59 protein-coding genes and 1 pseudogene (2 of these 60 cut by a window edge) are annotated in these 57671 nt (G+C 42.7%); 27 read left to right on the top strand and 33 right to left on the bottom strand.

Going from position 1 to position 57671, the window contains the following annotated elements; genetic code table 11:
- Together F0145_RS16045 and F0145_RS16040 are read left to right on the top strand one after the other, a co-directional pair.
- Window positions 1-502, top strand: the final stretch of a protein-coding gene (locus F0145_RS16045; RefSeq protein WP_150089719.1) for a sensor histidine kinase. The gene continues 692 nt to the left of window position 1, outside the view; the window shows 502 of its 1194 coding nt (coding positions 693-1194); its start codon lies off the left edge, out of view; its stop codon occupies window positions 500-502.
- A 6-nt stretch (window positions 503-508) separates the two neighbouring features.
- Window positions 509-1228: a LytR/AlgR family response regulator transcription factor gene (locus tag F0145_RS16040; protein ID WP_150089717.1), complete on the top strand. Its 720-nt coding sequence runs from the start codon at window positions 509-511 to the stop codon at window positions 1226-1228.
- A gap of 424 nt (window positions 1229-1652) precedes the next feature.
- Here F0145_RS16040 and F0145_RS16035 read toward each other — a convergent pair whose 3' ends face one another.
- On the bottom strand, window positions 1653-2951 hold the full coding sequence (locus F0145_RS16035; protein ID WP_150089715.1) for a sugar MFS transporter: 1299 nt from the start codon (window positions 2949-2951) through the stop codon (window positions 1653-1655).
- Between the two features lie 424 nt (window positions 2952-3375).
- Entirely contained in the window at window positions 3376-4599 is a 1224-nt protein-coding gene (locus F0145_RS16030) for a nucleoside permease (protein ID WP_150089713.1), read from the bottom strand.
- 130 nt (window positions 4600-4729) lie between these two features.
- Here F0145_RS16030 and F0145_RS16025 point away from each other — a divergent pair, with 130 nt between their 5' ends.
- Window positions 4730-6247, top strand: a complete 1518-nt coding sequence (locus F0145_RS16025; protein WP_150089712.1) for a gluconokinase — start codon at window positions 4730-4732, stop codon at window positions 6245-6247.
- A 147-nt stretch (window positions 6248-6394) separates the two neighbouring features.
- Window positions 6395-7711 carry a gluconate:H+ symporter gene (locus F0145_RS16020; protein WP_150089710.1) on the top strand — a complete coding sequence of 439 codons (1317 nt, stop codon included), beginning with the start codon at window positions 6395-6397 and terminating at the stop codon, window positions 7709-7711.
- A gap of 31 nt (window positions 7712-7742) precedes the next feature.
- Here the strand turns inward: F0145_RS16020 and F0145_RS16015 are convergent, their stop codons facing one another.
- The 7 genes from F0145_RS16015 to F0145_RS26640 form a co-directional block, all read right to left on the bottom strand.
- Entirely contained in the window at window positions 7743-8804 is a 1062-nt protein-coding gene (locus tag F0145_RS16015; RefSeq protein ID WP_150089708.1) for an NAD(P)H-dependent flavin oxidoreductase, read from the bottom strand.
- 274 nt (window positions 8805-9078) lie between these two features.
- Window positions 9079-9606, bottom strand: a complete 528-nt coding sequence (locus tag F0145_RS16010; protein ID WP_150089706.1) for a glycosyl-4,4'-diaponeurosporenoate acyltransferase CrtO family protein — start codon at window positions 9604-9606, stop codon at window positions 9079-9081.
- A 201-nt stretch (window positions 9607-9807) separates the two neighbouring features.
- Entirely contained in the window at window positions 9808-10116 is a 309-nt protein-coding gene (locus F0145_RS16005; RefSeq protein ID WP_150089704.1) for a putative quinol monooxygenase, read from the bottom strand.
- 178 nt (window positions 10117-10294) lie between these two features.
- The gene (locus F0145_RS16000; RefSeq protein WP_190277568.1) at window positions 10295-10738 is read right to left on the bottom strand and encodes a hypothetical protein; all 444 of its coding nucleotides are present in this window, start codon (window positions 10736-10738) and stop codon (window positions 10295-10297) included.
- A gap of 156 nt (window positions 10739-10894) precedes the next feature.
- Window positions 10895-11218, bottom strand: a complete 324-nt coding sequence (locus tag F0145_RS15995) for a DMT family transporter (protein WP_150089702.1) — start codon at window positions 11216-11218, stop codon at window positions 10895-10897.
- A 186-nt stretch (window positions 11219-11404) separates the two neighbouring features.
- A complete protein-coding gene (locus F0145_RS26645; RefSeq protein ID WP_223816115.1) occupies window positions 11405-12049 on the bottom strand; it encodes a hypothetical protein in 645 nt (214 codons plus the stop codon).
- 78 nt (window positions 12050-12127) lie between these two features.
- Window positions 12128-12550, bottom strand: a complete 423-nt coding sequence (locus tag F0145_RS26640) for a hypothetical protein (RefSeq protein WP_223816114.1) — start codon at window positions 12548-12550, stop codon at window positions 12128-12130.
- A gap of 302 nt (window positions 12551-12852) precedes the next feature.
- Here F0145_RS26640 and mscL point away from each other — a divergent pair, with 302 nt between their 5' ends.
- Window positions 12853-13281, top strand: a complete 429-nt coding sequence (gene mscL / locus F0145_RS15985) for a large-conductance mechanosensitive channel protein MscL (protein WP_150089700.1) — start codon at window positions 12853-12855, stop codon at window positions 13279-13281.
- A gap of 164 nt (window positions 13282-13445) precedes the next feature.
- On the opposite strand, the gene F0145_RS15980 is transcribed toward mscL, so the two are convergent.
- Both F0145_RS15980 and F0145_RS15975 read right to left on the bottom strand, forming a co-directional pair.
- Window positions 13446-14207 carry a LytR/AlgR family response regulator transcription factor gene (locus tag F0145_RS15980; RefSeq protein ID WP_150089698.1) on the bottom strand — a complete coding sequence of 254 codons (762 nt, stop codon included), beginning with the start codon at window positions 14205-14207 and terminating at the stop codon, window positions 13446-13448.
- 102 nt (window positions 14208-14309) lie between these two features.
- Window positions 14310-15386: a sensor histidine kinase gene (locus tag F0145_RS15975; RefSeq protein WP_150089696.1), complete on the bottom strand. Its 1077-nt coding sequence runs from the start codon at window positions 15384-15386 to the stop codon at window positions 14310-14312.
- Window positions 15387-16181: 795 nt separating this feature from the next.
- On the opposite strand from F0145_RS15975, the gene F0145_RS15970 reads away from it, so the two are divergent.
- From F0145_RS15970 to F0145_RS15955, 4 genes are all read left to right on the top strand, one after another.
- Window positions 16182-17063, top strand: coding sequence for an alpha/beta fold hydrolase (locus F0145_RS15970; RefSeq protein WP_150089694.1), 882 nt, complete (start codon window positions 16182-16184; stop codon window positions 17061-17063).
- A complete protein-coding gene (locus tag F0145_RS15965; protein ID WP_150089692.1) occupies window positions 17057-17449 on the top strand; it encodes a VOC family protein in 393 nt (130 codons plus the stop codon). The genes F0145_RS15970 and F0145_RS15965 overlap by 7 nt, the downstream gene beginning before the upstream one ends.
- An 853-nt stretch (window positions 17450-18302) precedes the next feature.
- A complete protein-coding gene (locus tag F0145_RS15960; RefSeq protein WP_150089690.1) occupies window positions 18303-20825 on the top strand; it encodes a DUF2339 domain-containing protein in 2523 nt (840 codons plus the stop codon).
- A 3-nt stretch (window positions 20826-20828) separates the two neighbouring features.
- Window positions 20829-22067 (top strand): hypothetical protein, encoded by a 1239-nt coding sequence (locus F0145_RS15955; RefSeq protein WP_150089688.1) that lies wholly within the window; start codon window positions 20829-20831, stop codon window positions 22065-22067.
- 176 nt (window positions 22068-22243) lie between these two features.
- On the opposite strand, the gene F0145_RS15950 is transcribed toward F0145_RS15955, so the two are convergent.
- The gene (locus tag F0145_RS15950) at window positions 22244-22717 is read right to left on the bottom strand and encodes a phospholipase D-like domain-containing protein (RefSeq protein WP_150089686.1); all 474 of its coding nucleotides are present in this window, start codon (window positions 22715-22717) and stop codon (window positions 22244-22246) included.
- A 101-nt stretch (window positions 22718-22818) separates the two neighbouring features.
- A complete protein-coding gene (locus tag F0145_RS15945; protein ID WP_150089685.1) occupies window positions 22819-23364 on the bottom strand; it encodes an REP-associated tyrosine transposase in 546 nt (181 codons plus the stop codon).
- 216 nt (window positions 23365-23580) lie between these two features.
- Here F0145_RS15945 and F0145_RS15940 point away from each other — a divergent pair, with 216 nt between their 5' ends.
- Both F0145_RS15940 and F0145_RS15935 read left to right on the top strand, forming a co-directional pair.
- Complete coding sequence (locus tag F0145_RS15940; RefSeq protein WP_223816113.1) at window positions 23581-23799, top strand: type II toxin-antitoxin system HicA family toxin; 219 nt, start codon at window positions 23581-23583, stop codon at window positions 23797-23799.
- A gap of 4 nt (window positions 23800-23803) precedes the next feature.
- A complete protein-coding gene (locus tag F0145_RS15935; protein WP_150089683.1) occupies window positions 23804-24076 on the top strand; it encodes a hypothetical protein in 273 nt (90 codons plus the stop codon).
- A 246-nt stretch (window positions 24077-24322) separates the two neighbouring features.
- Here the strand turns inward: F0145_RS15935 and F0145_RS15930 are convergent, their stop codons facing one another.
- Complete coding sequence (locus tag F0145_RS15930) at window positions 24323-25354, bottom strand: Gfo/Idh/MocA family protein (RefSeq protein WP_150089681.1); 1032 nt, start codon at window positions 25352-25354, stop codon at window positions 24323-24325.
- Between the two features lie 264 nt (window positions 25355-25618).
- Between F0145_RS15930 and F0145_RS15925 the strand changes: the two genes are divergently transcribed.
- Window positions 25619-26098, top strand: coding sequence for a DUF4126 family protein (locus F0145_RS15925; protein ID WP_150089679.1), 480 nt, complete (start codon window positions 25619-25621; stop codon window positions 26096-26098).
- Window positions 26099-26173: 75 nt separating this feature from the next.
- Here F0145_RS15925 and F0145_RS15920 read toward each other — a convergent pair whose 3' ends face one another.
- The 4 genes from F0145_RS15920 to F0145_RS15905 form a co-directional block, all read right to left on the bottom strand.
- Window positions 26174-26884: a DUF4197 domain-containing protein gene (locus F0145_RS15920; protein ID WP_150089677.1), complete on the bottom strand. Its 711-nt coding sequence runs from the start codon at window positions 26882-26884 to the stop codon at window positions 26174-26176.
- Between the two features lie 679 nt (window positions 26885-27563).
- Window positions 27564-28016 (bottom strand): carboxymuconolactone decarboxylase family protein, encoded by a 453-nt coding sequence (locus tag F0145_RS15915; RefSeq protein WP_150089675.1) that lies wholly within the window; start codon window positions 28014-28016, stop codon window positions 27564-27566.
- Window positions 28017-28083: 67 nt separating this feature from the next.
- Complete coding sequence (locus F0145_RS15910) at window positions 28084-28659, bottom strand: Crp/Fnr family transcriptional regulator (protein WP_150089673.1); 576 nt, start codon at window positions 28657-28659, stop codon at window positions 28084-28086.
- Window positions 28660-28774: 115 nt separating this feature from the next.
- Window positions 28775-29629, bottom strand: coding sequence for a hypothetical protein (locus F0145_RS15905; RefSeq protein WP_150089671.1), 855 nt, complete (start codon window positions 29627-29629; stop codon window positions 28775-28777).
- A gap of 396 nt (window positions 29630-30025) precedes the next feature.
- On the opposite strand from F0145_RS15905, the gene F0145_RS15900 reads away from it, so the two are divergent.
- Window positions 30026-30565: a hypothetical protein gene (locus F0145_RS15900; RefSeq protein WP_150089669.1), complete on the top strand. Its 540-nt coding sequence runs from the start codon at window positions 30026-30028 to the stop codon at window positions 30563-30565.
- Between the two features lie 74 nt (window positions 30566-30639).
- On the opposite strand, the gene F0145_RS15895 is transcribed toward F0145_RS15900, so the two are convergent.
- Window positions 30640-31734 (bottom strand): amidohydrolase family protein, encoded by a 1095-nt coding sequence (locus F0145_RS15895; protein WP_150089667.1) that lies wholly within the window; start codon window positions 31732-31734, stop codon window positions 30640-30642.
- A 151-nt stretch (window positions 31735-31885) separates the two neighbouring features.
- Complete coding sequence (locus tag F0145_RS15890; RefSeq protein ID WP_150089665.1) at window positions 31886-33229, bottom strand: neutral/alkaline non-lysosomal ceramidase N-terminal domain-containing protein; 1344 nt, start codon at window positions 33227-33229, stop codon at window positions 31886-31888.
- Between the two features lie 49 nt (window positions 33230-33278).
- On the opposite strand from F0145_RS15890, the gene F0145_RS15885 reads away from it, so the two are divergent.
- A complete protein-coding gene (locus F0145_RS15885) occupies window positions 33279-33674 on the top strand; it encodes a DUF6960 family protein (RefSeq protein WP_150089663.1) in 396 nt (131 codons plus the stop codon).
- 314 nt (window positions 33675-33988) lie between these two features.
- On the opposite strand, the gene F0145_RS15880 is transcribed toward F0145_RS15885, so the two are convergent.
- The 8 genes and pseudogenes from F0145_RS15880 to F0145_RS15845 form a co-directional block, all read right to left on the bottom strand.
- Window positions 33989-34660, bottom strand: coding sequence for an SGNH/GDSL hydrolase family protein (locus F0145_RS15880; protein ID WP_150089661.1), 672 nt, complete (start codon window positions 34658-34660; stop codon window positions 33989-33991).
- A gap of 251 nt (window positions 34661-34911) precedes the next feature.
- Window positions 34912-35172, bottom strand: a pseudogene (locus tag F0145_RS27020) (type II toxin-antitoxin system RelE/ParE family toxin); the annotation flags it as partial.
- Between the two features lie 26 nt (window positions 35173-35198).
- The gene (locus F0145_RS15870) at window positions 35199-35435 is read right to left on the bottom strand and encodes a hypothetical protein (protein ID WP_150089659.1); all 237 of its coding nucleotides are present in this window, start codon (window positions 35433-35435) and stop codon (window positions 35199-35201) included.
- A gap of 234 nt (window positions 35436-35669) precedes the next feature.
- Entirely contained in the window at window positions 35670-36347 is a 678-nt protein-coding gene (locus F0145_RS15865) for a homing endonuclease associated repeat-containing protein (protein ID WP_150089657.1), read from the bottom strand.
- 93 nt (window positions 36348-36440) lie between these two features.
- Window positions 36441-37136, bottom strand: a complete 696-nt coding sequence (locus F0145_RS15860) for a hypothetical protein (RefSeq protein ID WP_150089655.1) — start codon at window positions 37134-37136, stop codon at window positions 36441-36443.
- Window positions 37137-37393: 257 nt separating this feature from the next.
- On the bottom strand, window positions 37394-38560 hold the full coding sequence (gene galK, locus F0145_RS15855) for a galactokinase (RefSeq protein WP_150089653.1): 1167 nt from the start codon (window positions 38558-38560) through the stop codon (window positions 37394-37396).
- A gap of 121 nt (window positions 38561-38681) precedes the next feature.
- A complete protein-coding gene (locus F0145_RS15850) occupies window positions 38682-39704 on the bottom strand; it encodes a LacI family DNA-binding transcriptional regulator (RefSeq protein ID WP_150089651.1) in 1023 nt (340 codons plus the stop codon).
- Between the two features lie 378 nt (window positions 39705-40082).
- The gene (locus F0145_RS15845) at window positions 40083-40466 is read right to left on the bottom strand and encodes a T9SS type A sorting domain-containing protein (RefSeq protein WP_150089649.1); all 384 of its coding nucleotides are present in this window, start codon (window positions 40464-40466) and stop codon (window positions 40083-40085) included.
- A gap of 139 nt (window positions 40467-40605) precedes the next feature.
- On the opposite strand from F0145_RS15845, the gene F0145_RS15840 reads away from it, so the two are divergent.
- From F0145_RS15840 to F0145_RS15825, 4 genes are all read left to right on the top strand, one after another.
- Window positions 40606-41730, top strand: coding sequence for an NAD(P)/FAD-dependent oxidoreductase (locus tag F0145_RS15840; protein WP_317133184.1), 1125 nt, complete (start codon window positions 40606-40608; stop codon window positions 41728-41730).
- 95 nt (window positions 41731-41825) lie between these two features.
- Complete coding sequence (locus F0145_RS15835) at window positions 41826-42935, top strand: type III polyketide synthase (RefSeq protein ID WP_150089645.1); 1110 nt, start codon at window positions 41826-41828, stop codon at window positions 42933-42935.
- On the top strand, window positions 42928-43641 hold the full coding sequence (locus F0145_RS15830) for a methyltransferase domain-containing protein (protein WP_223816112.1): 714 nt from the start codon (window positions 42928-42930) through the stop codon (window positions 43639-43641). The genes F0145_RS15835 and F0145_RS15830 overlap by 8 nt, the downstream gene beginning before the upstream one ends.
- A 64-nt stretch (window positions 43642-43705) precedes the next feature.
- Window positions 43706-43918: a hypothetical protein gene (locus F0145_RS15825; protein WP_150089643.1), complete on the top strand. Its 213-nt coding sequence runs from the start codon at window positions 43706-43708 to the stop codon at window positions 43916-43918.
- A 4-nt stretch (window positions 43919-43922) separates the two neighbouring features.
- Here the strand turns inward: F0145_RS15825 and F0145_RS15820 are convergent, their stop codons facing one another.
- Window positions 43923-44825 (bottom strand): histone deacetylase family protein, encoded by a 903-nt coding sequence (locus F0145_RS15820; protein ID WP_150089641.1) that lies wholly within the window; start codon window positions 44823-44825, stop codon window positions 43923-43925.
- A gap of 285 nt (window positions 44826-45110) precedes the next feature.
- On the opposite strand from F0145_RS15820, the gene F0145_RS15815 reads away from it, so the two are divergent.
- The 6 genes from F0145_RS15815 to F0145_RS15790 all read left to right on the top strand — a co-directional run bounded on the left by F0145_RS15815 (window position 45111) and on the right by F0145_RS15790 (window position 50947).
- Window positions 45111-45740, top strand: a complete 630-nt coding sequence (locus F0145_RS15815) for a DUF6799 domain-containing protein (protein WP_150089639.1) — start codon at window positions 45111-45113, stop codon at window positions 45738-45740.
- Window positions 45741-46199: 459 nt separating this feature from the next.
- The gene (locus F0145_RS15810) at window positions 46200-46796 is read left to right on the top strand and encodes an RNA polymerase sigma factor (protein WP_150089637.1); all 597 of its coding nucleotides are present in this window, start codon (window positions 46200-46202) and stop codon (window positions 46794-46796) included.
- Window positions 46771-47001 (top strand): hypothetical protein, encoded by a 231-nt coding sequence (locus F0145_RS15805; protein WP_150089635.1) that lies wholly within the window; start codon window positions 46771-46773, stop codon window positions 46999-47001. Before F0145_RS15810 ends, F0145_RS15805 begins: the two co-directional genes overlap by 26 nt.
- A gap of 18 nt (window positions 47002-47019) precedes the next feature.
- Complete coding sequence (nth, locus tag F0145_RS15800) at window positions 47020-47694, top strand: endonuclease III (RefSeq protein ID WP_150089633.1); 675 nt, start codon at window positions 47020-47022, stop codon at window positions 47692-47694.
- Between the two features lie 212 nt (window positions 47695-47906).
- Entirely contained in the window at window positions 47907-49778 is a 1872-nt protein-coding gene (gene asnB, locus F0145_RS15795) for an asparagine synthase (glutamine-hydrolyzing) (protein WP_150089631.1), read from the top strand.
- Complete coding sequence (locus tag F0145_RS15790; RefSeq protein WP_150089629.1) at window positions 49778-50947, top strand: glycosyltransferase family 4 protein; 1170 nt, start codon at window positions 49778-49780, stop codon at window positions 50945-50947. The genes asnB and F0145_RS15790 overlap by 1 nt, the downstream gene beginning before the upstream one ends.
- 22 nt (window positions 50948-50969) lie before the next feature.
- On the opposite strand, the gene gldB is transcribed toward F0145_RS15790, so the two are convergent.
- Window positions 50970-51962 (bottom strand): gliding motility lipoprotein GldB, encoded by a 993-nt coding sequence (gene gldB, locus F0145_RS15785; RefSeq protein WP_150089628.1) that lies wholly within the window; start codon window positions 51960-51962, stop codon window positions 50970-50972.
- An 81-nt stretch (window positions 51963-52043) separates the two neighbouring features.
- On the opposite strand from gldB, the gene F0145_RS15780 reads away from it, so the two are divergent.
- A complete protein-coding gene (locus F0145_RS15780) occupies window positions 52044-52709 on the top strand; it encodes a porin family protein (RefSeq protein WP_150089626.1) in 666 nt (221 codons plus the stop codon).
- Between the two features lie 75 nt (window positions 52710-52784).
- Here the strand turns inward: F0145_RS15780 and F0145_RS15775 are convergent, their stop codons facing one another.
- The 3 genes from F0145_RS15775 to F0145_RS15765 all read right to left on the bottom strand — a co-directional run bounded on the left by F0145_RS15775 (window position 52785) and on the right by F0145_RS15765 (window position 55887).
- Window positions 52785-54395 carry an Rne/Rng family ribonuclease gene (locus F0145_RS15775; protein WP_150089624.1) on the bottom strand — a complete coding sequence of 537 codons (1611 nt, stop codon included), beginning with the start codon at window positions 54393-54395 and terminating at the stop codon, window positions 52785-52787.
- Window positions 54396-54639: 244 nt separating this feature from the next.
- Complete coding sequence (locus F0145_RS15770; RefSeq protein ID WP_223816111.1) at window positions 54640-55503, bottom strand: tetratricopeptide repeat protein; 864 nt, start codon at window positions 55501-55503, stop codon at window positions 54640-54642.
- Between the two features lie 78 nt (window positions 55504-55581).
- Complete coding sequence (locus tag F0145_RS15765; protein ID WP_150089622.1) at window positions 55582-55887, bottom strand: HU family DNA-binding protein; 306 nt, start codon at window positions 55885-55887, stop codon at window positions 55582-55584.
- 198 nt (window positions 55888-56085) lie between these two features.
- Between F0145_RS15765 and mutY the strand changes: the two genes are divergently transcribed.
- Together mutY and F0145_RS15755 are read left to right on the top strand one after the other, a co-directional pair.
- Window positions 56086-57165, top strand: coding sequence for an A/G-specific adenine glycosylase (gene mutY / locus F0145_RS15760; RefSeq protein WP_150089620.1), 1080 nt, complete (start codon window positions 56086-56088; stop codon window positions 57163-57165).
- 51 nt (window positions 57166-57216) lie between these two features.
- Window positions 57217-57671 carry the 5' portion of a single-stranded DNA-binding protein gene (locus F0145_RS15755; RefSeq protein ID WP_150089618.1) on the top strand. The gene runs 4 nt beyond the window's last position, so only the first 455 of its 459 coding nucleotides appear in the window; the start codon lies at window positions 57217-57219; its stop codon lies beyond the right edge, outside the window.

The following is a 57671-nucleotide window of genomic DNA, read 5'->3' as shown; positions in this document are numbered from 1 at the left end:
AGTACCATTGGTAAAGGAAATAAAATTACTCCAGGATTATATTCAACTAGAAGAACTCCGGTATGGCGAACGGCTGGATTTATCGGTTAATATTAAAGGCAGTGTAGAAGGTAAAATTATTGCCCCGCTTATTTTACTGCCTTTTATCGAAAACAGCTTTAAACACGGCGCCAGCGAAGAACTGGACCAGGCCTGGATTAGCCTGGACTTAACCATACAGGAAAACAAACTTAAATTTAAATTAATTAACGCCGTGCCGCCTTCGCCGCTGTTTATTAGTGAACCCGAAATAATGGCGCACGGCATAGGCCTCGAAAATGTCCGGAAACGGTTAGAATTATTGTACCCGGACCGTTACGAATTAAAAACCATTATGGAAGCCGAAACTTACCTGGTATCTTTAACCATGGACTTAGACGCTGTAGCTGCGCCGGCTGAGCCTGCGCCCGCTATTATCAATCATAAAATTTTAGTAAAACCCGCTACCGAATTAACCGCTTAAAATACCATGAAGATTCGCTGCCTGCTCGTTGACGATGAACCACCAGCCCTAACTGTATTACGATCGCATATTGCCCATGTGCCCATGCTGGAGGTAGCCGCTCAATGCCACAATGCCATGCAAGCTTTCGAAATATTGCAGCAACAACCTATAGACTTAATGTTTCTGGATATTAGAATGCCGCAAATGCTGGGTACCGATTTTGTAAAAACCCTTCAGAATCCGCCCAAAATAATATTTACCACGGCTTACCGCGAATACGCCATGGATGGCTTTGAGCTGGATGCCGTAGATTATTTGCTCAAACCTATTTCGCTGGAGCGGTTTATGCGGGCCGTGCAGAAAGTTTGCCGCCCCGAAGTGCCCATTATTAATAATTTACCGCCTCCCCCGAGTACCCAAACGGTTTCCGACCGGTTTTTATATTTCCGGGTAGATCGCAAAATGGTTAAAGTAATGGTAGATGATATTCATTTTATCGAAAGCCTGAAAGATTACGTGCGCATTGTTACCGCTACCAAACAAATAATTTCGAAGCAAACCATAACTTCTCTGGAAGAGATGCTGCCCGAAGACGGGTTTCTGCGGATTCACCGTTCTTTTATTGTAGCCCTGGATAAAATAGATTCGTTTTCGCCGACGCACGTAGATGTGGCCGGTAAAGAATTACCCATTGGCCGCCACTTTAAACAAGATGTAGAGCGGGTGCTGGTGCGCGTAGCCTAAAAAAGAATATTTTCGTTCTAAAGAATAGCTCTACCGTTTTGGTTGAGCTATTTTTTTGCCTTGCCTAGCGCAACATTAAAGTCAGTAATAGCACAGCCCCAAAGGGGCGCAATATTCCAGCGATGGGTGAAGCCCATCGAAAAAAGTATTAGAAGCCAAGCCCTGGAGGGGCGAAATATTAATCTTTAAAGCTAATTATTTTGCCTGGTTCCCAGGGCTACACCCTGGGCTAGGATATTTCGCCCCTTTGGGGCTGTTTCGGGAGGTAGGGTATACTGGAGATCTTGTTTCTTTTTAATTATAATTTCATTAAAACGCAGAAAGGAAAATGCTTATCTGTAAACAAACAATCCTAAACTACTTAAAACAAAAAGCCCGGTTCAGCTATTGAACCGGGCTTTTTGTTGTGCTTAAAAAATATTGCTTATGCTCTGCTGCGGAGTTTGTGGCCGGAAACGGCATAATACCAGATAAATAAATAACAAGGCACCATAATCCAGTAAGCTTGCTGCGGATTGATAATATCGGCCAAATAACCGTACAGGAGCGGAATAACTGCCCCACCCGCAATAGCCATAATCAAGAAAGAAGAACCTATTTTGGTAAACCTGCCCAAATCGGCAATAGCTAATGGCCATATAGCCGGGAAAACCAATGAATTAGCCAAGCCTAGTAAAGAAATAAATAAAACGGATGCAAAACCATCAGTAAAAATTGCTGCCAAGGTAAAAATAACGCCTAATATGGCTGATAACTTTAAAGCTTTTTCCTGGGTAATATATTTGGGTATGGTAACTATACCTACTAAATAACCCACAATCATGGCAATTAGCGTGCAGGTTGTAAAAAATTTAGCCGTTGATAGTTCAATGCCTTGCGCGGCGCCGTAACTAATTACCGTATCGCCGGCCATTACCTCTACGCCCACATAAAAAAACATGGCCAACGTGCCAATAATCAAGTGCGGAAACTGTAATATACTGGTTTTATTGGTGTTGGCGGCGGCTACGGTTTCGTCTTCCTTATCGGTATCAATTTCGGGTAAAGAAGATAAATAAACAACAACTGCCAATATTACCAACACCACAATCATAATGATGTAAGGGGTAATAACGCGGGCGGCTAGCATATCCAGTTCGGCCGCTTTTTGCGCCAGGCTCATGGTGCTCAATCTGTTTACCAGGGCATCGGCATCTTTTAGGGCAATAGCACCCAAAATAATGGGTGCAATGGCTCCGGCCACTTTATTACAAATACCCATTACACTAATGCGTTTGGCGGCACTTTCGCGCGGCCCCAGAATGGTAATATAAGGGTTAGCCGCCGTTTGCAGCACCGCTAAACCAGTTCCCTGAATAAATAAACCTAATAAAAATAAACCGTACGTACGCGTCATGGCGGCCGGAATAAACACCAACGCGCCCACACCCATTACCAGCAGCCCCACCGACATACCCTTTTTAAAACCCGTGACTTTTAAAACCCACGCCGACGGAATAGCCATAACTAAATAAGCAATGTAAAAAGCAAAAGCTACGAGGTAAGACTCGAAATTATTTAACTCACAAGCAATTTTAAGGTAAGGAATTAGTACGGAGTTAAGCCAGGTTACAAAACCAAAAACGAAAAACAACGCCCCAATAATAATAATGGGTCTACTGGAATTACTACTAGCCGCTACCACAGCCGAAGCCGCAGATTTTGAAGCAGAAACTTTTGTCATGAGATGCAGGTAATTTTAAAGATAGTGAACGCTTTTAGTTTTTTTGCCGGTGTGCCGGTTCTTATTAACCTAAGGAAATGCAATAATTTTTCTAAAGGTTCTTATAAGTCGGCAACATACCTTTTCAAACTTAATCAGAATTAAATAATATACAAATTAAAATTTTCAGAACTGTGTGCCCGTACACGCAAAAATATTAGAACCATTAGTAGCAGGGTTTCTAATATTTTTCCAAAACTTAAATTAATCAGGCAAAAGGCCGCTCTTTATTAAAATTTAGGGGCCATTTATTAAGCAGGTTTTAGCCGGAAAGCGCCTGCTTACAAATCATGCAATTTATTGATAAACCTTATTCTGTCCCGGAATATTTCAGGAATAAAGCAGGTATAAGTAAGGTGAATAATAATTCCGTCGACCCCAAATATTACACCGTAGCCGTAGTTGTGGGCTGGGTTTTATTCTTGTCTTGGAAAAGCAGCAGAAAAAGTACCATCACCACGGCTGCAATCGCGGCCGGAATTAACCAAATGGTTTGCCAGTTGTGGCCACCCGCCGGTAATTGCCACTTATCTACTATCACACCCGAAATAAGCGAACCAATTAACATGCCTACGCCGTAAGTTGCCAGCGTTATTAAGCCCTGTGCCGCACTTTTAAACCGCTCGCCGGCCAGCTTATCGGTATAAATTTGGCCGGTTACAAAGAAAAAATCGTAGCAAATGCCGTGCAGCACAATACCGGCAATCAGCATCCAGTAGTTGGCATTGGTATCGCCGAAGGCAAATAAAATATAGCGCAGCACCCAGGCCAGCATACCCAAAGCCAGCATTTTTTTAACCCCCAGCCGTACAAAAAACGCGGGAATCAGCAACATAAAAAGCAACTCCGATACTTGCCCGAACGATTGTTTGGCCGCCGCCGAACGCATTCCTATTTCGTTCAGAAACGGATTAGTGAAATTATAATAAAAAGACAGTGGAATACAGATAGCCACCGACGACAGAAAAAATAATAAATAAGACTTGTTCTTCAGCAGGCTCAAAGCATCCAGCCCCAACATATCGGACAAAGAGGCCGGACCGCTTTTTTTTATGGGCGGCGTGGCCGGCAACGTAAAGCTAAAAACCCCCAGCATGGCCGAGGCAATAGCCGCCATTTTAAAAGTAAGATCCAAAGAGCCGTTTTGCTCCCAGTTTAGCCAGCCAATGGTAAAGCCCGCCACAATCCAGCCAATGGTGCCCAACACCCGTATGGGCGGAAATTCTTTGCCGGGTTCTTTCATTTGCCGGAACGATACCGAATTAACCAACGCCAGCGTGGGCATATACAAAATCATGTAAACCAGAATAAGCGGGTAAAAATTATCGAAATCGGTAACGCTGCTGGCACTGTAAAGCAACGCGGCACCAATTAAATGCAGAATGCCCAAAATATACTGCGCCGAGAAAAAGCGATCGGCAATAAGGCCAATAATAAAAGGTGCCAGAATAGCCCCGATAGACTGGGTTAAAAAAGCCACGCTCACCTGCGTAGCACTAGTTTTAAGGTTATTCAGCAAAAAAGTACCCAGCGTTACAAACCAGGCACCCCAGATAAAAAACTCCAGGAACATCATAACCGAAAGCTGCAAACGAATACGGGTTTTCATAGGCGAAGAAATATTCAGGCTTCAATCTAAATTATTTTAGCGCGTCAACAAAAAGCCCAGGTTGTTTTTTATCGCAGATTATTCCTTAAATTTCCCCGTTTAAGTTCTCTTAATTTTTCAGCTAATTTATATGCCGGTAATTATTGGGTTAGATATTGGTACCTCCAGCACCAAGGCGATTGCTTTCGACGAGCAGGGCAAAGTAGTTTCTTCGGCGTACCAGCCCTATTCTATTCTAAACCCGCAGCCAAACTACAGCGAACAAGACCCCGATGAGGTTTTCCGGGCTGTATTGTTGGCCTTGCAAAAAAGTACCAGCCAGTTAAATGGGGCTACGTTGGCGGGCATTAGCTTTAGCAGCGCCATGCACAGCCTGATTGCCGTAGATGCGCAGGGCAACCCCTTAACCAATTGCATTATTTGGGCCGATAACCGCAGCCAGGTACAAGCCGATGATTTACGGGTCACGCCCACTGGCCTTGATATTTACCACTATACCGGTACGCCCATTCACCCCATGTCGCCGCTGTGTAAACTTATGTGGTTCCGGCAATACCAACCCAACTTACTCCAGCAGGCTTACAAATTTATTTCGATTAAAGAATATGTTTGGTACAAACTTTTCGGGCGGTTTCAGGTAGATTATTCGATAGCTTCCGCTACCGGTTTATTTAATATTTATACCCATACCTGGTACGAGCCGGCCCTGGAAGCAGCCGGTATTACTGCTGCCCAACTATCGGAACCGGTAAGCCCTTTGTACCAGATTTCGCCCCAGTATATAAATTTCCTGCAACTAGATAGCCTGGCCCAGGTACCTTTTATAATTGGCGCCAGCGATGGCTGTCTGGCTAATTTGGGTGCCGGAGCTACCGTGCCGGGTCGGGCTGCTTTAACCATTGGCACCAGCGGCGCCATCCGGGTTACCGCCCCCCAACCGGCCGCCGATCCGCAGCAACGCTTATTCAGCTATATTTTAACGGAAAACCAATACGTGGTAGGCGGCGCGGTAAACAACGGCGGCATTATTTTGCGGTGGTTCCGCGACAACTTTGCCGAAGCCGAAAAAGCAGAAGCGCAGCGTTTGGGCGTAGATCCTTACGAAATATTGAGCCAGGAGGCGGCCGCCGTACCGGCTGGTTCCGAGGGATTGCTTTTTGTGCCTTATTTGCTGGGCGAGCGGGCACCCATCTGGGATGCCCAGGCGCGTGGTCTATTTTTTGGGGTTAGCATTACCCACACCAAAGCGCATTTTTTAAGGGCTGTATTCGAGGGTATTGTTTTTGGTATTTACCAGGTGGGCCAGGCCCTCACCGAAACAACCGGCCCCATAGATGTAATTTACGCCAGCGGTGGCTTTGCCCGTTCGCCGTTTTGGGTACAGTTGGTAGCCGATATTTTTAATAAAAAAGTAATTCTGGCCGGAACAGTGGAAAGTTCGGCCTGGGGTGCGGCCATGCTGGCTTTGCAAGCCTTAAACCTGGCCCCGGATACCCTTTCGCTACCAGACCAAACTGCCCACGAGCAAGAATATTTACCAAACCCGAAGCGCCATGCGGTGTATATGCAGAACTTTTCTATATTTGAAAAGCTCTATCCCTTACTGAAAGACCAACTGGCCGCTATTGGTAATTTGCCGAAAGAATGATAGTTTACCGCCGTTTGTTCGTTTAGGGCCGGTAATCAGAAGTTGGCAGCGGAAAAAGATATTCAGGTTAATATTTAAAAAATTATAAAAGAATAATAAATAACCCGGCGGAATATTACCGCCCTTAACCGACTAAAAACAAAGCCTATGCCGCTGATACTCGTTGCTGCTGCTGTACTCACGTTATTGCTGTTAATGATTGTTTTCCGGCTTAATGCCTTTCTGGCCCTGATTCTGGTAGCGCTGGGTTTAGGTTTGGCCGAAGGCATGACGGCTAAAGCAGCTCTTGTTTCGGTGCAGAAAGGCGTCGGCGATACCCTGGGTTCACTGGCTTTAATATTAGGTTTTGGGGCGATGCTGGGTAATTTAATATCCGAAAGCGGGGCGGCCCAACGCATTACTTACAGCCTGATGAAAAAATTCGGGGTTAAATATATTCAATGGGCGGTGGTACTCACCGGTTTTTTGGTGGGTTTGCCCATGTTTTACAATGCCGGTTTCGTGCTGTTAATTCCGTTGGTTTTTAGTATTGCCGCCTCTACGGGTTTGCCTTTGTTGTACGTGGGTTTGCCTATGGCCGCCGCTTTATCGGTTACGCACGGGTACTTGCCGCCGCACCCCGGCCCTACTTCTATCGCCATTTTGTATAAAGCCGATATTGGCCTAACCTTGGTGTACGGAATTATTATTGCTATTCCGGCCATTATAGTGGCCGGCCCGTTTTTCAGCCGCTTTACTAAAAAATACAAAGCTTCGCCGCCGCCGGGCTTAGCTACGCCCCGTGTTTTTACCGAAGCCGAAATGCCCGGCTACGCCAATAGTGTTTTTACGGCCTTATTCCCCGTACTACTCATGGCAGTTGCTACTATAATTGGCTTAATATTACCCGATACCTCGCCTTTACGCAAAGGCTTTGATTTTATCGGTGACCCTGCCATTGCTTTATTGTTATCGGTGTTGCTGGCTATTTTTACGTTGGGCCTGAACCGGGGCATGAAAATGGATGCCATCATGAGCATTGTAACCAGCTCGATTGGTAGTATTGCCATGATTTTGCTAATTATTGGCGGGGGTGGCGCATTAAAACAAGTGTTGGTAGATAGCGGCGTAGGCGATTATATTACCGCACTGGTTAGCGATATGGAGCTTTCGCCGTTGCTGCTGGCCTGGGGCATTGCGGCTTTGCTGCGGGTTTGTTTGGGTTCGGCTACGGTAGCGGCCATTACTACGGCGGGTATTGCGCTGCCCGTAATTGCCAGCACTGGTGCCAGCCCCGAATTAATGGTATTAGCCACGGGCGCCGGCAGCCTCATGTTTTCGCACGTAAACGACCCTGGCTTTTGGGTATTTAAAGAATATTTTAATTTAAGTATCACCGATACCATGGCCACCTGGTCTATTATGGAAACCATTGTTTCGGTTATGGGTTTGCTGGGAGTATTACTTTTAAATGTGATTATCTGATTTGAAATAAATCGCTTACCAGGTCAGATTTTTAGTTTAATGCTTCGGTCTGTTTTATTAACTGGGCAAATATTTCGGCTGTAGGTTTAGCTTCGGCGGCGGCAGCAGATTGCCCGGCCCACATTGCCGTAAACGCATTGTTATCCTGTTTTTGGGCTTCTGCCCGAATGCCCGCCGTTAAGCCGGTTTGAAAAGGAAACGCCGGAATATTTAAGCCGGTTTTTTCGATTTCGGTAATTAGTTTATTCCGTAAGCCCCGCGCCCAACGCCCGGACAGCGTTTTGGTTAAAATACTTTTGGTATCGGTAGCATTCTGAAGTGCTTTTTTATAAGCCGGCATGGCTTTACTTTCGGGGCTGGCAATAAAAGCCGTACCAATTTGCACACCTTGGGCGCCTAAGGTAAAAGCCGCTTTTATGGTTTTGCCGTTGTAAATGCCGCCGGCGGCCAGAATAGGTTTACGCACCACACTAGCTATCCGCGGCACCAACGACATTACGCCAACCAGCGGTAGCTTCTCCGGTTCCAGGAAAGTACCCCGGTGCCCGCCGGCTTCCATGCCCTGCGCCGTAATCATATCAATTTCTTTTTCTTCCAGCAGCAAAGCCTCGGGCAAGGTAGTAGCCGTGCCAATTAATACCACCCCTTTACCTTTAAAAGCTTTTATTACATCATCGTCTACTATTCCGAACGTAAAACTAACCACCGGAATATTTTCATCCAGCAGCACTTGCACCTGCTCGTGGTAAGTATTGAACCGCAGCGCCTCAATATTCTGCTTTGGATAAGGAATCTGGTTATCGGCACAAAGCTTAGCCAAAAATTCCTGCATGGCCGTTAACTCCTGGAAGTTAGGAGCCGGAATAGCATGGGCAAACAAGTTCACGCCAAATGGTTTATTTGTTAGGGCTTTGGTCTGGCGGATGAGGTCAGCGGTTTGTGCCGGCGCTAAACCGCCTACTGGCAACGAACCCAAGCCGCCTTGGTTAGCAATAGCCGCTACCATTTCGGGAGTGGTTACACCCAGCATAGGCGCTTGTACTATTGGGTAATTTATTTTTAAAGCCCGGGTAACTTCGTTTTGCCACTGCATTTGCTGCTTGCTTTATTAAATATTTAATATTTTCTAATGCTGCATTTACCGTCTTCGGATTGCTCCTTTAAGAATACTGGCTTATCAGAAACAGGAATATTTATACCGATATGATGCCAATAGGACTTTCACAAAAAGTAAAACCCTGCCGTTATAACTGTTAAACCTAAATACTGGCCGGTGAAAACACACGGCCAGGGCGGCTACTGCGAAAGTCCAGACCGATATTTTCAACCTTAGCCAAAACATTAACCACTTGCATTGCGCGCATACGCTATTCTCTTTTAATGGCAGATGACAACCTTACGCGAATATATTGCTGCAACAAACAAGGATAAATATTGTACAGAATATTTGTAATAAACAAAACCAGTGCCCATCCCAAATAATTGTTTACCAAAGCGTAAACCATTACCAAACCAAAAAATACAAATAATAAAAAATGAAATTTCTCGAACATAAACGTTTGGCCGAGCACTTTGGCAACAGAACGTTTGCTCCCGGAAACTACTTTGTAAGCCGGGTAACGCTTCCGGATTAGCTTATTTATTATTTCGCCGTTCTGCGTGAATTTATTTATAAAACCTACTCCAATTTTTCTGTAAACAGCTGTTGTTTGGCCTAACTGAATATTATAAAAAAAGGCTTTGGGCAGCAACACGGTTAAAAAACTTATGCCTAAAAAAACAAGTAATAATTTAAGCGGCAGAAACCAATAACAAAATACCGAAACAGGCAAAAGATTCAGGACAGACCACAGCACGTTTGGTATGGCATTGTACCAGGCTACCGTATACTGCATTTTAACTATGTGCGGTGGCTTACCCAAACGCATGGCTGGTTTATTTTAATTTGGCTAAAGGTAGTACACGGTATAAATAATTAAACAGACCAATTTTTAATGAGAGTAAGGCCTCTAAAAGCAAATTTGCCTTTACAAAGTAAATTTGTGTAAAAGGCTGGCTAGTAATATTTTTAGTCGTGGCTACCGATATTTTACCCTTTAAACGCCTAAGCCACCCAGCACTCGTAGTTCCTGTCCTTTTTCGGGCCGCCCGTTTAATAAGGGCATGGCTTGAGAAATTAATTCTTTTACACCCGCCACGTTCAACGAATTATCGTGGTCTTCTTTACTATCCCAGACTTCTGTTACCCACACTGCATCGTTATTGTTTTGGTCCTGGCTGACCAGATAAAGATGGCACCCCTGGGCGGTAGCTACCAGTTTAGCGGCTTCGAGTAAAATTTGTGCTAGTTTGTCGCCGTTGCCGGGGGTGGCAGTTAGTTTTCCGTGCAGGCCGTATTTAATCATAAATTATCTTATCTGTTGTACACTGTTTATTTTTAAATTTTGCTTTAAGCGCAACCTAAATAGTTAAAGCAATATTTACCTTATCAGGTAAGGCAAACTACTTTTAAAAGCTTTTTCCTAAGCTAAATTATTTTTATCAGGGGCGCCAGCTAATGCATTTGCCTGGGTTTAATTAAGCTTACTTATTTTTCTTAGGAGGCAGCACAACGGGCACCGGCACAAGTTCTGGCCGCAGCTCTTCTTTGGCCGAAACGGCTACACCTTCCTGGTTTCCGGCACTTGCTTTTGGCCAGATATGGAAACCACCGCTTACGAAGTCCAGTTGCCACATGCCCCAAATACCGTTTTCATCTACGTGGCCATTGTAGTGTACGGTGTGCGAGTGGTAATATTTGGTCATGGTACATTGCATTTGGCCGGTATCGTACGAACCTTTCCAGGAAAAACCACCCACATCATCTGCACCGCTGCCCGTTATTACGTTATCATTAAAGTTTAACATAAATTGCATGGGGTGCTTATCAGCGGCGGGCCCGGTAACGTAAGTGTAAAACCCTTCCCAATCACCGCTCGGAAACAAGGGGTGCGTTTCCGAACGTTCGTTAAACAGTTTACCAGCCATATTTTACGCCGTTAAATTTAAAGAATTAAGCAAAACACGTAACCTCCTCAGCTAAGTGTTCGCCGGAAATATTACTTTATTGTTTCTGCTCTTCGCCTAACAATTATTAAAAAGTAACCCATTAGCCTGATAAATAAAACCTAACAACTGCAATTACTACGATACTGCTTTTAGCCCCACAATTGATCCAATAAGGGTTATTAAAAAGAAAACCCGCCAAAAGCTGGCCGGATCTTTAAATACCAGAATTCCTATTAAAGCTGTTCCAACTGCGCCAATCCCCGTCCAGACGGCATAAGCTGTGCCGATGGGCAGGGTTTGCGCGGCCTTAACCAACAACACCATGCTTATTGTTAAGAAAACCAAAAAGCCACCATACCACCAGTAAACATCGGTGCCGTTAGCTTCTTTTGCTTTTCCCAAACAAGAAGCAAATGCTACTTCACACAAGCCCGCAATAATTAAAATAACCCAATTCATACTTTTTGTTTTTGTCGCAAATATCGAAAATTAGCTTAAGTAAAAGGATAAAAAGGGGGTAAATTACTTAACCCCCGCTTTTCTTCGGCTTAAACTAACTTGGGTAATTCACAGATAAGCACTTCATCCGCCATTATAGCAAACCGATGTTAGTAGTAGCTTTTCTTCTTTCGGGTCAATGGTTGTTCATATGTCAGAGCGTGTAATTTTTACTTCGTCAATAAACCACTTGTAAGTATCAACGAATTTTTGATACTCTTTTTTGTCAGCAAGTAAACTTAATGGGATATTTGGACGAGCAGAAATTTTGTCGGGGGAAATGCTTACACCTTTTATTTGATTGAGCCTATTTAATAGTTCCATTCTTTTTTGTTCGCTGTTAAATGGTGGTTTGTACTTGTGCCATTGAAAGTAAACTTCAACAGTTCCAGTTGTCCATAAAGCAAACAGAAAATATTCAACTCCTAAATGTGTAAAAACAGGAACCATAGATCCCCGTCTGCCTGAGCCATACCAAATTCTTGTCATCTGTGGTTTTAGCCAATTCAAAAGTTGTCTAACCACTTCGGCTTCACCAACTCCGCGCTGTGCTGTGAGTTGTGTAAAAAATGTTTCTTCTGTCCAATTACTATCTTTTCCTTTGTTAACTCCTTTAGTTGCGTCAGCAGTTGTAGTTTGTCCGATAACTCTCGGAACAAGAGTTTTTATATTATCTTGACCTATAAACTGCTTGATCTCAAGGCCCAAAATTTCGGCGGGCGTCATTTGCTCATTTAAGAACTCAATAATTCGTTGCAGTTCTCTTGGAATAGTATCAGCAATAATGAGCATTCTGATTTTGCCAGCTTTTAAATTCGTTTTTGTTAATTCCCAAAAATTATCTACTTCATTTTCTCCTTGTAGGAAGTCTTACATGATGGTATTACTATCCTTGTTTTGTGATTTATATTGTTCATCAAAGCGATGAATAATTTCTTCAATTGTCCAGTAAGTAACTGCGTTAGCTGCATAGTCAAGGATTTGACCAATTACTTCTCTCCGTATTCTTGTGTCTGTGCTACGCTTTACTTCTACTAAAGTTGGTATGCCATCTTGGTCAATAAATAAATGATCTAAACTCCAACGTCCACTTGCATCTTTGTCGTCAGGTACTCTAAATTCTCTTGATATGAGCAACCAACGTCTTGGTCGTAAACTGTTAATCTGTGAACCTGAAATCAAGTTTGGATAGTCAGCCAAAAGTTTTTGAAGCAAGTCTTCCGAAATATAGTTTGCTTCGTTTAACTCTGTTAGTTTTCCGCTATTGTCTAAATGAAATATTGTTTCGTTCAAGGTGTCGTTTTTAAATTATTACTAACTATAGTGTAAACCGAGTTCTCCGGGTATTTGCTTTTGTTTAAGAATTAATATTAGCTTTCTTTATGTAAAACTCTTTACAGATGCAACAGCTAACAGCTCACCTATTTTGCTAATATATAAATTTTACAGATTATTGTGCGGCGACCAATTTGTGGTGGCGCTCACCTGGATAACTGAACGTCAGATAAAAATATAGGTATCATTAATATTTGTTATAAATTTTTATATATTTAGCCATAACAATACTAGTATAACGCATTTAAAATTAAGGAACTATGAGCTTAATTTCAGAATTTAAACAGTTTGCCGTTAAAGGCAATGTAATTGATTTAGCGGTAGCCGTAGTAATTGGTGCCGCTTTTGGTGCTATTGTAACCTCCTTGGTAAACGACATTGTAATGCCACCTATTGGAATGGCCACCGGTGGCGTAGATTTCACCGACCTGAAACTGCAGCTTTCGGACCCGGTAATGGAAGGCAACCGCGTGGTGAAAGAAGGAGCCTCTATAAACTATGGCAATTTTATTCAGACGGTGGTAAATTTTCTGATTATTGCTCTGGCTATTTTTTCGATGGTAAAAGCTATTAACGCCATGAAGCGGAAAGAAGAAGCCGCCCCGGCTACTCCAACTCCCAGCAAAGAAGAGCTTTTGTTAACCGAAATCCGGGATTTACTGCGCGACCGGAAAACTCCTTTATCTTAACCTGAACGCTGTAGTAAAAAGTACTAATAGCTTTTATAACTTCAAGGGTCTTTAACATTGCCCTGTGCAAACAAATAATATTTAAGAATACCATAACAATAAAAGGGCAGGCTTAAAAGCCTGCCCTTTTATTGTTATGGTATTCTTAAATCGCCTTTAATTTTCTAGGCATTTAGCCACTCTTTAAAGCGGGTAACCTTATCAAGGCTTACAAATACTTCGCTGCCCGGCGTTGGCTGCAATTCTACCTGTAGCTTGCTTTTGGGGTACACATGAATATTTTCTATAGAAGAAAGCTTTACAATAAACTGGCGGTTTATGCGGAAGAAAACTTTCGGGTCGAGTTGTTCCGATAACTGATCCAGGCTGAAGTCTACGGGATATTTGGCTTTTTTCTCGGTTACCAAACAAACAATGCCTTCATCGGCGTGGAAATAAGCTACTTCTTCAATAGGAATGGTTTTAATTTTTTGGCCGGCTACAATCGAGAAGCGACTGCGGTAATCGGGCTCTTTTTTCTTAATAATCTGGTACAAGGCTTGCATATCTACCGGCTTCGCCTCGGCGGGGTTTAACCAGGCTTTGTATTTTTCGAGGCTGCGTTCCAGTTCTTCCATGGTTACAGGCTTCAGCAAATAATCGATGCTCTTGAGCCGGAAAGCCTTAATGGCGTACTCATCAAAAGCGGTGGTAAACACAATAGGCGAATTTACCTGTACCTGGTCGAAAATATTAAAACTCAGGCCATCTTCCAGGTGAATATCCAGAAATATTAAATCCGGGTCATCATTATTACTAAGCCACTTCACCGATTCTTCCACCGACTCCAGCTTGGCCACAACTTCAATGGTGGGGTCAATTTTCTGAATCATACTCTCCAGCCGCAGGGCCGCTAATTCCTCATCCTCTATAATAACAACGTTCATTTTAAATCCTTTAGCTTTTTCTTGTAAGTTGGTTATCTGTTCTGTTTTTACCCAAAAACTTTTTTACAAATGATTATTGGGTAATTTTGCTCCAAAAGGTTGCTACACGGTTTGCAGCAGCGGTATTTTGGTTACGTAATTTTTACCTTCCACCCCAAAATGCGTTGGTTTATTGGTTAGGTAACCGTACCGGTTCGAAATATTGCGCAAGCCCACGCCAGTAGAAACCATTTTATCGTCGCGTACCTGCAGGTTGTTGGTTACGCACAGGTAATCGTCTTCATCCACAAAAATATCTATTTGCAACGGCGATTTTTTGGAGAGTACGTTGTGTTTAATGGCGTTCTCGATGAGCAACTGCAGCGTAAGCGGCGGCAACAGCCAATGCAAGCGGTGCGCCGGCAAATTAATATTTAACTTTAATTTATCTTTAAACCTTATGTCTATCAAAAACAGGTAAGCATAAATAAATTCCAGCTCGGTTTTAAGCGGCACCATGTCGTCGGCTTTGTGTTCCAGCACGTACCGGTAGGCTTTGGATAATTGCTCGGTAAATTTTTCGGCCATGTCGGGGTCCAGCGGAATAAGCGAGGTGAGCACATTTAAGCTGTTAAACAAAAAATGCGGGTTTACCTGGTTCTTTAGCGTATCGAACTGGGCCTGGGCAATTTCTTTCTGCATTTTTTCGGCTTGCAGGCTGGCCTGGTGAATATTTTTAAAAATATGAAAACTGGTAAGAATACCGTAATACAAAGCCGATACCAGCACCAGCATAATAAAACTCAGCCGCAGTTCGGCGGCATCGCTTAAGGGGCTAATGAGCGCATCGCCCAACAATAATTTAGAAGGAATAAAGCTTACAACCAAGAATATAATCAGGCTATAAACCTTAAAAAGCACCAACCCGAACAAATACTTTTCGGCATTCATCTGCCATTTCGGGAAGCGCCTTTCCAGGAAAGTAATAATGCGAATATAGCCTTCGTAAAACAGGAAAAACATGACGAAGGAGTTCGCCAGATCGAAAAGCAGGTGATCGGTTGGGTACAAAAAGTAGCCAAACAACAGGTAAGCCAGCAAAAAAGTCCAGGCAATAGAGAGCACCAGGGCTGCTCCTATTTTAAAAGCTAAATGCCGCATCATCACGTTGGTTCTTCTTCGCATTAATTTAACTTTCATTTTTTAATTCTCATGGATTTGGCGGCGTTAAATTTATTTAATTTTAAACACTATTTTATTTCTCCGGCCTTTAAAAGGCATTTTTGCTTTGGCCTTTTTTAGTTAGTTGGTTATGTTTTAAATTATTGTTCTAATCTTTTTAAATAAAAAAATTGCCTGCCGGTACGCGCAAGCGCAAAAGCAGCCAAAGCTTAATTTACAATTTGTTGGTTTGGATATGGAGAAAGAGTTGGTTTGAATACACCTGGCGCCGGTTACACCCGGAAATTGGGACCAGAACCGGGAAATATATTTAAAATAAATATTTCCCCGGTTACAAGTTTCACCAAACAAAACAAACACAAGAAGAAAAATCTAATTCAGCTTTCTGGTTTTACCAGAATCCAAACCCAGTACCATTTATCGGCGGATTTCTCTCTTTCTACCCTGCTCCAATTCCCGCTGGTTTGGCTCCTATTCTAAAAATCTGATATTCGATATTACCTATGCCGTTAAAATTGCAAAGGCTTATTATTTTAGGTAAAAAAATTATTTAATAATCTACCCAAAGATGCGGTAAAGTGGGTTTTATTAAAAAATTATCTTGCCGAATGACCAAAGTAAGGACCTGAATGCCTGAAATGGGGGGTTGAAATTTTACCTGGTTTACCGGAGGCGTGCGGCTTAGCCAAGAGTTGGGGTTTTCACGTAAAATAATCTGTCGTGGCCTGAAAGAAACGCTTTTAAAAACGGCAAAAATTGCTATATTAGCATTGGCTGGTATTTCGTATCAATCGCCTCTGTGGCATTAAAATTATGTCGGCACTACTACAACTAACCAAAACCATTATTTTATCCAGCGGCTTTAAGCTTGGCCTGGCTATTTCGGGCCGTACCAATGGCAACCCAATTGTGTTTTTTCATGGCCTGGGTGCCTCGCGCCAAGCGGTTCATCCGGATGCCAGCCTGGCCGATGCCCTAAATGCCCGCATTATTGCCTTTGATAGGCCGGGTATCGGCCTTTCGGATAAACGCAACTATTATTCGTTACAGGATTTTGCCGATATGGTGGCCGAAGCGTTGGTGCTGCTGAATATAAAAGAAAAGGTTTCGGTACTGGGCTGGTCGGGTGGCGGCCCCTACGCCCTCGCTTTTGCGCAACGTTACCCGCAACTGGTCCGGAATGTAGGTTTGGCCAACAGCAGTATTCCGTTTTATGGACCCGGTGTAAAAAAAATATTGCCTAAAAACTGGAAATTAATCCGGTGGTTTAATAATTATACGCCCTGGCTCAGCCGCCTGTTTTTCCGGAATATTTTTTCTAAAGTAAAAAAAGCGCCCGAAAAGCTAATAGCCAGAGCCATCGAGAATTTACCGGCCCCCGACCGCACCTTATTGTTTCTGAACCCCAAACTGGCTACCATGTTTCAGCAGGCTACTTTAGACGTGTATGCCCAGGGTGCTGAAGGAATTTACCGCGATGCCCGTACTATTTCGGGCCCCTGGGGTTTTCACCTGGAAGATATTACCGTACCTACTTACCAATGGCATGGCAGCCTCGATAAATTATGGCCTTTGGCTACCGCTTACTTCCTGGACGAGCGTTTGCCGCACAACACCCTTAAAATATTTAAAAACGAAGCCCATTTGCTTTACCTGAACCACTGGCAGGAAATTATTAAAACCCTGCAATGCTAAATTTTAAACAGGTGCGCGTGGCCCGCCCTACCAACCGGTTGCAGCAAATAATACAATTTTACCACGAAGGTTTAGGCCTGGCAATATTGGGCTCTTTTCAGAACCACGCCGGGTACAGTGGCGTTATGCTGGGCTTACCCGGCCGCGAATATCACCTGGAGTTTACCCAACACGAAAATAGTAGCCCCTGCCCGGCCCCTACCAAAGATAATCTACTGGTATTTTACCTCGATGATAAAACCAGCTTAACCGAAACGGTTGATCGCCTGCACGCGTTAGGGTACACCCCGGTACCTCCCGAAAACCCTTACTGGCAACAAAAAGGCTTAACTTTTGAAGACCCGGACGGCTGGCGGGTAGTGCTGTTTGATGGGCTTTGGGGATAATTTAAATTAAGTACGAAAAACTTAATTTATCTTAATTTATTAGGTCTTAACCGAATTTCTTAGCTAAACTTTCTTATTTAATACCCAATAACTACGAATGGTCTTTTATTAGCTGCTACTACGCAAAGTTTTTTTCAAACAGTTTGTTAGCTTAAGAAACTTATCTCTGTCATTCAGAAGGAAACTATTTGGCTACCTGCTACATAGTTTCCTCCCTGAATGACAGAGATGAGTTTCTTAAACCTATTTTAAAACATTGTATTACCTATTAATAGTTATTACTCATCAAACTTTTATTTCTTAGATAAACGTAGGTGGCCCGTCATCCCGAGCCTGTCGAGGGATCTATTTCCGCCTAAATAATGACCGAAGCAAAAGCAATATTTCCGTTTAATTGTAGAATATTTAATTCTACACCATCCCCCCTCTTGAAGCAATTATCAAAACAATAAAACTTTGTTAAGATTGTGATTATAGATCCCTCGGCAGGCTCGGGATGACGGGCCGCAAAGGTCAATCCTAAAGAATAGATAGCTGACGCAAAAGCAGAGTTCTTTTTGTAGCAGGCTTGTTTTTAATATTGCCCTTTATTAACGCTTCAAGAATTTAATCTCCGAAAAAGCAAGTTCTAACCTATTATACAACATTAATAACTTACTGAATTACAATGTTTTAAACACACAAATTCTAATTATTAAAAGTCTTAAAATTAAAATTAGCCTTGGTCTTTTTCCTTAACCAAAAGTATTTTTGGTTTTAAATCAGCCTGTATCTTAGTCGGGTTATTTTTAATAAACTCGCAATAATGGTATCTGTCCTGATTTTTACCTAGATTAATTTTTTATTTGGCCCCATGGAATTTCTGATACTCGTTGTGCTGCTTATTGCCCTGGTTATTATCCTGCGCAGGTTATCTGATAAAACCCAGGAAATGCACGCCCGCTTTAACCAACTAAACCAGGAAATCCGGGAGTTAAAATCAACCCTTAGTACAATCCAGGCCCAGCAACCAGAGGCGGCCAGAGAAGCCTCCCCTACCACCGTTCCGTTAGCCCAGCCCACAGCATCTGCGCAGGTGTTTACACCACCTGCTCCTTCTCAGGCAACAAATATTCCGGCTGCTGTTGAACTGTTTACTACAAGCAAACCAGCAGAAAAGCTACCAGTTTCGTCATTCGACCCAACACCGCAACCAGAACAAGTTACCCCTAATATTCCGGCTGTTCCCGCGTTTAAACCAGCTCCTATTCCGGCCGAACCGCAGCTAAACTTCTTGCAGCGGTTTTTACAAAACAACCCCGACCTGGAGAAATTTATCGGCGAAAACCTGATTAATAAAATTGGGATTGCCATACTGGTGCTGGGCATTGGCTACTTCGTAAAATTTGCCATTGACCAAGACTGGATAAACGAAATCGGGCGGGTATTTATTGGTATTTTGGCGGGTGGTTTGCTCATTGGACTGGCGCACCGGTTACGGCACACGCTGCCGGCTTTCAGTTCGGTGCTGGTAGGCGGCGGTCTAGCCGTGCTCTACTTTACCATTGCCATTGCTTTCCACGAATACGCTTTGTTCAGCCAAACGGCCGCTTTCCTGATTATGGTGGTTATTACCGGTTTTTCGATTCTGTTATCGGTATCGTACAATCGGGTGGAGCTCGCGGTAATAGCCATTATTGGCGGTTTTGCCACGCCTTTTATGCTGAGTACCGGCGAAGGCAATTACCAGATGCTGTTTATTTATATCCTGATTCTGAACGTGGGCATGCTGGTGCTGGCTTACTTAAAAGGCTGGCGCATTATTAATTTTATTGCCTATGGGTTTACGATTATTTTGTACGGCGGCTGGCTCTCGACGCGGGTAGCAGGTGTAAAAGACGCGCCTTACGTGGGTGCGCTAATATTCGGTACGTTGTTTTACATCATCTTTTTCCTGATGAATATTATTAATAACCTGAAAGAAAAAGCCCGCTTCTCGGCCGCTGATATTTCTATTTTGCTAAGTAACACTTTTCTGTACTTTGGGGCGGGTATGCTGGTGCTGGGTAATTTACAAAGCGGTTTGTACCGGGGTTTGTTTACGGTGGCTATTGCGGTATTTAATTTTGGTTTTGCGTTTGTTTTGTTCCGCAACCAGAAAGCCGACCGTAACCTGATTTATTTGCTCATTGGCTTAGTCGTTACGTTCATCAGCCTGGCGGTGCCAATTCAACTTGAAGGCAATTATATTACTATGTTCTGGGCTTTGGAAGCTGTATTATTGCTGTGGCTGGCGCAAAAATCGGGTTTAAGGCTGGTAAGTGTGGGCTCGGTAGTGGTACTGGGCTTAATGCTGATTAGCCTGGTAATGGACTGGCTGTACCTGTACCTCGATTATACACCACAAACTAAAAATTTGCCGGTGCTTCTGAACAAAGCATTTATTACCAGTTTTATTTCTATCCTGAGTTTAATATTTACCCGGTATTTGCTGCAAAAACAAACCGAACCCATTCAGTTCCGGTGGTTTAGCTTGCCCGCAGCCGGCTATGCCCGTACTTTACGCTTAATATTAACGGTGGTTTTGTACTTCTCGCTGGCCCTGGAACTGAGTTACCAACTAAATATTTACGTAGCTTCGGCGCCGGCCCGCAGCATTATTACGGGCGCTTACAACCTGGCTTTTATTAGCGGTTTATTCTTGTTCTCCCGGTACCAGCGCCAACCCGCACACTTAGCTATTATTATGCTGCTGGGTTTGCTCGGGTTGGTGGCATATATTACAATTTTCAGTTCGTCGGTAATGGACCTCTTAGAATCGCACTTGTTATATAATGCACCCGGTATGGTTGGGTTTTATATGCATTATTTGAGTTTGCTTTTGGTAGGGCTTATTATGTTTTTCCTGTTGCGGAACCGGCAAATATTGGTGCCTTTTTCGCCGAAAGCGCCAAACCTGCTGCTCTGGCTATTGGCCTTTGTATTGGTTTATGCTGCCAGCGCCGAATTATTGTACCACGTTATATATTTTAAATTCCCGGCTACTAACCTTACCGGCTTATCTCCGGCAGTACAAACCGCGGCTTACGAGCGCTTCGAACAGTTAATCAGGCAAAGCAATAAAGTGGGTTTCCCTATTTTGTGGGGCATTTGTGCCTTTGCGCTCATGTACGTTGGGCTGCAACAAAAAAATAAAACCCTGCGCATTATTTCGCTTTCGCTGTTTACCCTTACCCTGCTCAAATTATTTATTTACGATATCCGGGGTATTTCGGAGGGTGGTAAAATTGCGGCTTTTATTTCGCTGGGCGTGCTGTTGCTGGTTATTTCGTTTATGTACCAGAATATTAAAAGACTGATTCTGGCTGATGAAACCACACCACCAGTAAAAGAATAATCCATGCCGAAGTTAGCTTTCCTATTGCTGAACTTAATATTGGGAGTGCAAATTGCCTTCGGGCAAAACTTCCAATACCAGGCCGCTTTGCCCCCGGTACCGGCCAGTGGTTTTTATAAAATTGCCCTTACACCTGCCGTTGGTGCCCACCTCAAAACCGATTTCTCAGATATTAGGCTCTACGACACCGCGCACCGTGAAGTGCCTTACATACTGGAACGGGAAAAGCCTGTACAAACCCGTAAATTATTCCGGGAGTACGAAGTTGTACAGAAAACCCTGATGCCGGGCGGTAACACCACCTTAATTTTACGCAACCCCAGCCGAAGCAAAATAAACAACATTAGCCTGCTTATTAAAAACACCAACGTGCGTAAAAAAGCCAGCCTCAGCGGCAGCAACGATGCGCAAACCTGGTACGGCCTCGAAGACCAATATTTCCTGCATTCGCTCTACAGCCAGGCTGCCACTGCTAGAGTAAACCTGCTTAATTTCCCGCTCAGCGATTACGAATATTACCGGCTCATTATAAACGACTCCACGAGTGCTCCGCTTAATATTTTATCGGCGGGTTATTACGATACTTTTTCCGAGAACGGCAAATACACCGCCGTACCCCACGTACAGTTTAGCCAAACCGACAGCGCCGACCTCAAACAAACCTTTATTTTCTTCAAAACCCCGGTTCCGGTACACGCCGATAAACTACTATTTACTATTACCAACCCAACTTATTACGTGCGGGAGGCTACGCTTTACGCAGGACAATTCCGGAAAAAGCGGCGACGCAAAACTTATAAAACCTCCGAACCTGTGGCTACTTTCCGGCTGCAATCAGACCAGGAAAACACGTTTACTTTAAACAATTTTAAATCCGATGATTTTTACCTCGTTATTAACAACCAGGATAACCCGCCGTTGCAGCTAAAAAATATTCAGTTTTATTTCCTGAATACCTACTTGGTTGCCTCGCTGCAAAAAAACCACTCGTATCACCTGGCGTTCGGCAACGAAGAAGTTTTCCCGCCCAATTACGACCTGGCTTACTTTAAAGACAGCATCCCCGGCAACTTACCTCTTATTACCCCCACCCGCCTTAAACCGCTAGCTACTCCCAACGCACCAAAAACTGCCACCATTTTTACCAACAGCAATATTATCTGGGTAGCTATTATTCTGGTTATCGGCCTGCTAGGCTTTATGACTTACCGCATGTTGCAGGAAACCTCGAAAAAGCCTTAATAAGTAATAAATAGTAAGGTCAGAAAATACAGAAACGCCTTAAATCCTCTTGGATAAACCTTCGCAAAAGCATCGGCTTAGCTCCCTCCTTTTTTCAGAAAGTTGGTCTTTCCGGTAGGGGTTCTGGGGTGATTTTACTTTAATATTTCCCCAAGAAGTTAAATCGTCTGCAATAATTATTTAAAAGGCACCATTTCGGCCCACAACCGATCAAACTCGCGGCCAAAATCTTTCACCAAGTTTGTATCACCCGAGGTAATCAGGTTTTCGTGGTTGTACAGGGCAGCGCTGCGGGTCCAGTTGTAGCTGCCGGTGAGCACGGTTTTATCGTCCAGAATAGCAAACTTATGGTGCATGTGGTTAGGCGAATTATCAATACGGACCGGAACACCCGCCTGCGCCAGTTCCCGAATATCGGAGCCCTTATCGAAAAGCTTTTCGTTGTCGGTGAGTATTTTAACCTGAACGCCTTTTCGGTGGGCCTGCAATATTGCCCGCGTAATCCGGTCGTCGGAAATAGTAAACACGCATATTTTAAGCGACCGTTGCACCTTGTTTATGCCCGAGATAATCGCGTTTAAACAAGTTTCGCCAGGGCTGAAGTAAGCTTGTGAAGTTGTTTTAGGAGAACTACGAAAAAAGGAGAACATATATTTTATTTATAAAATACTAACAATTTTGTTTCTATCGTAAACCACTACCTGGCGCGCGTTTAGCGATAGCGTAACGCGTGCCAAAGATACTCTTATCTTTAGGACAGCAACACTACCTTCAACAGCCCAGCTTTCCCGGCGTAATCCCTGGCAGAAGAATACAAGTAATTTTCCGGCTCTTCCACAATTTCACTTTCCACGGGGTTCTGATGGAGATAGTTTAACTTTTGCTCCTGCAAATAATTGCTATCCAAAAGCACAGGATGATTGCCGTCTTGCCAGACTTTATAATGCTTTATCCGTTGTAGGTTTTCGCCGGCCTTGGTAAAGGCCCGCAGTAACCATTCCCGCCGGCTTTCATTTACTTCCAAAAGCGTTTTTACCAATTGCCGACTGGTATGCTTTTTAAAATCGCGCATAATAGCAGACAAAGGTTCACCGCTGGTACTTATTACCAGGTGCAAATGGCTTTCCATTAAACACCACCCATGTATAACCAAGCCTTTTTGTTCCTGACAATATTGCAGTGATTGGAGTATAATGTGTTTGCATTCTTTACGGGTAAATAAGTCTATCCAATGAACAACCGTGGCAGTCACAAAATAAATACCTTGGGAATCATTGAATTTATACTTTTCCGACATTCTTGGCAGCTATTTAAGAATTATATTTGGTTAAGGCTTTTAGAACGGGCTGATGTTGGCACTCGTTACGCTCCGCTAAACGCGCGCCAGGTTAGGAATATATTTTAATTAAAGGGTTTTCAAAAATTTAGTTCTTATCGTAAATGCCTCAAAAATACCAGATAATATTTCAATTAATTGTCTTATACTTTCCGGCCGTTTAAACTTTAATAATGCATGAGCAATTATCAATGGAAAACTCCAATGACCGCCAAAGAGGTCATAAAAGAGCTAGTGAAGAATGGCTGGGAATTGGTAAGTCAGAAAGGTAGCCATAAAAAATTTAAGAAAAATGGCAAAAGCTGTATTGTTGCCGTTCATGGGAATAACAATATACCTATAGGAACGTTGAACAGTATAAAAAACAGTGTTAAATTAGCTGAAGATAATATTTAAGCGGATGGCCTTATTAACCCTTACCTACGAGTACCAACAAGAGCCAGAAGGTTTTTCGATAACCTGCCTGGATACCGATGAAATCTATACGCACTGTTACCATGAAGAAGACATAGAGGCAACCACCATTGAAGCCAGCGAATTGGTGCTGGAAGATTATATTGGCCAGGTAGTACCTCTAAAAAATTATACCCAACACGTTACCCTGGGAAAAAATCAATTTCAGTTAGTTTTCGATACCACCACAGGTAAACATCTGGCATTGGTTTCCGCTTAGGTTTAAATAAATACCAATAAAACTAAAGTATCCTCATATAAAGGTTTTTTATATTTTACAAAAAATAAAATTACCCTTCATAACTCTTTCTTTAAATGCTGTCAGTTTAGGCAGAGCCGTAACTGGCGGTAGTAAATATTAAATTCCCTTACAAATCACCTTCCTTCTACCCCATAAAAATATTACAGCTTGAAGTTTACCCATAACCGGCACTTCAGGCTGTAAATATTTAAGGCAACGCTTTATTTAAAACGTATACATCTTCTTTTCTTTCGCCGATTGGTAAACGGCCAGAATTATTTCTACGGCTTTGCGGGCTTCGGTGCCGTCTATTTCAAAAGGCCGGTTTTCGTCGAGGGCGGCGATAAAGGCGGCGAAGTTTTTGGCGTGCGGCTCAAACGGAATAGCTGATGGGTCGGAAGCGCCGCCGGTAGTTTCGTTCTGGAACCTGGTTAAAACAGCGTTGTCTTCTTCGGTTTGGTCGGCAAAATCCCAAACGCTAAAACTGTTTTCTACCAGCACGGCGGTGCCTTTGGTGCCGGTAATTTCGATGCGACGGAGCTGACCGGGGAACGAGGCGGTAGAACCGTAGATAGCACCCAGGGCATTATTTTTAAACTGCACTACGGCGGTAGCGGTATCTTCTACTTCAATTTCGTGGGCAATGGTAGCAGTATAAGCCTGCAACGAAGCGAGTGGCCCCATTAAATATTGCAGCATATCTACCATGTGAATTGACTGGTTCATGAGCGCGCCGCCGCCGTCCATTTTCCAGGTGCCGCGCCAGCTACCGGCGTAATATTCGGGTTTGCGCCACCAGGGTACCTGCACCGAGGCATGACTGATTTTACCAAACCGGCCAGCTTCTACGGTTTGTTTTAATAATTGTACGGCATCGTTAAAACGGAAATTAAATACAGCGCCTAACTGGGTACCGGCGGCTTTATGGGCCGCAATCATTTGGTCGATGCGGTCTAAAGTTATTTCCACGGGCTTTTCTACAATGGTATGTTTACCGTATTGCGCAGCCATAATAGCGGGTTCCATGTGTACGCCGCTGGGTGTAGCAATGGTAACAATATCAATATCCGGCGAAGACAACATTTCTTCGTTGCTGCCAAAGGCTTTGCAATTGTATTTTTCGGCTACCAGGCGGGTTTGCTCCGGCACATCGCTGCAAATACCGGCCAGGTTTGCATTTGGTAAACTTTGAATGGCTTTTGCGTGGAAATTTGCAATCATGCCGGCTCCAACTATACCAAAATTCCATTTTTTCATCTTGTTTTTATTTATTATATGTGGTGAATTAACGCAATTAATCGGTCTAAAATAATTATAAACCGCTGCTAAACTGCTAAGCGACTTTAAATATTAAATGGCAATTAAATTTAAAATATTAGTTAAACCAAATGCGACCGGTTCAGACATAGCTTTAACGGGTAGTAAGCAAGCCTGCTATTTTTCTATGCCGGCTTCTTATCAGCATAAAAGAACATTCCTTAAAAGGCCTGCGTATCTTTATTTTATCCTAAACCACAACAGATGAAAAAAAGAACTAAAACATATTTTCGTATTATGGGCATGGGCGCTGTAGCCGGTATGCGCGCTGCAGCCGCGCCGGCGTTGCTGAGCCACTTACTGGTTAAGTCACCAACCGGACAATTAAACTTTTCGCCGTTGCATTACCTGCAGGTACCCAAAGTGGCGCAGGGGTTAAAAATAGCGGCGGGGGCCGAGTTGCTCGGCGATAAAATGCCTTTTACGCCCAACCGCATAGAACCGGCCCAATTAGGTGCCCGGGTTTTATCGGGTGCTCTGGCTGGCGCTACCCTGGCAATGGCCAATAAGCAAAGCCAGGCCGTTGGTTTTTTACTGGGTGGGTTGGCAGCAGCGGCGGCAACTTACGTATTCTTTACGGTGCGCCAAAAGCTGGTACAAACCACCGGTTGGCCCGATACCACTATTGCTGTACTGGAAGATACCTTAGCCCTGGCGGGCGGCTACCAGATAGCTAAGGGCTAAAAAATATCCGGCATCCAGGAAAGTTGGATGCCGGATATTTAATATTTTTATAATTTCTCTCTAATTAACCTAGCGCTAGCTTTGGCTGCTGAATACTTTCTTCAATATTTCGGAGGTGCGGGCCTGCGGGTTCTGGCGAATATTTTTCTCTTCTTTGGCTACCATTAAAAATAAACCATCCAGCGCCTTGGCGGTGGCGTAATCGTCGAGGTTAGGGTTTACTTTTTTTACCAGCGGAATTTTGTTGTACGTATTTATTAAGGTAGCGTAATATTGCGTGGCGTTTACCTTTGCCAGCGAATTCTGAATAATAGGCTTAAATTTTTGGGTTAGCTCATCGGAAGTGGTGCGCTGCAAATATTGCGTAGCGGCATCGGGCTGGCCTTTTAAAATAGCAAAAGCATCCTGAATGGTCATTTGTTTAATAGCCGATACAAAAACCGGTTTGGCTTCTTGGGCAGCATCCTCCGCCGCGCGGTTCAGGGCCAGCACAAATTTATCTACTTCGGCGCCCATGCCTATTTGCCGCAGTTTGGTTTCTACGTTTCTAACTTCCGCCGGAAAAGGTATTTTTATTTCCGGATTTTTATAATAGCCATCTACCTGCGATACCAGTTCGGAGCCCTTGGTGGCGCCTTTGGTGAGCGCTTCCTTTAAACCGGCACTTACCTCCTGGTTCGAAAGCGTACTTTGGGTTACGGCCTGTTTTATTTTCTTTAAATCTATCTGGGCCACAGCGCCGGTACCGGTAAATGCCAATACCATTAATATTATTATCTGCTTCATGTAAATTATTCTTTTGCTTAATAAACAACGCAACGCGTTTCTAACGCTATTTTTTATTGGTTATTGAAATCCAAAACTGTCATTCAGGAAGGAATTTATTGGTTCCTTGCTAAATAGCTTCCTCCCGGAGCCGTTACAATTACTTCTGCACCACAACGTATGCCGCCGCGAGCTCATGGCGATCGTTATTATCGGGTATTAAAGATGAGATAATAGATTTATATTTCACGACATTTGAATCAGGAAAGGCTAGATTTATAGTGTCAACTGTTCTTTGCAATTGCGCTGCTGTAAGCTCAGGCAGTCCTGTTAAGCAGAAGGGTTCTTGCCCACTCCGCTTGAATTTTATCAGTCCATTTTGGAATATATATAAATCTAAATTGGCCAAATTTAGCAGAAGGTTCTGGATAGCTAGACTAGGGGCAATGGTAAAAGTTAGTTGATTTGCAGAGGTCACCCAACTACAGATGCCCCGCTTTTAGCAAGGTAAGGTTACCTGCGGTCTTTTACATTTCAAACCTTTCCTCACTCATTCTTTCTGCATATTCACATAACTACTTAGTTTCTTATTATTCATTGCAGGCGTACTATATTCGTTCAAAGCAGAATAAACCAAAAGCTTTTTTCCTCTAGTAAAAATCGCAGGTCGTTAAACCTGCGATTTTTATTTATGGTAGTCTTATGCAAGACTTTGTCCTATTAATAGGTGGGTGCTTAATACAATCCTGTTCCAGAGATTAATGGTAGTAACTGCCATTATAATATCTGCAATTTGGGTTTCGCTAAAAAATTGTAGAGCGACTGTGTAAGTGTCATCCGATAATCCATTTTGATGAATTAAAGTTATCTCTTCCGTTATTGCCAATACTACTTTTTCTTCTTCCGTAAAAATTCCCTCCGCTTCTCTCCAAACATTCAGCAAAAAAATACGCTGATTGGCTTCGCCATTTTTAATGGCGTCTTGCGTGTGAATATTGATGCAAAACGCACACCCGTTGATTTGTGAAGCACGGATTTTAATAAGTTCTTTGGTTGTTTTGGAGATAGAACACTGAGAAAGATAAGTTTCTAAACCAATCATTGCTTTTAACGCATTTGGAGCTACTGCTTTAATGTTGAATCGTTTTTGCATGGCATTATTCTTTTAAAATTGTTTATGCAAAATTGAAAAACGATACAGCGAAAAAACTTAAACTGGTTTAAGAAATGTGCCTCTTACGGATTTCGCTTAAATATTCGGGCGTAAATCCCAAAAAGGAAGCTAGTAAGTATTGGGGAATTCGTTGCGCAAATTCTGGGTACCTTTTAACCGATTGAAAATAAAATTCTTCTTTGGAAAGTGAGAAAAGATATTTGACCCGCATTTGAGCAGCGGCGTAAGCCCGTTGGTAAACAAACCGGAAATAGCGTTCCATTAACGGAAATGCCCTTAATAGTTTTTCCTGATTATCCTGTGTAATGTAAAGTATCTTAGATTTTTCTACCGCCTGAATATAAAATTCTGAAGGAATATTGTGTTCGTAAGCAATGTTGTCGGTCATCCACCAGGTTTCTATGGCAAATTCAGTGGTTTGTTCAATGCCTTTTTCGTTGATGTAAAACTTCCGTAGCAAGCCGTTTAATACAAAATAATGATGCTTGCAAATTTGGCCTGCCTCTAATAAGTTTTCTTTTTTAGCTACATCTTTGGTTTCAAAGAAATTTCTTATTCCCTCAAATTCATCATCAGAAACTTGTACGAATTTTTCTATATGTTTTTTAAGAATATTCAACATTGGGGTTAATGGCGTTTTGGGTTTAAGATTGCAGGTAACGGTTAGACTAAGCGACGGGCGAGGCCGTCGGCCGAAGCATGGCGTTTAGGTGTTGTTAGGCAAAGTACATTCTATTTTATGGTACAGGGAATATTATTTGCCAATTAGCATCTGGATTATAAACTTCATTTAAATTTGAATCATCTTCTGGATACCAGGCTCCAAAAAAATCTTCTACCATACCTTCTGTCATAATCAAATGTAGGCTATATGGACGTTTTTGTTTTCTGTAAATGTAATCTAATCGATAGCCATCTTCTTTATCTATAAATTTAAAGTTTGCATCTCCATATTTATAACCTACACCTAATATGTTCCAATCTAACTGAAAGTCTGATTTTACGTGTTTATCAATTGCATTCTCAAGTATCTTGCTTTGAAATTGAGCAATTTCACATAATAAAGTACAAACTTCTATAGTCTTGTCTAGTGATAAATGATGCTCTGTCAATCCATTGGAAGGGAATTTATATGAGAATATTTCTCTATACTCTCTTGCCCAATCAATAAATGACTTAATTTCTTCACCCTTAGACTTACAGTATTGAGAAATGATATCTCCAACTATGTTAATAGTCTTCTTATGAGTCATGGTAAAAAGCTCACCATTATTCCAATCAGTGAATGGAGATGTAAATATAACCGCACGAGAACAACTTAACAGAGAGTAATATATTAGATAGGGCTCAACAATTCGTAAGTTTTTTTCATTTGCAAATTGAACAGAACTTAATAGTATACTAGATGACAGTATCATTTTTACTGCAAGATAGTCTCTAGCAATCCATTGAGAGTTTAGAACTTTATCCCAAGATTTTGCAGCTTCAGTGAATTTTGAATTAATACTTTCATGTCTTTTCTTAATTTGAATAGTATCAAATTCTATATCCATGCAAGTGTATTCAAAATAGTCATCTAATTCATCTATCATTTTATAATTATTGTATTTTGCCTAACTAGCTGCTAAACGGAGTTCGTTCCGGTTATCACACCCCCATTAGCTGGCTAAACGGAACTGGACTAACGAATATACTATATGTAAAAGTAAGTATGAATAAAAAGACAAGCCTATTTAGTTCTAGGTTCTGCTTGCTTTTCTCGCAGCAATAAGCGCCCCAGAAAATAATTATATACGTGTTTGCCAGCATCCAAGTGCTTTTACCGGTGGGCTATTTTTAAGTTTGCCAGCTTGTAATAATTATCTGTTTATAACCCAAAAAATTTAATTTTACAGAAATATTCCTATTAACAAAAAAACTATCTGTTGAAGGTAGCCGTAAACCCATACTGTTCCTCTTTTATTACGGACTTTTAAACACTTAAGAAGATGAAGGGAAATCATAAAGGCAACAGCGATCACCGCTCACCCGATAATATACACAACCGCCATAACATGGATGAGGCCGTGCAGCATCCGAGCGGCGACGACAACGGAACAACCGCCGAATTTAAAAGCGGCGAACGCCGCCCGGTTACTGATAGCGGCGACAATAAATTAGGCCGCCAGGGCGGTGGCCCCGGCGAACACCAAAGCAAAGCCGGCGAACAAGGTTATAAATCAGAAAATAATTACCACACCATTAAAAAAGGTGATCATACCAGTTCCGGTGAAATCCGGGGCGCCGGGTCGTTAAAAGATGGCTCCAGCGCCGACCAGGATATGAAATACGGCTATACCAACGCCGATTATTCGGACGAAATAAAACAAACCCGCTGGAACCGGCAAGATTCCGGGCCGGGTGCCGTAACTGGTAGCGCTAATCGCGAAGGTGGCGATAAAGACGGCCGGGGCGGTGGTAAAAGCAGCGGCCACGAAGGCAAAAACAACCCGAATAACGATGTTAGGGTAAATAAAAAGAACGATTAAACTTTAAGTTTAGCTAAAAATAAAAACGCCTGCTCTGGAAAGAAGCAGGCGTTTTTATTGTAGGGCTGGTTGCTCTAAGATTTTGGAAAGGCTTTGGCATCAATGCCTGGAATTATTTTTAAGGCATTTTTATAATATAGCTTTTTCAGTACTTCGTCGGGCAAATTTAAGCCATACATTTTCCAGAAGGCGTGCCGTTTACGGTAATAATCGAAATATTCGTCGTTGGTTTCCAGCACCCGGAAATAGGTATAATATTCGGTTGGTTCCCAGCTATCTTTCCCAAACATAATGCGGTCCTGGTACTTAATAAAAAAGTCGCGGGCAAAGCGGGGTTGCCGTCCCAACTCGGCCAACACAGCGCCAATTTCGGTATACATATTGGGCATTTCGTCCATTATTTTACTCAAACGCGCTAAATCACCGCCCAGCCAACCCAGGTGAGCATTAATAAATTTGGTTTTAGGGTGCTTCTTAAACATACGGTGCTGTTCGGCCATTACCTGCTCCCAACTTGGGTATTTATCCGCAGGGCGGGCCCGGCTGGGGAATTGTTTTAGTTCGAGCCAGCGCTCGTTATTTTTATCCTGCGGATCGAAAAATTGCTTGGGCTCGCCGGTATGAATAAGCACCGGAATACCTAACTGGCCGCATTTAGCCCAGATGGGGTCTAAGCGCGGGTCGTCAGTGGCAATGCGTTTCCCGTTTTTATCGGTTAAGGTTAAACCCAGATTCTTGAATATTTTGAGGCCTTGCGCACCGTTTTTCACATCTTGTTCCAGTTGGGCGGCGGCTTTCCGGCCAAAATCCGGATCGTCAATATTTTTGAAATCTACGTTGGCAAACAGCAAAAACCGGTTAGGATAATTGCCTTTCATGTTGGCCAATCCACTTTTTAAATTTTCGCCGGTACCGCCGCTTAAATTTACCATGGTTTGCAAATTAATGCCATCCATGTCTTTCACCAGTTTTGCCAGGACTTCTTTATTCATGGTGGCATTCTGGTGGTTGTGCACATCTATAAACGGATATTTAGCCCGCTTTACCGGATGCTCCGGCACCGTTAATCCCGATTTTGGCTCGTATTCTTCAAAAGACATTTCCTGGCCGTAGCCCGAAAAAGCCAACGCTAAGCCCAGCCCAATTAATATTATTTTATTTTTCAGCATAAAGCACATAGGTTCAAACCAAATATAATAATTTGCTTAAACCCACAAATAAATTTTTGCTTTAATTGGCAGGAACTTGTAACAAATATTACCAGTAATATTTCCCGCATTGGAGTTAATGAGCTATTAAATATTATTAGCCCAAAATGCTTTATAGCTTTTGCAGCAGCAAGCGCATCATTTCAGATAAATAAGCACCGTTACCTGGCCCGTAAAAGTTCATGTCGCGGGTTTCGTATTTTTTTAGGTGGTAATATTTATCGGGGGTAATGTAGCCCACGTAGCCACCGTTAAAACTGGTTACCATCAGCTTTTCTTGCTTGGAGGTTAACGACGCTTCCAAGTCCGGCACCAGTTCGCCCGAAAAATCGCAGGGCGCTCCGGCAAATAATATATTGCCAATACGCAAACCCGAAAGCGTAGCCGGATATTTGCCGAACACTAAATAAAACAAAGCCGGGTGAAAACGCCAGTTTTGCGCAAAGCGCCAGTGCGGTGGGCGCAAATATAACGGTACTTCCAGCGCGTTTAGAATAAACTGGTAACCTAGTAATATTTGCGGTTGATGCTGGCGAACTAATTTAGCTAAACCCTGCGCCATGTTACTTACCTTTTGGTAGCCGCTACCCGCCGCAGCCGGACTGTGACTTGCCACGGCCCCGGCACTAAAAGCGGCAAAATTTATCTGGGGTTCTTTCTCCAGCAGTTGTACCAAGGCCGTGGGGTAGTCGCCGGAAATATTTAGTTCGGCGGCCGGCAAACAGGTAGCATGGGCTGCGTATGTAACCAATACGGCCGTTTCGCCGGTATTTTTTTGCATCTTAAGTAAGCGTAACCGGGTATCGCGATAGCCCTGGGCACCTACCAAACGATTGGCGACCAAACTATCGGCAGCTAAAGTTGTAAAACCTATTTGGGCTGGGGCAGCGTTGTTTTCGGCTTGTTTAATGGCTTGCAGAATAGCCTGGGTTAAACCCGCTACAATTTTATTACTGTATTTACCGGCCATTACAAAACCGGCCGGCTTCTTCGCCCAGCCGCCCAAACTGCTGTGGGCGTGGGTGGCCGTCAGGTAAACCTGGGCTTTCGAGAAACCAATAGCGGGTAATTTTTCGGCCAGCATTTCCCGCACCGACATGGGCGCAATCAGCAAATCCATGGTTACTAAAGCAACTTGTTGCGTTTTGTTTTTAAACACAAAAGCCCGCACCCAAATAGAATCATGAATACCGGTCAGGCGCTTGCCTTTGCGCTTGCCGTAACCGGCCAAAGGCGCCTGGTGCGTGGGGGTAATATTTACCTTGGCCCAGCCCACCTGCACCGTATCGGGTAGGTTTTGCGCGGCGGGTAATTGGGCAATAGTGCTTTTGGTTTTGTGGTAATATTTTTTTTGGGTGTAGGGCGCTTTACTTACCGGTAAACAGGCGTTCAGTAAAATTGCCCCTAGTAAAAGCAGGCAGCTATAAAATAGATTTCTGAATTTATTGACCGGCACCGATACCCTCCGTAATTTTGTGCGTAATTATTTTTTAAAAGTACAAAGGATGCTCCGCAAAGCAATAGAGTTTGGTATTTATCCGTGGTTTCCGGCCCACGGTTATTCGTATATTCACCCGGCTAACCGCCGCGATTTTGAAGCCATAAACCCGGCCGATAAGGTTTTTGAAAAAATAGAAGAAAACGAGCGCTGGCTGGTTTTGCAATACGGACATAAACAATTTAAAGTAGAACCCGACCTTTATTCGCGGGTAGCAAACTTGCCTTTTACTTTTGGCGATATAGTAGAAGAAGTTAACCGCACGCCCGGCCAACTGCGGCTCCGCGGCGAAATATTTAATATTTACTGGCATACTTCCGAAGATCAGGCTTACTTTCAAATCCGGCAGGGCAAACAGGAAATTACCCAACGATTCCGCGCCGATGAACTAAGAAAAACTTAGACCGCTAGCCGGTTTTAAAATATTGAGATAATACCTACTTGCATAACCAGTCTGATTTTTATAGTCCCTTTTGGCCAATGCCAGTAGCTGCAGCCGTTGTTTCTTTTACTTTATCGTTTTAATAATTATTGTCAAACCACCCCTGCCCCTCCTTAGCTAAGCAGGAAACCCCGGTAGCTAAAGGTCATCTGGGAAGAAAGGGCAATGCGGCAATAATTTATATTTGAGTTGATATAATTAGAACAAAAAGCCCCCGGCAATATTTATATCACCGGGGGCTTTTTGTGCTCAACTAAAAATTGGCAGGTAAGTAACTATTTTAAATAAGGTTTAAGCACCTGGGCCCAAATATCGTAGCCGGCTTTGGTCATGTGCAGGCTATCGGCCCGGAACAACTCGGGTTTGGGTTTGCCGTTGGGCAGCAACATGGGGTTGTACACATCAACGTAAGCCGTACGCTTTTCTTTCGCTAAAAAATCTTTAATCAGGGCGTTGGTCTGGTTAATTTTGGGCAAATGCTGCTTACGCGATGGGCTGGGCTTAATAGAAATATAGGTAACCGTGGCTTTGGGCGAGGTTGCTCGGATTTTAGAAAATAAGGTTTCAAAATCGGCTAGTACTTTCTCGGGGGATTTGCCCGAAGCTATATCGTTATCGCCGCTGTAAATTACTACCTGCTTGGGTTTATAAGGCGTTACAATCCGGTCGGCGTAATACACTACTTCATCGGTTTGCGACCCGCCAAAACCACGGTTTAAGATGGTTTTACCCGGAAAGTATGCTGATAAGTCGTTCCACAACCGGATAGAAGAACTCCCGGTAAACACAATGCTACGTTTCTTGGGCGGATTGGCTTTATCAGCCTGTTCAAAAGCAATAATTTCCTTCTCAAATTTCTGAAGCGTTTGGGCAAATACTCCCTGCCGAAGCGATAGGCTTATTAAAGTAAAAACTAAAAACAGGAAAATTTTACGAGAAAGCGGCATAAATAAATATTCTGATAAATTAATAATTGGGCTAACTGGTTGTTACCAGTTCTACACGAGGCAAAATAAAGAAATTAAATTTAACTCGCTATATATTAATTGCCGTTATGGGAAGTGTGCGCTTAAGGGCTAATAAATTATAATTTTGGAGATAAGTGGAACGTCTTAAAATCTAGTTAATGCCCTCATCTAAACTACGGCGAAGCTAGCGTAGCAGGGTTTTTATATGTACAGGGTTAGCGGTGGCCTTTTTATTTTAATTTATTAGGTAGTTTTTCTGGGTTTTGCCTAGTGTCCCAAATTGTTAATATATGGATAGAATTTTCCATTTGTTCGTAGAATATTTGGTAATCTCGTACCACTTTGCACCGCACTTGTCCAAATTCAGTAGGAGCGTCGATATTAGGATGTTGGGCTATTAATTTTACTGCTTCCCGAAACAGCAAGTGAAGTTTTTGGCTATACGTTTTAGATTGGTTTCTCTTAATCCAATATTGTAATATTTCTTTTCGGTCAGATTGGGCTTAGAATGACCATATTATTTGTTTAGCCATTCATCAATTTCTTTGTCAGCCTGTTCATTTGTCAAGAAATGCCCGTTCTTTATATCTTCCTGGCCTTTCATAATAGCTTGTTTCTGCTGGTTTGATAGCTTTACTACTTCTACTTCCTCATTTTCAATTTCAAGAAGTCTAAGTATTTCCCCCAAAAGCTCAGGACTATCGGTGTGCAGGATTTTATGTATTAATCTTTCTTTTAATTCTACTGTTGACATGGTAAACTAATTTGTTTAATTATAAAGATACGAAAATAAATTTTAACATGTTCTTCGGTTTTTAGGTTACGCTAACGGGTTGCAGCTACAAGAAGTTGGCGATTTCGGAGCACAAAACTTTCTGCCACCACTGAACTTAACAAGAAGCACAAAGCTTCATATAACCACTGAACCGCCAATTTCTTGTAGCTGCTGTTAGCGGTTGCCCTTCTGTCCGTTCGTTGCGAGATTGTCTTATTTAGATTCATATTCTACATTGCCTTTAGCAAGATTATGCGGAGCACAAAGTATTTGAAGATTCTCTAATTCTGTCTCTCCGCCTTTTGACCAAGCTAATATATGGTCGAAGTGAATATTGTCTCCTGTTAGTGTAATACCACAAAGTCTGCATTTGTTTCCGTCTCTCATTAAGACTTGAACTTTCAGTCTTTCACTTGGAAATCTTTTTGTTTTATGCTTATACTCTTTTTCCTTTTCTTGTGTTTTTTCTTCAGATGCAGGTTCTTCGTTTTTGTCTTCGTCAGAATTAATATATTCAATAAATGCTTCAAGTCCTTTTTGCCAACTTCCAAACCTTCTGCGATAGGTTTCGCTGGTATATTTTGATAAAGGAACTTTCATGTCCGTAGTAAAAGGTTGTCGGCCAAGTTTAATCCAAACATCTTCAATGTTTTTTATGAGGTCATCATTTTCAATATTATAATTCCTCGTTTCTGAAAATCCTGCTTTTTCAAGTGCATTCAACCAACCCCCAAATCTTTTTCTAATAGTTCCTTCACTAAATCTACCTTTTTCATCGTACTCGTCCCTTGTAATGGTTTCTTTGTTAAGTTCTTTTACCACCCTTTTTATGTCGTCAAGTAAGTCTTGGTCTGACGCATTTCTATTATTTGGTTTTAGTACAAATTTCATATCTCTCGTGTCGTGTCTGTTTTTTAGGGTTACCGCTAACGGTTAGTATATGAAGCGAACGAGGCGAAGCCGAAGTTTGGTTTATATACCTTGTTAGCCACAGTTATTTTTTACTTTCTCAATAATTTCATTGATAGTGTATTTTGAACGGGTACTGTCATTTAAAAATCTAGGATGGTAAGTTCTGAAGGTGTTGTGTGGAAGGTTTTCATTTTTCACGCGAACCAAGTATTCATAAGGAATATCCTCTATTTTTTCGAAAGTAACTTTTCCGAATGTCGCTTTTAAGGTATCGTCTTCTCTCCAACTGGTCAAGAAAACAACTATCTCAGGTTTGGTAATTGCGATTTCTTTAACCAATAAATCGTAGCCGGCCTTGTTCTTTTTCCGCACATCTTGGTTTACGCCACTACCATTTTGGTCAACCTTTGACAAGTTTGTCCAAAGTAATCCGTTGGGATTGTTAGAAGGGTTTAGTTTAGAAAAAAGGGTTTTCCCAAATCTCCAGAACGGACTGCTATAATAATCTTTTCCTAATTCAAATTTTTTGTAACATCCAATTATATTGGTCGGGTTTTTAGTTGTGTCTGACAAGGCACCGTACCAGCCTTTAGTTTCTTGTCCAACAACCATAACTTTCCTAGCCAAGTTATCATATTCTGGAAAAATATGCATTAGTAATGGCAAAGACAATGTAGCTTTTGTCTCTTCATCAAATTTTGTTTGCAATTCAGAGAAATAAATCTCGTATTCTGCCATTAAAAGCTCGTTCTTTTCTTGATGATTCATTTTTATAAATTTAATTATGGCTAACTAGCTGCTAAACGGAGTTTGTTCCGGTTATCACACCCCCGTTAGCTGGCTAAACGGAACTGGATTAACGAATATACTATATATTTAAACAAGTATAAATAAAAAAAGGAAAGCATCTTTCGGTCTTAGATGCTTTCCTTTTGTAAGGAGTTTAAGATTTACGGAAATATTTATTTGTGCCTTACCTGCTGCAATAGTAGTCTGGCTTAATGGCCAGGAAAATAATTGTTTCTTTATATTTTGTAACTACCGGCGCCGTCTACGAGTTGGTAATTATTTAGTTCGGTTACAATATCGTACTCGCGGGCGTATTCGTCGGTTAAGAAATTACTGAATTTATGTACGGCATCTTTCCGCACCAGGCTGATGGTACAACCGCCAAAACCGCCGCCCATCATGCGGCTGCCGGCGCAATACGGCAATTGCAAAGCCGTATCAACCAGAAAATCCAGCTCGGGGCAGCTTACCTCATAATCGTCGCGCAACGATTGGTGCGAGGCCGTTAAGAGTTTACCCAGTTCTTCAAAGTTTTTCTGGCTCAGGGCTTCGGCGGCTTGTAACACCCGCTGGTTTTCGAGCACCAAGTGCCGGATGCGTTTTTGCTGCACCGAGTCCGAAATAAGCGTTATATGTTCTTCGGTTATATCGCGGAAGCCTTGCACGCTGCTGTCTTTGCTTTTTACTTCCTGCAAAGCATCGGCGGTTTCGCGCACCCGCTCCGAATATTTACTACCGGCCAGCTCGCGCTTTACTTTGGTATCGGCCAAAATCCAGGCCCAGTCTTTCATGTCGGCATCTACATAATCGGAACTCAACTGGTTAAAGTCCAGAATCATGAGCTTGCCTTCGCGCGAAAACTGCGAGGCGTATTGGTCTAAAAGGCCGCTGTTTACCTTTAAATATTCGTGCTCCACGCGCTGGCACATTTTTACCAAAGTCAGGTCGTCCATATCGGCAGCATAAGCCGCGCGCAAAGCATTCATGAGGGCTACTTCTATGGCCGCCGACGACGATACGCCCGAACCAATAGGCACATTGCCCCAGATAACGGCTTCAAAACCTTTATTTAAATTATATTGATTATTAAAAATGGTAATGCAGCCGTACACGTACTTTTCCCAACTATCGCCGGGCGTAAAATCCTGCCCCAGGGTATATTCCATTTTATCGTGGTAATTCTGGCTGGTAACCGAAATATTTTGGTCGGGACGCGGGCGCAAACAAACAATTACCCAACGGTTTATGGCCGCCGGCATCGAGAGCCCCAAATTATAATCGGTATGTTCCCCAATAATATTAATGCGGCCGGGGGCGTAAGCTACTAAAGTGGGGGCAGCGCCGTATTTTTCTTCGAAATAACTGCTGGTACTTTGAATATATTTTTCCAGTTCGGTATTCATAGTTTTGTGGTTTAACTATACGTTCCTTAAAAACTTAATACCTGCTACACGCAGGTTAGCATTTTTGGTTTTCGGCTTCGGGTTTTAAAGCTTATTCCGGACCAATGGCTGCTTTAATATTTTATATACGCTTCGACGATTTATTTACAATCAGCTCAGTGTCTAATATTTCGGTTTGGGGTTTATAAGCTTCCGGCTCGGTATTAATTTGTTCCAGAAAAAGCTGCGCGGCAATTTTACCCATTTCAAAAGGATGTTGCATAACGGTAGTTAAGGCCGGGTCCAGAATAGACGAAGTAGCTTCGTTGCCAAAACCCACTACGGCTACGTCTTCTGGAATGCGCTTATTTTTATCTTTCAGGGCCATAATGGCGCCAATAGCAACCCGGTCGCTAATGGCAAAAATAGCATCGGGCGGGTTGGGTAAATTTAGCAGTCGGTTGGTAGCCTCATACGCCTGTTTCCGGTTAAATTCCACGTGAATCATCAGGTCGGGGTCTACGGGGTAGTGGTGCTGCTGCAAGGCATCGAGGTAGCCGCTTTTGCGGTTTTGGGTAAGTTTTAGCAGTTCTGGCCCGGCCAGGTGCGCAATGCGTTTATTGCCCATCTGAATTAAATGTTCTACGGCTTTAAAAGCGCCGTTGTAATCATCTACCAGTACTTTAGAGGCTTCTATTTCTTCGCTTACCCTATCAAAAAATACCAAAGGTACGCCCCGGCGCTGCACATTTTTAAAGTGGTCGAAATTTTTGGTATGCCCCGATACCGATACAATTAGCCCGGCTACCCTACTGGACAGCAAGGCCTGCGTATTATTTTTTTCGGTTTCTTCCGACTCGCCCGATTGGCAAATCATAACGTTATAACCGGCCGCCGAAGCTACTTCCTGGATGCCCTTAATAGCCGACGCAAAAAAAGGAATGGTAATATCCGGAATAATAACGCCCACAACATTGGTTTTGCTTTTTACCAGGCTTAAGGCAATGGAGTTGGGCTGATAATCGAGTTCGGCGGCTAAATCGAGCACTAATTTTTTAGTTTCGGGATTAATATCGAAGGAACCCCGAAGCGCCCGCGAAACCGTAGAAACCGATATATTTAATTTGCGGGCAATATCTTTTATGGTAACGGGCCGGTTTTTCATGTTAGCTTATTGCTGCAAGCGAACCCAAATATATTAACATACCTGTTGTTAGAACAAGTTGTGTTCATATTTCTTTTCGCCGCTGTGCGGTACTACTGTATTTATATGTACGGCGAAAGAACTTTTCGGAAACTGAACTAAGAAAAACAACCACCCCTAACTCCTCCTAAACTTAGGCGGGGAACCAGGTTACTTTTTTCTGCTTTAGTTAGTTTAGCTAAGTTCTGACTTTATCTATAACGCCCGAAAAAAGTCTGGCGTATTTAAAGGTTAGCGCTAATAGAAAAATTCGCCTACCCGCAAAACTACTAAACCATGCCTGGTAGTTTTGCAAATAGGCGAATTTATTACTGCGGGGGCGGCTAAGCTTAACCCTAATTAGTTAATAATTATTTTTCTGATTTCGCTGTAACCATCCGATTGTATTTTAATGTAATAAAGCCCACTGGGTTCTTTGGTCAGGTCAAGTACTTTCCGGCTCGTTTCGTTGTCGCTCAATACCTCGCGGTAAATAATGCTGCCAATTACATTTACTACCTGAAGTTCGGTTTTCTTTCCTCTAAAGCCAGTTAGTGTCAGGTTTATAATACCCGTGCTGGGGTTAGGATAAACATCTATCTTTTTATCATCGTTATCAGCCGCCCGATTAAAAGGGCTGCTTTGCGGCGCGCTCTTTGTTACCTCCACTTCGGGGGCAGTTTGGGCAAAGCCCACCGAACCCATTACGATATATGTAAAAACCAGTAGTAATTTTCTTTTCATACAACAAAATCAAATTCATTCAACTCATAACCTTGTTCAGTTTTGCTAACGTGCTAAAAATTACTATGGTTTTGCTTTTATTCATAAAAGTGGTAGCTTTTCTCTTTAATATGTTGTATTTTATTAATAGCAGGATTGTATTATCGAAAATTCTAAAAATATAAGCATTGTGGGGGGCGGCTTAGCCGGTTTGGTTAGTGCCATAGCTTTAGCCAAAGCCGGCGTACCGGTTACTTTGTTCGAGCGGAAAAAATACCCTTTTCATAAAGTTTGCGGCGAATACATTTCCAACGAAGTACGGCCTTATCTGGAAAGTTTAGGCGTAGCGATAGATGCGCTGGGGCCAGCCCACATAGATAATTTTCTACTGAGTGCGCCCTCGGGTAATGCCTTAACCTCGCCGCTGGATTTAGGCGGTTTTGGTGTTAGCCGCTACACCTTAGATAATTACTTGGTGCAAGTGGCCCGCGAAGCCGGTGCCGTAATCCGGGAAGGAACCACGGTGCAGGAACAAGCTTATGAAAAAAATAAATTCCGGCTGAAACTTGCCAGCGGCGAAGAACATGCTACTGATTTGGTGCTAAACGCCTACGGCAAACGCAGTAACTTAGACCGCCATTTGCAACGGCAATTTTTCCGGCGCAGTTCGCCTTACATTGGGGTAAAATACCATGTCCGTTTTAATCAGCCTAAAAATTTAATTTGCCTGCATAATTTTAAAGATGGCTACGCCGGCATTTCGGCCATAGAAGCAAATAAATATTGCTTTTGCTACTTAACCACCCGCGCTAATTTAAAAGCCAGCGGCACCATTGCTCAAATGGAGCAAAATATTCTTTCGCAAAACCCGCATTTAGCAAAAATATTCCGGGAGGCCGAATTTTTGTATCCGCAGCCCGAGGTAATTAACGAAATATCTTTTGCGCCCAAAACCTGCGTAGAAAACCACGTACTTTTTTGCGGCGATGCAGCCGGGTTAATTACGCCTTTGTGCGGCAACGGCATGGCCATGGCTATACACGCTGCCAAAATTGCCAGCACCTGTGTACTGGAATATTTATCGGGCCACCTGGATCAAGACCAACTCGAAAAAAAATATACCCGGCTATGGCAGCAGGAATTTAGCCGCCGGCTGCAAACTGGCCGGCTGGTGCAAGGGCTGTTTGGCCGGCCCGTGCTAACCGAAATGGTCTTGCATACGTTTAAACAGTTTCCGGCCGGAGTTCGCTTTTTAATGAAACAAACCCATGGCAAGCCTTTTTAATGCTCCTGCATTTCTTAATTAAAAACATTAATTGTTTGGTCCGGTTTAAAATATCTGTTTAAACAAATAAATATTAATTTGCTTATTATAGCAAGATGAAGAGTTATATCTGTGCCATAGGTACGGCCAACCCGGCTGTGTGTATACCCCAAATGCAAATTGCCGGCTTTATGGCCGATGCCTTGGGCTTTGATGCGGCGGAAACCCGTAAACTACAAGCCTTATACCGGGTATCGGGCATAGAACAACGCTTTACGGTGCTCGACGATTACAGCAAAGCAGTAGGAGATTTTACTTTTTTCCCGAACACCGCCGATTTGGAACCGTTTCCGACGGTAAAAAGCCGGATGGCCTTGTATAAGAAAAATGCCCTGGATTTATCGGTGGCGGCTATTCTGGATTGCCTGAGCCAGATTCCGGAAGTAACCCTTGCTTCTATTACCCACCTGATTACGGTTAGCTGCACCGGCATGTACGCCCCCGGCCTGGATATTGAGATTCTGGAAGAACTGCTTTTGCCCAGCACTATTCAGCGCACCGCTATTAATTTTATGGGTTGTTACGCCGCTTTTAACGGCTTAAAAGTAGCCGATAATATTTGCCAGTCCGACCCCAAAGCCAAAGTTTTGGTAGTTTGTACCGAAATTTGCACCATTCATTTTCAGAAACACAAAGAACCCGACCACCTGGTTTCGAATGCTTTGTTCGGCGATGGTGCCGCAGCCGTACTCATGCAGGCCCGCCCCACTGAGAGTACCTGTTTGCAAATAGAATCTTTTCATTGCGATTTGGTACCGGCCGGTAAAAAAGAAATGGCCTGGCATATTTCGGATTTTGGTTTCGAAATGACTTTATCGTCGTACGTACCCGAAATGATTAAAAAAGGAATTGGGCAATTAACGGCCAATTTACTCGCCAGTTTAAAAACTAATTTTTCCGATATAAATTTATTTGCCATTCATCCGGGTGGGCGCAAAATATTAGAATGCATTGAGCACGAGCTGGGCATAACCAAATACCACAACCGCTTCGCCTACGATATATTGCGCTATTTCGGTAACATGTCGTCGGCTACGGTTTTGTTTGTACTGAAAGCCATGCTGGAATCTTTAACCGAAGAACACCACAACGAGCCCGTCCTGAGTTTTGCCTTTGGCCCCGGCCTTACGTTGGAATCGATGTTAACGCGGGTACATTATGTTTAAACACCGCTCCCAGGAACCAGAGCTGATGGATGACCTGAACCTATCGGGCGAGGCGCTGCGCAAAAACCTGGATGAGTTAGAAATTATTAACCATTGGTTGGGCGGCAATAAAGTAGTAACCAGTGCTCTAAACAAAGTAATTCGTGAACCGACTGGCACCAGCAAAATTAAGCCACCTATAAAAATTGCGGATATTGGTTGCGGCGGCGGCGATATTTTAAGAGTGGTTGCCCAATGGGCCAAAAAACACCAACTCTCCGTAGAACTTACCGGCATAGATGCCAACGATTTTATGGTAAACTACGCCCGGCAAAAATGCCGCAATTATGCCAACATTAATATTCTGCAGGAAAACATATTTGAGCCAACATTTCAGGGGCGGAAGTTTGATGTTATTATTTGCAGTTTGTTCTGCCACCATTTTACGGATGAACAGTTGCAAAACATGTGGTCGCAATTATACCGGCAAGCTAACAAAGCAGTTATTATTAACGATTTGCACCGGCACCCATTGGCGTATTATTCTATTAAATATATTACCAAGCTTTTTTCGGGATCTTACCTGGTAAAAAACGATGCGCCACTATCGGTACTGCGGGCTTTCCGGAAAGCTGAAATACAGGTAATATTAGCTAAATCCAATATAAATAAATATACCCTGCAATGGCAATGGGCATTCCGGTGGCAATTAATAATGCATAAATAACTTTATTATTTAGCTGATTTATACTAAATTAGATGCAGAAACATTCGCAGCAATGCCTTAACCCATGATAAAGCGCTCGCTCTATTTCTGGCTTTTACTTTTTTGTTCTTTATTTATTGCCTCCCTGCTTATTGCTTTTGCTTTTAAAATAATGAAAGCCGTATTTTTTCTGCTGCTGTTAGCGGTACTTACGCCCATTATTTACGTCTTGCTCAAATCTTTAATTTCTTCTAATAACCCTAATGGTCGTTCCGAAAAGTTAAAAAGCCGGGATTAAGCAACTAAAAATATAAATATTGCGCCAGCCGGAAAGTATTGGCGTGGGCTTCTACAATATCGGCTATTTTTTCGGAGTAGCCGCCGCCCATGCTTACCGTTACGGGTACCTGGTGCTGCCGGCAGGTTTCCAGCACCAGCCTATCGCGTTCTTTGCAGCCGGCCATGCTCACTTTTAAGCGGCCCAGTTTATCGGTAGCCAGAATATCTACACCCGATTGGTAAAACACAAACTCCGGCTGCACCTGGTCAAATAGCCGGGGTAAGTTGGCCTGCAATATTTTTAAATACCCCTCATCTTCCAGGCCATCGGGCAAAGGCACATCTAAATCCGATTGTTCTTTATGAAAAGGATAATTATGGCCCGAATGCATACTAAACGTAAAAACCCGTGGCTCTTGGGCAAAAATTTGTGCTGTACCGTTGCCCTGGTGCACATCTAAATCTATTACCAGAATGCGCGAAATATTATGATGCTTAAGTAAATAGTTAGCCGCAATAGCAATATCGTTTAACAAACAAAAGCCTTCGCCGCGGTTGGTAAATGCGTGGTGCGTGCCGCCGGCAATATTCATCCCAATGCCAAACTCCAGGGCAAAGAGCGATGCTTGTACCGTACCATTCATAATAATTATTTCGCGCTGTACCAAACCCGCCGATAACGGGAAACCCGTTTTCCGGATTTCGGAAGGGGTTAATTGCAAATGGCTTAAACGGCGCCAGTAGTCGGCATCGTGCGTGAGCAATACTATTTTTTCATCGAGTGGCTCCGGCGAAAAAAGATTGGCGGGCGTAATCGTACCTTCGTACAATAACTGCTCGGGTATTAATTCATATTTTAACATCGGAAACCGATGCCCGGGAGGTAGCGGGTGGGCATACTGGGCATTCCAGGCAATTTTAAGCATGTAAAAGCATATTTCTAGCAGTACAAAATAAAGCAATATTTGTTTTAATTCTTTCGGCTAACACTCAATCTGTAATGCTTTACCCGCGCCGGAATTAAGCTTTTGTAGGCAATAGATTACCAGAAATCAGAATATTTCAGCCTAAAAACGGCATAAATGCTTAGTTATGCTGGTTTTTATATTCTTCTTACTATTTTCATCGTTTAAATAATATTCCGGCATTTTTATTGTAACGCAGGTTAACTAAAAGGCCGTAATATTTAGTACAAATTAATATTCTCCATTATGAAAAAGTCACTTTTACTTCTTTTGGCTGTTCTTTTTATTTCGGGCGCAGAATTAGCGCTTGCCCAAACCGAAACCAGTACGCAGGCCGCTTCCCAGAATTTGCAACCGTCGCGGCTAAAAGATGGCTACGCCATGCACCAGGGCAAAATGGTACAAATTAAAAATGGCCAAATAACCCCGCTTACCCAAGATGCTACTTTACCAAACGGCACCAAAGTTCTGCGCGATGGCACGGTAATTATGCCGCGTAAAAAACGCCAGAAAATACAGGAAGGCTATGTTTTAAACACCGAAGGCCAGATTGTAATGTTGGAATATGATATGTTCCGGTACGATGTTATTCAGGACCACGCCCAAAAAACCGTAGGCAATACCGCTACCGAATTATTAGTAACTGATAAAGGCCTGGCCGTATCACCTAATTCTACCGAAGCCGAAATGTTTAACCGCAAAGTAGCCATTATAAACGAGCGCAATGCCTTGGTTAAAGAAAAAGCCGTTTTGCTAAACAAAGCCAAGAACGTGAAAGAACAACAAAACAGCCCCGCTATAAAAAAAGTAGATGAGCAGTTGCAGAAGCTGGAGCAGGAGCTTAAACAAATAGAAGAAACGCTGCAAAAGAAATAAATTTCATTAAACCAAAATTAAAGAGCCCGGTTGTTTTAAACCGGGCTCTTTTTATTTAAACTTACTGTAAACGAAGCAATAGCGCTTTTTAATGGCTTGATTTTTGAGTTAATATTTTTTACTAAATTACCTACCTGCTAAATAGTTAATCTTTTTTTCTGGCTGCAAGCAACCAATTAGGCAAATTGGGAGTCGTGGTAGTAAGGGCTTACTTGCGGGAAAATAGAATTAAATGCCTGAATATTATAAATCAGGGGGTTACTACGTGTGCATTAATGTTTAGAAATTTTTAAAAAAATAAAGCCGATGAACTTTATTTTTTAATAAACTTTTTTAAACCCATTGCTTTTTTAATAATACTTACATAAATTTGAATAAAGACAAAACTGTTTTTACGATAAACCTTTTAAACTAACCGCATGATATAAAGCTCTACATTAATCCTTATGTAGCTTTAAAATGAATATTATACAACTAAGCGATTCCGCTTTGGTTTCGCTCTATATTTCAGGTAACGAAAACGCCTTTGAGCTTTTGGTTAACCGCCATAAAAATAAAGTTTATACTACTATTTTACTGATTGTTAAAGATACTGAAACAGCCGAAGACCTGTTGCAGGATACCTTTATCAAGGCTATTCATACCATGAAAAGTGGTAGGTATAACGAAGAAGGCAAGTTCTCCTCGTGGATCTGCCGGATTGCTCATAACCTTGCAATCGATTATTTCCGGAAAGAAAAACGCAATCCGATGATAAATATCGAAGATAACGGCAATATTTTTAATACGCTGTCGTTTTCAGAAGAGTCAATCGAAGCATTGCAGATTAAAGAGGAAACGCATGATCGTCTGCGGGAATTAATTCAGCAATTACCGGAAGCCCAAAAGGAGGTACTTATTATGCGGCATTACGCCGATATGAGCTTTCAGGAAATAGCCGAAACCACAGGTGTTAGCATTAATACCGCCTTAGGCAGAATGCGGTATGCCCTCATTAATTTGAGAAAGAAAATGACTAACCCTCAAATCTATGATAAAAACCTTTACTCAGAATGAACTGGTTCAGTATGTATACAACGAGCTGAACGGAAAAGCTAAAGCACAACTGGAAACCCTTCTCTTACAGGATCAGCACCTGGCCGAGCAATGTGCCGAACTTTTAATTGCAAAAGCCAACCTGGAACTATTTGAAAAAGGGCCGCGCGAAAAAACCATAAGTGCTATTTTAAGTTATTCCAAAAATTTAAGTTTGCAGCATTAAAAGCTGCAAACTTTTTTTATGCGCAAACCCGAACGCTTTCAGCACTTAATTAATTATTTCACGTCTAATTTTCCGGAAGCCGAAACCGAGCTGCAGTACGGCAATGCCTACGAGTTGCTGGTAGCGGTGGTACTGAGTGCCCAATGCACCGATAAACGGGTAAACATGGTTACCCCGGCTTTGCTGGAGACTTATCCCACGCCCGAACACCTGGCCGCGGCTACGCCCGAAGAAATATTGCCTTACATTAAAAGCATTTCTTACCCCAACAACAAAGCCAAACATTTAAGTGGCCTGGGTAAAATGCTGGCCGAGCAATTTAATTCGGAAGTTCCCAGCACCATAGAAGATTTGCAGAAGTTACCCGGTGTGGGCCGTAAAACCGCTAATGTTATTGCTTCGGTTATTTACAACCAGCCGGCTATGGCCGTAGATACGCACGTGTTCCGGGTTTCTAAACGGATTGGCTTGGCTACAAAAAATGCCCATACGCCCCGCTCGGTAGAAAACCAACTGATGAAATATATTCCCACGGACCTGGTGCCAAAGGCGCATCATTGGCTCATTTTGCACGGTCGTTATATTTGCGTTGCCCGCCGCCCCAAATGCGAGGAATGCCCGCTCACTTTCTTCTGTGAGTTCTACCAAAAATATTACCCCAACTTACCCGACGACCCCGAAAACAAACTATAATATTGCATGAGCGAAGCAGTGATTGTGTGGATTTACCAATAATTTATAGTTGGGGAATCCGGAAAAATATCTTTAAATAAGATTAGTACTCTCCTTCTTCATTTGGGTTCCTGCATGCGTACCCATACCTTTGTAAACTTAATCGGCCCTTTACCTATCAATTATTAAATATTCACACATTCACTCTTTAAAAGAATTCTTCCTTCAAATCTGTGTGCGGCATTAATTTAATTATTGATAAAAAAGGTAAAACTTCGGAAGAGGCTATCCGGCAAATGACGGCGGCCACCCGCCACCGCGGACCCGATTATTCGGCCTTACAAGTTGACCCGTACGGTGCCGGCTTAATTTATTTCGGGCACAACCGCCTTAAAATTATTGATCCTTCGGATGCGGCCAACCAGCCTTTTCTATCATCGGATAAACGCTACCTGCTGCTGTATAATGGCGAACTGTACAACTACCGGGCGTTAAGAAAACTATTGCAACAAAAAGGCTGCGTATTCCAGACCGAATCTGATACGGAAGTTGTTCTGCAAATATTAATTCGGGAAGGTCAGCAAGGTTTAAGCCAGTTAAACGGCATGTTTAGTTTGGCCTTTTACGATCGGCAGGAACAGCACCTGTGGCTGGCCCGCGACCGCTTTGGCATTAAACCCTTGTACTACGCCGAAACACCGGATTATTTTATAGTTTCTTCCGAAATAAAAGCCATTATATGCTCCGGGTTAATTCCGAAAGAACTAAATGAAGCCCAACTGGAGCATTATCTTTACTATAAACACGCGGCCAAACCCCAGACTTTTTACCGGCACATTCACGAGCTGAAAGAAGGCACCGCTTTGTATTACGCCAACGGCAAAAGTAACTTGGTAGCTTTTACCGGTCCCAAACGCTCTACCGTTAAAGCCGACAACCCCACGCAGCTGGTGCATTACACCGAAAGGTTATTAATGGATAGCGTAGAAAAACATTTGGTAGCCGATGTACCGGTGGGTTTATTTTTGAGCGGCGGCATTGATTCTACGTTGCTGCTGGCATTGCTGCGCAAAGCCGGTCACCGGCATTTTCCGGCTTTTACCATTGCGCACCAAACCGCCGAAACCTCTTTTGGTACCCAGGATGCCCACTTTGCCCAACGAGCCGCCCAGCAGTACGACGCTAATCATACCGTTTTCGAGATTAGCGATGCGCTTTTAACCGAAACCGATAATTTTGTGGAAGCCCTGGACCAGCCAATTGCGGATGGCGCGGCTTTGTTAACGGCTTATTTATCGAGCCAGGTAAAGCCCCACGTAAAAGTAGCGCTTTCGGGTGCCGGTGCCGATGAGTTATTTGGCGGGTACAACCGCCACTGGGCGTTTTACAAATATTTACAAAACCAGGGCAAATCGTTGTTATTTAAGCAAGTAGCCAAGCCTTTGGTGCCGCTATTTCCTACCGGTTTCAGCCATCCGCTACGAAAAAAGTTTCTGTTGTGGCACAAGCTGGCACATAAAATTCAGAAGAGCCCGCGGCAAACTTTTCTTAATTTCACGGCAATGGATTATCGCTTGCAGCAGCTACTCCGCCAAACCGGACCCGCTTCTATCGCCAACGGTCAGGCCCCAACCGAAAATATTGACTGGCTCCGCTGGTGTTTGCGCCACGATCAGCATCATTACCTAATATCCGACGTATTAGCCCTAACCGACCAAGCTGCTATGCAGCATTCTTTAGAAGTAAGAACGCCTTACCTCGAAAATAACCTGCAATTATTTCTGGCCGGCTTGCCGCAGGAAACTTTATTCCGGCACGGGCAAAAATGGGTATTAAAAGAATTGCTCGCGCAGCACCAAGGAAAAGAATTTATCCGGCGCTCGAAAGAAGGTTTTGGCATGCCGCTGGGCCTATGGCTACGTAAACCGCAAAACCAATATTTACTGGCAGAGCTGCAAAACCCGGAACACCTAGTTTTTAATTATATTGATTTTGGCGGTACCCAAACGTTATTGCAAAAACACCTGCGGGGCCGCCACGATTTTAGCACCGAGATTTGGGCTTTAATTGTACTGGCCAAGTGGCTGGCACATAATTTTGGCTAATGCACATTCTTTACATTCATCAGTATTTCCGGAAACCAGAACAAGGCGGCGCACTGCGTTCGTATTATTTAAGCAAAGCCTTGGTAGAGGCCGGCCATACCGTAGAACTGATTACTGCCTCTAACGGACCCAAATATTACCAGGAAAATGTAGCGGGCATACAAGTGCATTATTTGCCGGTGGCTTACGATAACAGCTTCGGCTTTCTTAAACGAATTGGGGCCTTCCTAAGCTTTACTTTCCGGAGCATCAAACTTGCTTTTAGCCTGAAAAATATTCAATTATGTTACGCCACCTCTACCCCGCTCACGGTTGGTTTAGTAGCAATAGCTTTAAAGAAATTCAGACAGATTCCTTTTTATTTTGAGGTGCGCGATTTATGGCCGGAAGCGCCCATACAATTAGGCTATATCCGGAATATTTGGGTGCAACACTTGCTGTATATTTTTGAGCATTATATATACCGGCAAGCTGATAAAGTAATTGCCTTATCGCCGGGTATATTAGAAGGCATTAAGTCTTATAAATCTTCGCAAGAAATATTCCTGTTACCCAACATGGCCGATTGTGAATATTATACGCCGGTTACTCCTACCCGGAACAGCTTTAATGAACCTTTTAATATTTGCTATATCGGTACTTTAGGCCGGGCTAACCGGGTAGCCTTTTTATTAGAAGCTGCCTATGCCTGCCAACTAAATGGCTTAACGCAAGTAAAATTTATGATTGCGGGTACCGGTGCCGAAACAGCAGCATTACAGAAACTGGCAACAGATTTAAAACTGGAAAATATTACATGGGTCGGCCACCTGAACCGGGACCAGGTACGGCAATATTTAGCCTTAGCCCATGCCACTTACACTTCTTTCGATACCAAACCAATCCTGCAGACCAACAGTCCCAACAAATTTTTTGATTCGCTGGCAGCCGGTAAACTAACCATTGTAAATACCACGGGTTGGCTACAACACCTGGTAGAAGAACATTATTGCGGATTTTACGCCGACCCCACGAAGCCGCAAGACTTTGTAGAGAAGCTCATGCCTTACCTGCAAAACCCAGATTTACTTCTGGAAGCTCAACAAAATGCCCGTCGATTAGCTGTAGAAAAATTTTCCCGCGGGAAAATAGCCCAGGAGTATATTCAGCTATTCCCGAAAGTAAATTAATTTAAGTCTTTTAGAGCCGAATTTAATTCCTCTTGGGCTTATACTTCGATTGGGTAAATATTTGCTGCGCGTTGTCGTTGGCCATGAGTTGGGGTAAGGTTACCTGCGGATTTTCGGCCATGTATTTCTTTACAATTTGCCAGCCTACCCAAGTGGCAATCCGGCCGGGGCAACGAGCGCTTATTTCGGGAACGCTGGGGCGCTCGCCGGTATATTTATTTACTTTAAAATGGCTGGTTTCAAAGAGCAAGCTTTTCTCTACAAAATGGGCCCATATTTTACCCTCGTTGTAAGTTATATCGGCCATTTGCTGGTCGGTGTAGCCTATAATTAAAGAATCGGGCGTGCAAGGCATCATCTGTTTGGTAAAATAATAAGACTTGCCGTAGTTCACCATTTCGGCCAGCATGGTATTCTGCTGGTCGGTTTTGTTATACTTCGACGATATTAAGGTTACCAGTGCCGGCGCCATATTTTCTTTTTCGTAGCGCGTTAAAATATAATCGGGCTGTTGGGGCCGAAAGCTGGCGTTTTTACCGGCAAAATAATCCAGGCCAAATATTACCAGGCTATCCGACAAAAATATATCCGGGCCTAATAAGCCGCTTACAAAAGTTTTTACTTGCGGCACCGTAAACTGCGGGTAATAATATTTCAGGTGCTTAAAAGCATTGGTCAAATCTTGTTGCACACTGGCCATATCACCAAAATGCTGTTCGGTTTCCTTTACAAACTTCTGCAGGTTTGGCTCCCAAATAAGCTGTAATAAAGAACCAACCAACTGCTCCTGGCCGGGGTATTCGCCGCGCTGTAAATATTTGTCGGCAAAAACCGGGTGCTGCTTTAAAAAAGCGGTTACCTCTTTTTCATCTTTTAACGCATAAAAAGTTCGTTCCAATCGTTCTAAATCAACGTTAACATTAATTTTGGCAACTGCTGTGTTTATTTCACAGTTTTGTTTACCACAACTTAGAATAAATAAGAGAGTAAAAAGAAGTGCTATTGGTTTACGCATGAAGTAAGTACATTTGAGCAAAATTAGAAACGTTTTTTGTAACCGTATAAATATTAGCCCTGTTATTTAATTTCTTATTCTATGAAAAAAATCTCTTTAGCTGTATTATTTTTCTTAATTACCGGTACTGCCTTTGCCCAATGGGAAATTGGTATAAAAATAACGCCCTCTATTGCTACCAACCGGGTAGTAGCACCAAAAGAATTTGGTTTTAAAAGTCTTAATGCCAAAACGCATTTTGGTGGCGGCGTAATTGCCGATTATTTTTTCCGGGAAAATTACGCAATTAGTACCGGACTTATTTACAATACCCGCGGCGCCGGCGTTTCTTACCTAACTCCTAATGGTACTGCTAACCAAAAGAGTTCCGATGAATTTGCCATCCAGTACCTGGAAATACCGGTTACCCTTAAATTATTTACAAACGAAATTGCCACCGATATGAAGCTGTACTTTCAGGCAGGTGGCTCTTTAGACCCGCGCATTACCGCCAAAGTAAATAACGAAAAGCTGGCCAATAACAACGAAAAATATACCCGCCATTTTAATATTTTAGATATTAGTGTGTTGCTGGGCTCGGGCGTAGAAATGCAGTTAGGCGAAAGCACCAAAGTTTTTGGCGGTTTATCTTACCACCGCGGCCTGATAGACGTAGACAATTTTTACGAAAACCGGGGCCAGTTTAACAACAACAATATTGCTATAAAAAATACTTATGTAGCCCTGGACTTAGGCTTAAAGTTTTAATACCAGTTTTATACTACAATTAAAAAGCCCGTAATAAAAATTATTACGGGCTTTTTGTTATTTACCAGTTAGTTATTAAGCAGTTTCTACCTCCACCAGCTTTTCGGGCATATTATTGGGTTCTAAATTAGTAGCGTGCAATTCAATTTCTTCGCCCCGCTCATCTAACACCCTAAAATCGGTAATTCCCAGCGATGTATCCTGCACAAACTTTATCCATTTGTAATATTTAAAATACATCTTTAACTGCTTGGATACCAAACCTTTGGTATAATAAGAATATACAAAAGGATGTACGTACAACGTTAAATCTTTCTGATTCTGGACCGTTATCATATCATCAATCGCGGACTCAATCTGGTCGGTTACCAGAATACTGGCGGTAATTTTACCGGTACCGCCGCACGAAGGGCAAACTTCGCCGGTTACAATATTTTGTTCGGGCCGTACCCGTTGGCGGGTAATTTGCATTAACCCAAATTTCGAAATCGGAAGCACCGTCGATTTAGAGCGGTCTTTCTTCATTTCTTCTTTTACTACATCAAAAACCTTTTGCCGGTTTTCAGCCGATTTCATATCAATAAAATCGGTAACAATAATGCCACCTAAATCCCGGAGCCGTAATTGCCTTACTACCTCACGGGCGGCGGTCATGTTTACACTTAGCGCGGTGGCTTCCTGGTCGGTTTCTGAATTAGATTTATTACCGCTGTTTACGTCTATTACGTGTAAGGCTTCGGTATGCTCTATAATCAGGTAACCGCCTCCGGGTATGCTCACTGTTTTACCAAAAAGCGACTTTAATTGCTTTTCAATGCCAAAGTGTTCGAAGGTTTTCACCTTACCGGTATAATGCTTTAATATTTTGGCTTTATCCGGGGCAATTTTGTCAATGTAAGTTTTGATTTCCTCGTATAGTTGCGGACTATCCACGACAATACTATCAAAACTCTCGTTTAAAATATCTCTCAGTATGGAGGACGAGCGTCCTAATTCGCCGATAACTTTATCGCGTTCTTTTGCTGTTCTAAGTACCCTTACCCCTTCATCCCAATTAGCGACCATGCTGCGCATGTCCTTATCAAGCTCAGCCACTTCTTTGCCTTCGGCCACAGTCCGGATAATAACGCCGAAATTTTCGGGCTTTATAGACATAATAAGCCTTTTGAGGCGAGTCCGCTCTTCTTTGCTCACTATTTTCTTCGACACGCTCACCGTGTTGGAGAAAGGAACGAGCACCAAATACCGACCCGCCAGCGACAGCTCACAGGATAAACGGGGGCCTTTCGTAGAAATTGGTTCTTTTACAATCTGAACCAAAACCTGCTGGCCTTTTTTAAGCACATCCCCAATTTTACCCGTTTTATCTATTTCGGGCTCAAACTTAAAACCGTTAAGTCTGGCCAGTGTATTTTTCTGGGTTTGGGTAGTTTTAACAAATTTATTAAGCGATTTTATGTGTTCGCCTAAATCGTGATAATGTAAAAATGCGTCTTTCTGATAACCAATATCAATAAAAGCAGCATTTAAGCCCGGCATTACTTTTTTAACGGTGCCCAGAAAAATATCGCCAACGGTGTAATTGGTATCGTTCCGTTCGTGGTGAAATTCGACCAGGCGTTTGTCCTGTAACAGGGCAATCCGTTCTCCATCTTGAGTAGAATTTATAATTAATTCGTTACTCAATGTCGTAATGATTTATGTATAAAAGAAAATACTAAAACCCACGATTGCCTCAGCAACGTGGGTTATAAAGAAAATAACCGCAGGTTACTTCTTCTTATGTCTGTTTTTTCTTAGACGTTTTTTTCTTTTGTGGGTAGAGATTTTATGTCTCTTTCTTTTTTTTCCGCAAGGCATAATTTAAATGTTTTTTGTTTAAAAATTTATTTTTGTTCGGGAGCCGGCTTTATACCTTGCTTCCCTGATATTATTTTAGTTTTTCTAGCTCCGTATCAATAGAAGATTGGTACTCCGGATTATCATCTAGTTTTTTAGCAGCGGTAAATACCTGCCGGGCTTCTTCTTTTTTACCAATTTCGGCCAAAGATACGGCCAGGTAAAAATTACCCTGCACATGCTTGGGATTTACTTCTACCAGGTGCTGAAACCGCTCCACGGCCTTATCGTACTGCCCCGACTGAATAGATAAAATACCCAGGTTAAACAAAGCTTTCTCGTTGTTTGGGTTGGTGGTAATTACCTCTCTAAGCAACTGAATTCCTTGCATGGGCTGTTCGCCGGCGGCAATGTAGGTCATGGCCAGGTTAGTTTTAGCATCCAGGTTAGCCGGATTATTCTGCAACACCTTGTTATACAATCCCTGGGCTTTCTGGCCTAGTTCTTTTGTCCGTTCTTCGGTGGCGGCAAAACTAAAAGCTTCAAAATATTGATCGGCTGCTTTCTGGTAATTTTTCTCACCCGGGCGGGCCGCTGCAACTTGCTCATAATAATATCCGGCACTGTCAAACTTCGCGATGGCGGTATACTGGGCGGCAATCTGCTCTGCCAGCTTTACCTTATTGGCATCATCTCCTGCTTTGCGGTAATCGGCTAACAAAGATTTTAATTTGCCCAAAGCCTCCGGACTAGCCTTTGTGTGCGCAGCCGAAGCTTCAGAACCATCACTATTATGCAAATGGCCTTCGTGTTCGTCGGTTGCTTCGCCGGCAGCTTTATCGCGGTTGGCTGTAGCAGTAGCACCCGATAAGGCAGCGCCTGTTTCTTTATCTATAATGACTTTAGGCAAAGCAAACAAAACCACCAACAATACCAAGGCGGCAACAACAACCAATATTTGTACTCGGATAGTTTTCAGATTATTCGGAAATTATTAATTTACAATGGGTTACAAATACAAAGGTAGCAAAAACTAAGAAACTACTTCCGTTTTAATTTTTTTGCTGTTCTTAATTTTCTGAACAAAAGATTTGGAAGGTTTGAAGCTTGGTACGAAATGCTCATCTATAATAATAGAGGTGTTTTTGGAAATATTCCGAGCCACTTTTTTAGCACGTTTTTTATTTATAAAACTACCAAAACCACGCACATAAATGTTATTCCCGTTCGACATAGAATCTTTAACTACTTTAAAAAAGGCTTCTACTGTTGCCTGTACGTCAGCTTTTTCGATTCCTGTTTTGTCCGCAATCTCTGATATTACTTCTGCTTTAGTCACTTTACTGTATCAGTTAAATAGGTTAATATAAAATTTTACTTTCTCGTTTAAGACGATAACGATTTGTTTATTAGCTTTAAACGGGGGACAAAGGTAGCTTCATTTCTGAAGAACTAAAAACTATTTAATTAAAAAAATAACCAGGTTCGTATTTTACCCGCTACAAGAACCTAAAATTATACTTTTCGAATATACAGCATGAATTCTCCGGAACCCCATTTTTTTGCCACTGCGCTTATTACCTGGTATACACAACATAAACGGCCCTTACCCTGGCGCGAAACTAATAATCCTTATGCTATCTGGCTTTCGGAGGTTATTCTACAGCAAACGCGTGTTAATCAGGGCTTACCCTATTATCAAACCTTTGTCAGCAAATATCCTACCATAACCAGTTTGGCCAATGCTTCGGAAGACGAAGTGTTGCGCGACTGGCAAGGATTAGGCTATTATTCGCGGGCCCGCAACATGCATCATACCGCCAAATTTATTGCCGCCGAACGGAATGGCAACTTTCCAACTACTTACAATGAGCTTGTAAAACTAAAAGGGATTGGGCCTTACACGGCTGCGGCTATTGCTTCTTTTGCTTTTAAAGAGCCGGTGGCGGTACTGGATGGCAATGTTTTTCGGGTACTGGCCCGCGTATACGGTTTATCTGATGATATTGCCTCACCGGCCGGCAAAAAAGTGTTTCAGTTGCTGGCCGATTCGCTTATTTCCCGTACCGAGCCCGACACTTACAACCAGGCCATAATGGAGTTTGGGGCCATTCAGTGCACGCCTAATATGCCCGATTGTTTATTTTGCCCGTTGCAGCAAACCTGTTTTGCTTTTCTGAACGGACTGGTAGCAGCCTTACCGCATAAATCTAAAGTCAAAGCCAGTCGCGAACGGTATTTTCATTACCTGGTGCTGCAATATGAAGACCAATATTATCTGCGCAAGCGTACCCAAACCGATATTTGGCAAGGACTCTACGATTTTTATTTACAGGAAACCGACAATCCGGATTTGCCTACCGATATTTTAATGCTAGAACTGCAATTACTTACTGCAGCGGAAACTAAACCGGTTATAAAAGAGGTTTCTAAGATTTACAAACATGTGCTCACGCACCAGAAAGTATACGCTAAGTTTTATCTAATTCAGCTCCAAACCCGTTTAAGGAATGAGATAACCGAAAGTACGGGTTTAAGCCTTTTTTCTGTTAGCGAAATAGAGCAATTACCTAAAGCTATTATGATAGATCGGTATTTGAAAGCTACTGTTTTTTAATTATATTTACATTTAGATACTTAAACAGGATAACCTTAAAACGCTGAATAAATGGCAAGTATAAACAAAGTAATATTGGTTGGTAACTTAGGAAAAGACCCCGAAATACGGCATACCGAAAGTGGTGTGGCAGTGGCCCGTTTTCCGATAGCTACCTCCGAATCTTATAAAGATAAAACCGGCAACAAAGTAGAGCGCACCGAGTGGCACAATATTGTGGCCTGGCGCGGCCTGGCCGAAGTAGCCGAAAAATACCTGAAAAAAGGCCAATCGGTTTATGTTGAAGGCAAAATACGTACTAATAATTACCAGGATAAAGAAGGTATTCAGCGTTACAGCATCGAGATTGTAGCCGATAACATGACCATGCTGGGTGGTAGAGGCGAAGGCAGTAATGGCCAGAGCCAGAACAACGCGCAGGAAAACAGCGCCGGTTATAACAATGGCAACGCGGGTAAGCCCGAAATGAGCGCTGCTTACGAAAACGAACCGGACGACCTGCCGTT

The organism is Adhaeribacter rhizoryzae (assembly GCF_008629685.1).
Taxonomy (GTDB): domain Bacteria; phylum Bacteroidota; class Bacteroidia; order Cytophagales; family Hymenobacteraceae; genus Adhaeribacter; species Adhaeribacter rhizoryzae.
The sequence above is the reverse complement of the archived record's forward strand: the minus strand, read 5'-3'. Positions and strand labels throughout refer to the sequence as shown.

Bases quoted from the DNA above. Each gene is read 5' to 3' on its own strand.
- F0145_RS16040 (WP_150089717.1), top strand. From the start codon at position 509: ATGAAGATTCGCTGCCTGCTCGTTGACGATGAACCACCAGCCCTAACT.
- F0145_RS16035 (WP_150089715.1), bottom strand. From the start codon at position 2,951: ATGACAAAAGTTTCTGCTTCAAAATCTGCGGCTTCGGCTGTGGTAGCG.
- F0145_RS16030 (WP_150089713.1), bottom strand. From the start codon at position 4,599: ATGAAAACCCGTATTCGTTTGCAGCTTTCGGTTATGATGTTCCTGGAG.
- F0145_RS16025 (WP_150089712.1), top strand. From the start codon at position 4,730: ATGCCGGTAATTATTGGGTTAGATATTGGTACCTCCAGCACCAAGGCG.
- F0145_RS16020 (WP_150089710.1), top strand. From the start codon at position 6,395: ATGCCGCTGATACTCGTTGCTGCTGCTGTACTCACGTTATTGCTGTTA.
- F0145_RS16015 (WP_150089708.1), bottom strand. From the start codon at position 8,804: ATGCAGTGGCAAAACGAAGTTACCCGGGCTTTAAAAATAAATTACCCA.
- F0145_RS16010 (WP_150089706.1), bottom strand. From the start codon at position 9,606: ATGCAGTATACGGTAGCCTGGTACAATGCCATACCAAACGTGCTGTGG.
- F0145_RS16005 (WP_150089704.1), bottom strand. From the start codon at position 10,116: ATGATTAAATACGGCCTGCACGGAAAACTAACTGCCACCCCCGGCAAC.
- F0145_RS16000 (WP_190277568.1), bottom strand. From the start codon at position 10,738: ATGGCTGGTAAACTGTTTAACGAACGTTCGGAAACGCACCCCTTGTTT.
- F0145_RS15995 (WP_150089702.1), bottom strand. From the start codon at position 11,218: ATGAATTGGGTTATTTTAATTATTGCGGGCTTGTGTGAAGTAGCATTT.
- F0145_RS26645 (WP_223816115.1), bottom strand. From the start codon at position 12,049: ATGCTCATTATTGCTGATACTATTCCAAGAGAACTGCAACGAATTATT.
- mscL (WP_150089700.1), top strand. From the start codon at position 12,853: ATGAGCTTAATTTCAGAATTTAAACAGTTTGCCGTTAAAGGCAATGTA.
- F0145_RS15980 (WP_150089698.1), bottom strand. From the start codon at position 14,207: ATGAACGTTGTTATTATAGAGGATGAGGAATTAGCGGCCCTGCGGCTG.
- F0145_RS15975 (WP_150089696.1), bottom strand. From the start codon at position 15,386: ATGAAAGTTAAATTAATGCGAAGAAGAACCAACGTGATGATGCGGCAT.
- F0145_RS15970 (WP_150089694.1), top strand. From the start codon at position 16,182: ATGTCGGCACTACTACAACTAACCAAAACCATTATTTTATCCAGCGGC.
- F0145_RS15965 (WP_150089692.1), top strand. From the start codon at position 17,057: ATGCTAAATTTTAAACAGGTGCGCGTGGCCCGCCCTACCAACCGGTTG.
- F0145_RS15960 (WP_150089690.1), top strand. From the start codon at position 18,303: ATGGAATTTCTGATACTCGTTGTGCTGCTTATTGCCCTGGTTATTATC.
- F0145_RS15955 (WP_150089688.1), top strand. From the start codon at position 20,829: ATGCCGAAGTTAGCTTTCCTATTGCTGAACTTAATATTGGGAGTGCAA.
- F0145_RS15950 (WP_150089686.1), bottom strand. From the start codon at position 22,717: ATGTTCTCCTTTTTTCGTAGTTCTCCTAAAACAACTTCACAAGCTTAC.
- F0145_RS15945 (WP_150089685.1), bottom strand. From the start codon at position 23,364: ATGTCGGAAAAGTATAAATTCAATGATTCCCAAGGTATTTATTTTGTG.
- F0145_RS15940 (WP_223816113.1), top strand. From the start codon at position 23,581: ATGAGCAATTATCAATGGAAAACTCCAATGACCGCCAAAGAGGTCATA.
- F0145_RS15935 (WP_150089683.1), top strand. From the start codon at position 23,804: ATGGCCTTATTAACCCTTACCTACGAGTACCAACAAGAGCCAGAAGGT.
- F0145_RS15930 (WP_150089681.1), bottom strand. From the start codon at position 25,354: ATGAAAAAATGGAATTTTGGTATAGTTGGAGCCGGCATGATTGCAAAT.
- F0145_RS15925 (WP_150089679.1), top strand. From the start codon at position 25,619: ATGAAAAAAAGAACTAAAACATATTTTCGTATTATGGGCATGGGCGCT.
- F0145_RS15920 (WP_150089677.1), bottom strand. From the start codon at position 26,884: ATGAAGCAGATAATAATATTAATGGTATTGGCATTTACCGGTACCGGC.
- F0145_RS15915 (WP_150089675.1), bottom strand. From the start codon at position 28,016: ATGCAAAAACGATTCAACATTAAAGCAGTAGCTCCAAATGCGTTAAAA.
- F0145_RS15910 (WP_150089673.1), bottom strand. From the start codon at position 28,659: ATGTTGAATATTCTTAAAAAACATATAGAAAAATTCGTACAAGTTTCT.
- F0145_RS15905 (WP_150089671.1), bottom strand. From the start codon at position 29,629: ATGATAGATGAATTAGATGACTATTTTGAATACACTTGCATGGATATA.
- F0145_RS15900 (WP_150089669.1), top strand. From the start codon at position 30,026: ATGAAGGGAAATCATAAAGGCAACAGCGATCACCGCTCACCCGATAAT.
- F0145_RS15895 (WP_150089667.1), bottom strand. From the start codon at position 31,734: ATGCTGAAAAATAAAATAATATTAATTGGGCTGGGCTTAGCGTTGGCT.
- F0145_RS15885 (WP_150089663.1), top strand. From the start codon at position 33,279: ATGCTCCGCAAAGCAATAGAGTTTGGTATTTATCCGTGGTTTCCGGCC.
- F0145_RS15880 (WP_150089661.1), bottom strand. From the start codon at position 34,660: ATGCCGCTTTCTCGTAAAATTTTCCTGTTTTTAGTTTTTACTTTAATA.
- F0145_RS15870 (WP_150089659.1), bottom strand. From the start codon at position 35,435: ATGTCAACAGTAGAATTAAAAGAAAGATTAATACATAAAATCCTGCAC.
- F0145_RS15865 (WP_150089657.1), bottom strand. From the start codon at position 36,347: ATGAAATTTGTACTAAAACCAAATAATAGAAATGCGTCAGACCAAGAC.
- F0145_RS15860 (WP_150089655.1), bottom strand. From the start codon at position 37,136: ATGAATCATCAAGAAAAGAACGAGCTTTTAATGGCAGAATACGAGATT.
- galK (WP_150089653.1), bottom strand. From the start codon at position 38,560: ATGAATACCGAACTGGAAAAATATATTCAAAGTACCAGCAGTTATTTC.
- F0145_RS15850 (WP_150089651.1), bottom strand. From the start codon at position 39,704: ATGAAAAACCGGCCCGTTACCATAAAAGATATTGCCCGCAAATTAAAT.
- F0145_RS15845 (WP_150089649.1), bottom strand. From the start codon at position 40,466: ATGAAAAGAAAATTACTACTGGTTTTTACATATATCGTAATGGGTTCG.
- F0145_RS15835 (WP_150089645.1), top strand. From the start codon at position 41,826: ATGAAGAGTTATATCTGTGCCATAGGTACGGCCAACCCGGCTGTGTGT.
- F0145_RS15830 (WP_223816112.1), top strand. From the start codon at position 42,928: ATGTTTAAACACCGCTCCCAGGAACCAGAGCTGATGGATGACCTGAAC.
- F0145_RS15825 (WP_150089643.1), top strand. From the start codon at position 43,706: ATGATAAAGCGCTCGCTCTATTTCTGGCTTTTACTTTTTTGTTCTTTA.
- F0145_RS15820 (WP_150089641.1), bottom strand. From the start codon at position 44,825: ATGCTTAAAATTGCCTGGAATGCCCAGTATGCCCACCCGCTACCTCCC.
- F0145_RS15815 (WP_150089639.1), top strand. From the start codon at position 45,111: ATGAAAAAGTCACTTTTACTTCTTTTGGCTGTTCTTTTTATTTCGGGC.
- F0145_RS15810 (WP_150089637.1), top strand. From the start codon at position 46,200: ATGAATATTATACAACTAAGCGATTCCGCTTTGGTTTCGCTCTATATT.
- F0145_RS15805 (WP_150089635.1), top strand. From the start codon at position 46,771: ATGATAAAAACCTTTACTCAGAATGAACTGGTTCAGTATGTATACAAC.
- nth (WP_150089633.1), top strand. From the start codon at position 47,020: ATGCGCAAACCCGAACGCTTTCAGCACTTAATTAATTATTTCACGTCT.
- F0145_RS15790 (WP_150089629.1), top strand. From the start codon at position 49,778: ATGCACATTCTTTACATTCATCAGTATTTCCGGAAACCAGAACAAGGC.
- gldB (WP_150089628.1), bottom strand. From the start codon at position 51,962: ATGCGTAAACCAATAGCACTTCTTTTTACTCTCTTATTTATTCTAAGT.
- F0145_RS15780 (WP_150089626.1), top strand. From the start codon at position 52,044: ATGAAAAAAATCTCTTTAGCTGTATTATTTTTCTTAATTACCGGTACT.
- mutY (WP_150089620.1), top strand. From the start codon at position 56,086: ATGAATTCTCCGGAACCCCATTTTTTTGCCACTGCGCTTATTACCTGG.